This is a genomic window from Natronorubrum texcoconense, from assembly GCF_900100335.1.
Taxonomy (GTDB): domain Archaea; phylum Halobacteriota; class Halobacteria; order Halobacteriales; family Natrialbaceae; genus Natronorubrum; species Natronorubrum texcoconense.
In genome coordinates this window covers 1-54,374 of the sequence record NZ_FNFE01000009.1, presented here as the reverse complement: position 1 = coordinate 54,374, position 54,374 = coordinate 1, and the positions used below count along the sequence as shown (strand labels likewise).

Annotated in this window: 56 protein-coding genes and 1 tRNA gene (1 of these 57 running past the window's edge); 28 read left to right on the top strand and 29 right to left on the bottom strand. The window is 64.3% G+C overall.

Annotated elements, in window-relative coordinates; all coding sequences use genetic code 11:
• A protein-coding gene (locus BLT08_RS20835; RefSeq protein WP_090312169.1) for a ferredoxin crosses the window boundary here: on the bottom strand, nt 1-236 show its 5' portion. 10 nt of this gene lie to the left of the window's left edge; 236 of the gene's 246 nt are visible here — the first part of the coding sequence; the start codon lies at nt 234-236; its stop codon lies beyond the left edge, outside the window.
• Nucleotides 237-362: 126 nt separating this feature from the next.
• Here BLT08_RS20835 and BLT08_RS20830 point away from each other — a divergent pair, with 126 nt between their 5' ends.
• Nucleotides 363-1,571, top strand: a complete 1,209-nt coding sequence (locus BLT08_RS20830) for an inorganic phosphate transporter (protein WP_090311907.1) — start codon at nt 363-365, stop codon at nt 1,569-1,571.
• Between the two features lie 32 nt (nt 1,572-1,603).
• Here BLT08_RS20830 and BLT08_RS20825 read toward each other — a convergent pair whose 3' ends face one another.
• Nucleotides 1,604-1,831: a zinc ribbon domain-containing protein gene (locus tag BLT08_RS20825; RefSeq protein ID WP_090311905.1), complete on the bottom strand. Its 228-nt coding sequence runs from the start codon at nt 1,829-1,831 to the stop codon at nt 1,604-1,606.
• Nucleotides 1,832-1,978: 147 nt separating this feature from the next.
• Between BLT08_RS20825 and BLT08_RS20820 the strand changes: the two genes are divergently transcribed.
• Complete coding sequence (locus tag BLT08_RS20820) at nt 1,979-2,254, top strand: hypothetical protein (RefSeq protein WP_090311902.1); 276 nt, start codon at nt 1,979-1,981, stop codon at nt 2,252-2,254.
• A 92-nt stretch (nt 2,255-2,346) separates the two neighbouring features.
• On the opposite strand, the gene BLT08_RS20815 is transcribed toward BLT08_RS20820, so the two are convergent.
• Nucleotides 2,347-2,808 (bottom strand): universal stress protein, encoded by a 462-nt coding sequence (locus BLT08_RS20815; protein WP_394328205.1) that lies wholly within the window; start codon nt 2,806-2,808, stop codon nt 2,347-2,349.
• Nucleotides 2,809-3,004: 196 nt separating this feature from the next.
• Here BLT08_RS20815 and BLT08_RS20810 point away from each other — a divergent pair, with 196 nt between their 5' ends.
• Nucleotides 3,005-5,374, top strand: a complete 2,370-nt coding sequence (locus BLT08_RS20810) for an ATP-dependent DNA helicase (RefSeq protein ID WP_090311900.1) — start codon at nt 3,005-3,007, stop codon at nt 5,372-5,374.
• Complete coding sequence (gene cgi121 / locus BLT08_RS20805; RefSeq protein ID WP_090311898.1) at nt 5,374-5,928, top strand: KEOPS complex subunit Cgi121; 555 nt, start codon at nt 5,374-5,376, stop codon at nt 5,926-5,928. Before BLT08_RS20810 ends, cgi121 begins: the two co-directional genes overlap by 1 nt.
• 37 nt (nt 5,929-5,965) lie before the next feature.
• Here cgi121 and BLT08_RS20800 read toward each other — a convergent pair whose 3' ends face one another.
• Both BLT08_RS20800 and BLT08_RS20795 read right to left on the bottom strand, forming a co-directional pair.
• Nucleotides 5,966-6,775: an iron-sulfur cluster assembly protein gene (locus BLT08_RS20800; RefSeq protein ID WP_090311895.1), complete on the bottom strand. Its 810-nt coding sequence runs from the start codon at nt 6,773-6,775 to the stop codon at nt 5,966-5,968.
• The gene (locus BLT08_RS20795) at nt 6,775-7,839 is read right to left on the bottom strand and encodes an amidohydrolase family protein (RefSeq protein ID WP_090311893.1); all 1,065 of its coding nucleotides are present in this window, start codon (nt 7,837-7,839) and stop codon (nt 6,775-6,777) included. Before BLT08_RS20795 ends, BLT08_RS20800 begins: the two co-directional genes overlap by 1 nt.
• Nucleotides 7,840-8,023: 184 nt before the next feature.
• On the opposite strand from BLT08_RS20795, the gene BLT08_RS20790 reads away from it, so the two are divergent.
• Nucleotides 8,024-9,067 carry an NAD(P)-dependent alcohol dehydrogenase gene (locus tag BLT08_RS20790; RefSeq protein ID WP_090311891.1) on the top strand — a complete coding sequence of 348 codons (1,044 nt, stop codon included), beginning with the start codon at nt 8,024-8,026 and terminating at the stop codon, nt 9,065-9,067.
• A 30-nt stretch (nt 9,068-9,097) separates the two neighbouring features.
• Here BLT08_RS20790 and BLT08_RS20785 read toward each other — a convergent pair whose 3' ends face one another.
• Nucleotides 9,098-9,502 (bottom strand): hypothetical protein, encoded by a 405-nt coding sequence (locus BLT08_RS20785; RefSeq protein ID WP_090311890.1) that lies wholly within the window; start codon nt 9,500-9,502, stop codon nt 9,098-9,100.
• 283 nt (nt 9,503-9,785) lie between these two features.
• Between BLT08_RS20785 and BLT08_RS20780 the strand changes: the two genes are divergently transcribed.
• Nucleotides 9,786-11,165, top strand: coding sequence for an oxidoreductase (locus BLT08_RS20780; protein WP_090311888.1), 1,380 nt, complete (start codon nt 9,786-9,788; stop codon nt 11,163-11,165).
• Between the two features lie 2 nt (nt 11,166-11,167).
• Here BLT08_RS20780 and BLT08_RS20775 read toward each other — a convergent pair whose 3' ends face one another.
• From BLT08_RS20775 to BLT08_RS20765, 3 genes are all read right to left on the bottom strand, one after another.
• Nucleotides 11,168-11,962 (bottom strand): rhodanese-like domain-containing protein, encoded by a 795-nt coding sequence (locus BLT08_RS20775; protein WP_090311887.1) that lies wholly within the window; start codon nt 11,960-11,962, stop codon nt 11,168-11,170.
• Nucleotides 11,963-12,093: 131 nt separating this feature from the next.
• A tRNA-Gln gene (locus tag BLT08_RS20770) sits at nt 12,094-12,166 on the bottom strand.
• A 140-nt stretch (nt 12,167-12,306) separates the two neighbouring features.
• Entirely contained in the window at nt 12,307-12,867 is a 561-nt protein-coding gene (locus BLT08_RS20765) for a homing endonuclease associated repeat-containing protein (protein WP_090311885.1), read from the bottom strand.
• 122 nt (nt 12,868-12,989) lie between these two features.
• On the opposite strand from BLT08_RS20765, the gene BLT08_RS20760 reads away from it, so the two are divergent.
• From BLT08_RS20760 to cysE, 3 genes are all read left to right on the top strand, one after another.
• A complete protein-coding gene (locus BLT08_RS20760) occupies nt 12,990-13,580 on the top strand; it encodes an IMP cyclohydrolase (protein ID WP_090311883.1) in 591 nt (196 codons plus the stop codon).
• A 298-nt stretch (nt 13,581-13,878) separates the two neighbouring features.
• Entirely contained in the window at nt 13,879-14,547 is a 669-nt protein-coding gene (locus BLT08_RS20755) for a metallophosphoesterase family protein (RefSeq protein ID WP_090311881.1), read from the top strand.
• A 213-nt stretch (nt 14,548-14,760) separates the two neighbouring features.
• Entirely contained in the window at nt 14,761-15,270 is a 510-nt protein-coding gene (cysE, locus tag BLT08_RS20750; protein ID WP_090311879.1) for a serine O-acetyltransferase, read from the top strand.
• Nucleotides 15,271-15,322: 52 nt separating this feature from the next.
• On the opposite strand, the gene BLT08_RS20745 is transcribed toward cysE, so the two are convergent.
• Nucleotides 15,323-15,694 (bottom strand): hypothetical protein, encoded by a 372-nt coding sequence (locus tag BLT08_RS20745; protein WP_090311877.1) that lies wholly within the window; start codon nt 15,692-15,694, stop codon nt 15,323-15,325.
• Nucleotides 15,695-15,795: 101 nt separating this feature from the next.
• A complete protein-coding gene (locus BLT08_RS20740) occupies nt 15,796-17,196 on the bottom strand; it encodes a phosphoglucomutase/phosphomannomutase family protein (RefSeq protein WP_090311875.1) in 1,401 nt (466 codons plus the stop codon).
• Nucleotides 17,197-17,371: 175 nt separating this feature from the next.
• Here BLT08_RS20740 and BLT08_RS20735 point away from each other — a divergent pair, with 175 nt between their 5' ends.
• The gene (locus BLT08_RS20735; protein WP_090311873.1) at nt 17,372-17,965 is read left to right on the top strand and encodes an NADPH-dependent FMN reductase; all 594 of its coding nucleotides are present in this window, start codon (nt 17,372-17,374) and stop codon (nt 17,963-17,965) included.
• Between the two features lie 40 nt (nt 17,966-18,005).
• On the opposite strand, the gene BLT08_RS20730 is transcribed toward BLT08_RS20735, so the two are convergent.
• The 5 genes from BLT08_RS20730 to BLT08_RS20715 form a co-directional block, all read right to left on the bottom strand.
• Nucleotides 18,006-18,998 (bottom strand): DUF8054 domain-containing protein, encoded by a 993-nt coding sequence (locus BLT08_RS20730; RefSeq protein ID WP_090311871.1) that lies wholly within the window; start codon nt 18,996-18,998, stop codon nt 18,006-18,008.
• Between the two features lie 80 nt (nt 18,999-19,078).
• On the bottom strand, nt 19,079-19,327 hold the full coding sequence (locus BLT08_RS20725; RefSeq protein ID WP_090311869.1) for a GIY-YIG nuclease family protein: 249 nt from the start codon (nt 19,325-19,327) through the stop codon (nt 19,079-19,081).
• 81 nt (nt 19,328-19,408) lie between these two features.
• Entirely contained in the window at nt 19,409-19,558 is a 150-nt protein-coding gene (locus BLT08_RS23215) for a DUF7563 family protein (RefSeq protein WP_006092839.1), read from the bottom strand.
• A gap of 113 nt (nt 19,559-19,671) precedes the next feature.
• The gene (gene larB, locus BLT08_RS20720; protein ID WP_090311867.1) at nt 19,672-20,439 is read right to left on the bottom strand and encodes a nickel pincer cofactor biosynthesis protein LarB; all 768 of its coding nucleotides are present in this window, start codon (nt 20,437-20,439) and stop codon (nt 19,672-19,674) included.
• Nucleotides 20,440-20,773: 334 nt separating this feature from the next.
• The gene (locus BLT08_RS20715; RefSeq protein ID WP_245724301.1) at nt 20,774-21,385 is read right to left on the bottom strand and encodes a flagellin; all 612 of its coding nucleotides are present in this window, start codon (nt 21,383-21,385) and stop codon (nt 20,774-20,776) included.
• Nucleotides 21,386-21,959: 574 nt separating this feature from the next.
• Here BLT08_RS20715 and BLT08_RS20710 point away from each other — a divergent pair.
• Nucleotides 21,960-22,127 (top strand): DUF1931 family protein, encoded by a 168-nt coding sequence (locus BLT08_RS20710; protein ID WP_005578700.1) that lies wholly within the window; start codon nt 21,960-21,962, stop codon nt 22,125-22,127.
• Nucleotides 22,128-22,720: 593 nt separating this feature from the next.
• On the opposite strand, the gene fni is transcribed toward BLT08_RS20710, so the two are convergent.
• Nucleotides 22,721-23,782: a type 2 isopentenyl-diphosphate Delta-isomerase gene (gene fni, locus BLT08_RS20700; protein WP_090311862.1), complete on the bottom strand. Its 1,062-nt coding sequence runs from the start codon at nt 23,780-23,782 to the stop codon at nt 22,721-22,723.
• A gap of 147 nt (nt 23,783-23,929) precedes the next feature.
• Between fni and BLT08_RS20695 the strand changes: the two genes are divergently transcribed.
• Both BLT08_RS20695 and BLT08_RS20690 read left to right on the top strand, forming a co-directional pair.
• Complete coding sequence (locus tag BLT08_RS20695) at nt 23,930-24,346, top strand: hypothetical protein (RefSeq protein WP_090311860.1); 417 nt, start codon at nt 23,930-23,932, stop codon at nt 24,344-24,346.
• Nucleotides 24,347-24,408: 62 nt separating this feature from the next.
• Nucleotides 24,409-24,828, top strand: a complete 420-nt coding sequence (locus tag BLT08_RS20690; protein ID WP_090312167.1) for a hypothetical protein — start codon at nt 24,409-24,411, stop codon at nt 24,826-24,828.
• Between the two features lie 3 nt (nt 24,829-24,831).
• On the opposite strand, the gene rpiA is transcribed toward BLT08_RS20690, so the two are convergent.
• The 3 genes from rpiA to BLT08_RS20675 all read right to left on the bottom strand — a co-directional run bounded on the left by rpiA (nt 24,832) and on the right by BLT08_RS20675 (nt 27,526).
• Nucleotides 24,832-25,539 (bottom strand): ribose-5-phosphate isomerase RpiA, encoded by a 708-nt coding sequence (gene rpiA, locus BLT08_RS20685; protein ID WP_090311858.1) that lies wholly within the window; start codon nt 25,537-25,539, stop codon nt 24,832-24,834.
• 206 nt (nt 25,540-25,745) lie between these two features.
• On the bottom strand, nt 25,746-26,597 hold the full coding sequence (locus BLT08_RS20680; RefSeq protein ID WP_090311855.1) for an ABC transporter permease: 852 nt from the start codon (nt 26,595-26,597) through the stop codon (nt 25,746-25,748).
• Complete coding sequence (locus BLT08_RS20675; RefSeq protein WP_090311854.1) at nt 26,594-27,526, bottom strand: ABC transporter ATP-binding protein; 933 nt, start codon at nt 27,524-27,526, stop codon at nt 26,594-26,596. The genes BLT08_RS20680 and BLT08_RS20675 overlap by 4 nt, the downstream gene beginning before the upstream one ends.
• 325 nt (nt 27,527-27,851) lie before the next feature.
• Between BLT08_RS20675 and BLT08_RS20670 the strand changes: the two genes are divergently transcribed.
• From BLT08_RS20670 to BLT08_RS20655, 4 genes are all read left to right on the top strand, one after another.
• Nucleotides 27,852-28,142, top strand: a complete 291-nt coding sequence (locus tag BLT08_RS20670) for a hypothetical protein (RefSeq protein ID WP_090311852.1) — start codon at nt 27,852-27,854, stop codon at nt 28,140-28,142.
• A 48-nt stretch (nt 28,143-28,190) separates the two neighbouring features.
• Nucleotides 28,191-28,619, top strand: coding sequence for a DUF5788 family protein (locus BLT08_RS20665; protein WP_090311850.1), 429 nt, complete (start codon nt 28,191-28,193; stop codon nt 28,617-28,619).
• Between the two features lie 122 nt (nt 28,620-28,741).
• Nucleotides 28,742-29,497, top strand: coding sequence for an ABC transporter ATP-binding protein (locus tag BLT08_RS20660; RefSeq protein WP_090311848.1), 756 nt, complete (start codon nt 28,742-28,744; stop codon nt 29,495-29,497).
• Nucleotides 29,497-30,882 carry an ABC transporter permease gene (locus BLT08_RS20655; RefSeq protein ID WP_090311846.1) on the top strand — a complete coding sequence of 462 codons (1,386 nt, stop codon included), beginning with the start codon at nt 29,497-29,499 and terminating at the stop codon, nt 30,880-30,882. The genes BLT08_RS20660 and BLT08_RS20655 overlap by 1 nt, the downstream gene beginning before the upstream one ends.
• A 25-nt stretch (nt 30,883-30,907) precedes the next feature.
• Here BLT08_RS20655 and BLT08_RS20650 read toward each other — a convergent pair whose 3' ends face one another.
• Nucleotides 30,908-31,453 (bottom strand): DUF5518 domain-containing protein, encoded by a 546-nt coding sequence (locus tag BLT08_RS20650; RefSeq protein ID WP_090311845.1) that lies wholly within the window; start codon nt 31,451-31,453, stop codon nt 30,908-30,910.
• A 78-nt stretch (nt 31,454-31,531) separates the two neighbouring features.
• Nucleotides 31,532-32,659, bottom strand: a complete 1,128-nt coding sequence (locus BLT08_RS20645; RefSeq protein ID WP_394328204.1) for an AI-2E family transporter — start codon at nt 32,657-32,659, stop codon at nt 31,532-31,534.
• 117 nt (nt 32,660-32,776) lie between these two features.
• Here BLT08_RS20645 and BLT08_RS20640 point away from each other — a divergent pair, with 117 nt between their 5' ends.
• Together BLT08_RS20640 and BLT08_RS20635 are read left to right on the top strand one after the other, a co-directional pair.
• The gene (locus tag BLT08_RS20640; RefSeq protein ID WP_090311841.1) at nt 32,777-33,913 is read left to right on the top strand and encodes a thiamine ABC transporter substrate-binding protein; all 1,137 of its coding nucleotides are present in this window, start codon (nt 32,777-32,779) and stop codon (nt 33,911-33,913) included.
• Nucleotides 33,914-34,076: 163 nt separating this feature from the next.
• Nucleotides 34,077-34,388: a DUF7521 family protein gene (locus BLT08_RS20635; protein ID WP_090311839.1), complete on the top strand. Its 312-nt coding sequence runs from the start codon at nt 34,077-34,079 to the stop codon at nt 34,386-34,388.
• Between the two features lie 17 nt (nt 34,389-34,405).
• On the opposite strand, the gene BLT08_RS20630 is transcribed toward BLT08_RS20635, so the two are convergent.
• Entirely contained in the window at nt 34,406-36,781 is a 2,376-nt protein-coding gene (locus BLT08_RS20630; protein ID WP_090311836.1) for an ATP-dependent DNA helicase, read from the bottom strand.
• A gap of 160 nt (nt 36,782-36,941) precedes the next feature.
• Here BLT08_RS20630 and BLT08_RS20625 point away from each other — a divergent pair, with 160 nt between their 5' ends.
• Nucleotides 36,942-37,181: a DUF7127 family protein gene (locus tag BLT08_RS20625; RefSeq protein ID WP_090311835.1), complete on the top strand. Its 240-nt coding sequence runs from the start codon at nt 36,942-36,944 to the stop codon at nt 37,179-37,181.
• Between the two features lie 151 nt (nt 37,182-37,332).
• On the top strand, nt 37,333-37,908 hold the full coding sequence (locus tag BLT08_RS20620; protein WP_090311833.1) for a DUF1684 domain-containing protein: 576 nt from the start codon (nt 37,333-37,335) through the stop codon (nt 37,906-37,908).
• Nucleotides 37,909-38,134: 226 nt separating this feature from the next.
• On the opposite strand, the gene BLT08_RS20615 is transcribed toward BLT08_RS20620, so the two are convergent.
• On the bottom strand, nt 38,135-38,815 hold the full coding sequence (locus tag BLT08_RS20615; RefSeq protein ID WP_090311831.1) for a class I SAM-dependent methyltransferase: 681 nt from the start codon (nt 38,813-38,815) through the stop codon (nt 38,135-38,137).
• Between the two features lie 253 nt (nt 38,816-39,068).
• Between BLT08_RS20615 and BLT08_RS20610 the strand changes: the two genes are divergently transcribed.
• The 3 genes from BLT08_RS20610 (at nt 39,069) to BLT08_RS20600 (ending at nt 42,849) form a co-directional block, all read left to right on the top strand.
• Nucleotides 39,069-40,238, top strand: a complete 1,170-nt coding sequence (locus BLT08_RS20610; protein WP_175529400.1) for an extracellular solute-binding protein — start codon at nt 39,069-39,071, stop codon at nt 40,236-40,238.
• Nucleotides 40,239-40,570: 332 nt separating this feature from the next.
• Complete coding sequence (locus BLT08_RS20605; protein WP_090311827.1) at nt 40,571-42,190, top strand: ABC transporter permease; 1,620 nt, start codon at nt 40,571-40,573, stop codon at nt 42,188-42,190.
• Nucleotides 42,191-42,270: 80 nt separating this feature from the next.
• On the top strand, nt 42,271-42,849 hold the full coding sequence (locus tag BLT08_RS20600) for a DUF7090 family protein (RefSeq protein ID WP_090311824.1): 579 nt from the start codon (nt 42,271-42,273) through the stop codon (nt 42,847-42,849).
• A gap of 322 nt (nt 42,850-43,171) precedes the next feature.
• Here the strand turns inward: BLT08_RS20600 and BLT08_RS20595 are convergent, their stop codons facing one another.
• From BLT08_RS20595 to BLT08_RS20580, 4 genes are all read right to left on the bottom strand, one after another.
• Entirely contained in the window at nt 43,172-43,954 is a 783-nt protein-coding gene (locus BLT08_RS20595) for a DUF7089 family protein (protein ID WP_090311822.1), read from the bottom strand.
• Nucleotides 43,955-44,438: 484 nt separating this feature from the next.
• Nucleotides 44,439-45,509: an OapC/ArvC family zinc-ribbon domain-containing protein gene (locus BLT08_RS20590; RefSeq protein ID WP_090311820.1), complete on the bottom strand. Its 1,071-nt coding sequence runs from the start codon at nt 45,507-45,509 to the stop codon at nt 44,439-44,441.
• 13 nt (nt 45,510-45,522) lie between these two features.
• Nucleotides 45,523-45,924, bottom strand: coding sequence for a DUF2073 domain-containing protein (locus tag BLT08_RS20585; RefSeq protein ID WP_006092809.1), 402 nt, complete (start codon nt 45,922-45,924; stop codon nt 45,523-45,525).
• Nucleotides 45,925-45,930: 6 nt separating this feature from the next.
• Nucleotides 45,931-46,569, bottom strand: a complete 639-nt coding sequence (locus BLT08_RS20580; protein WP_006092808.1) for an Era-like GTP-binding protein — start codon at nt 46,567-46,569, stop codon at nt 45,931-45,933.
• Between the two features lie 1,634 nt (nt 46,570-48,203).
• Here BLT08_RS20580 and BLT08_RS20575 point away from each other — a divergent pair.
• Together BLT08_RS20575 and BLT08_RS20570 are read left to right on the top strand one after the other, a co-directional pair.
• A complete protein-coding gene (locus tag BLT08_RS20575; protein ID WP_090311818.1) occupies nt 48,204-49,868 on the top strand; it encodes a Cdc6/Cdc18 family protein in 1,665 nt (554 codons plus the stop codon).
• Nucleotides 49,869-50,049: 181 nt separating this feature from the next.
• The gene (locus BLT08_RS20570; RefSeq protein ID WP_090311813.1) at nt 50,050-50,493 is read left to right on the top strand and encodes a hypothetical protein; all 444 of its coding nucleotides are present in this window, start codon (nt 50,050-50,052) and stop codon (nt 50,491-50,493) included.
• A gap of 211 nt (nt 50,494-50,704) precedes the next feature.
• On the opposite strand, the gene BLT08_RS20565 is transcribed toward BLT08_RS20570, so the two are convergent.
• Nucleotides 50,705-51,793: a S24/S26 family peptidase gene (locus BLT08_RS20565; protein ID WP_090312166.1), complete on the bottom strand. Its 1,089-nt coding sequence runs from the start codon at nt 51,791-51,793 to the stop codon at nt 50,705-50,707.
• A 289-nt stretch (nt 51,794-52,082) separates the two neighbouring features.
• Between BLT08_RS20565 and BLT08_RS20560 the strand changes: the two genes are divergently transcribed.
• Together BLT08_RS20560 and BLT08_RS20555 are read left to right on the top strand one after the other, a co-directional pair.
• Nucleotides 52,083-53,651, top strand: a complete 1,569-nt coding sequence (locus BLT08_RS20560; RefSeq protein ID WP_090311811.1) for a DNA-directed DNA polymerase II small subunit — start codon at nt 52,083-52,085, stop codon at nt 53,649-53,651.
• A 78-nt stretch (nt 53,652-53,729) separates the two neighbouring features.
• Nucleotides 53,730-54,374 (top strand): hypothetical protein (locus BLT08_RS20555; RefSeq protein ID WP_090311809.1); only part of this gene is annotated, 645 nt, incomplete at its 3' end.

The window sequence follows — 54,374 nt, the reverse complement described above, 5'->3', positions numbered from 1 at the left end:
ATTTGCTCGCCGTCGTCGTCGTAGATCCTGATCGCGTCGACGGGACAGGTTCGCGCGGCGAACTTCGCGTCGAGTTCCGCGTCCTTGGGAACCTCGCGGGCGAAGACCCCGTCTTCGACCTCCTCGCTGTCCTCGAGGACCGCTTTCCCGCTCGCTTTGTCCTTCTCGAAGGCGTCCCACTCAGCCACGCACTGATACATGCCGATACAGGTGTTTTCGTCGAACTCGACTCTCATACCCGACGGTTCGAGCGTCTGGGACATACCGCTTCCGGACCACAGTCGGTGGCTAGCGAACGAGTCGGCCCACGAGTCGACCGAGGGAACGCTTTTCCGGTCCGTCGTAGAACAGTGAGAGACGGAATGGTCGCACTGTCGTTCGCCGTACTCGTCGGGACCGCCATCCTCACCTGTCTGTTCATGGCGTGGGTACTCGGGGCGAACAGCAACTCGCCACCCTTCGCGCCCGCGATCGGCGCGAACGCGATCTCGACGATGCGGGCCGCGTTCGTCATCGGCCTGCTCGCGGCCGCCGGCGCGCTCATGCAGGGTGGGAGCATCTCGGAGACGGTCGGCGCAGACCTCATCGACGGCGTGGCGATCACGCCGCTCGCGGCTACTGCAGGTCTGCTGACGGCGGCGACGTTCATGGCGGTCGGCATCTACACGCGGTATCCGATCCCCGCGGCGTTCGCGACGACGGGTGCGATGATCGGCGTCGGCCTCTCGCTGGGCGGCGACCCCGCGATGGCAACGTACCAGCGACTCGGGACATTCTGGCTGATGGTTCCGATCATGTCCGGCGGGCTGGCGTACGTGACAGCGATTTTGTTGCGGCGCGACGACGTCCCCGAAACCGTCGGCGTCCCGTTGCTCGCTGGGGTCGTCGGGGCCATCGTCGCCAACATCCGATTGGGGGTCATCCCCGATCCGGCCGCCGATCAGGGGAGTCTCGCGCGGTTCGTTTCCCGGCTGTTCGGCGGCGGACCGACGCTCGCGGGCGGCGTCGATCTCGGAACAGTTCTGGTCACGATCGTCGTCGGTGCTCTCGCGTTCTACTGGGTCCGACAACGCGTCCTCGTCTCCGTCGAGAGCGGCATTCAGTCGTTTCTGCTCGTGCTGGGCGGCATCGTCGCCTTCTCCTCGGGCGGCTCGCAGGTCGGCCTCGCGACCGGCCCGCTCGAGAACCTCTTCCGGATCGAACTCGGCCTGCCGGGGATCGTCCTGCTCGCGATCGGCGCGACCGGCATCCTCGCCGGGGCCTGGATGGCCGCGCCGCGACTGCTGCAGGCGACTTCGAGGGAGTACGCCCAGCTCGGCGTTCGGCGGTCGATCGCGGCGCTCGTGCCGGGCTTTATCATCGCACAGCTTGCAATCGCGCTCGGGATTCCGATCTCGCTCAACAACATCATCCTCTCGGGGGTCATCGGCGGCGGGCTCGCGGCGGGCTCGGCCGGCGTCTCGAGGCGGAAGATCGGCTTTACGATCACGTTTTGGCTGCTGACGCTCGGGAGTTCGATCGTCGTGGGGTACGGACTCTATCAGCTGTTGGCGATGATCATCGGCGGGTGAGTCGGCCTCGAGGGGCCGCGCTCGAGCGAGCGTCACTCCGCCGGCGACAGCAAGTAGCTCCCGCCGAGCGCGGTGATCCCGACGAAGACGCCGAGCAGTCCCACGGGTGGAGAGACGAGCGTCGTCGCGGCGCCGAAGATGAGCGCACCCGCGCCGAACCGCCACGCGATCGACTGGGGATGATAGCCGCAGTGTGGACACTCCTCGGCGGTTCGCGAGATTTCGTCGCCGCAGCGACTGCAGTAGCAAACCGGTTTCATGGGTGCTCGCGGAGTGACTCCGTGTCGTGGGCTACTCGAGGCCCGACCATAATACGAGTGTCGGTGGCCGCGGACAGGTCATGCGTATGAAATTTGTATGATATATCAGTAGGCTTTTCAGTGATCGGGAGAGTCAAACTGTAGACTATGAGTTCCATCACGCAGGCGATCGGTGACTTCGTTTCGAACTTCGTTGCGTTCGTGCTGATGATTATCCTGGCAATCGTCTCGTTTTTCTTCGTCGTCTTCGTCGTCGATTTCGGTGCCGGACTGGCCGGCTACAGCGGCGACCAGTACGTCGTGCTCTCCTCGGCGCTGCTGGTCGCCGCGGCGATCCTCGCGGGCGGCATCTCGCCGCTCAGTGACCTGTCCGGGTCGACCGAGACCACCCGACAGGATGCGACCGTCACGGCCGACGACTGACGACTGCGGCTGAACCGAATTCGATGGCGGGACCGAGTCGACGGCTCCGCAACCGTTTTCCGCATTTTCGACCGTCGATACCGCCAGCGTGACTACTCGAGGACCGTCACCGGACTCGAGGTCCGTTCGACGACCGTCGATGCGATGCCGCGACCGAGAAATCGCTGGACGAACCCCTTCGTGTCGTTTCGGTGGCCGTACAGCACGACGTGATCGACGCGCTCCTCGCTCGCGTACTGCGGGACGACGGTTCCGGGCCGCCCCTCGGCGGTCTCGAGTCGGACTCGTTCGCTCGCGGTCGGTTCGTCGACCGCCTCGAGTAGCGTCGTCGCTCGCTCGCGTGCCTGTGTCGTGCGTTCGTCGTCACGCTCGAGGATACCGCCCTCGCTCATCCGCTCGCCGAGCGGCGTGACCACGGCGAGCAGCGTGACGTCGGCGTCGGGAAACGTCTCGAGGGCGTACGCGAGCGCCTCGTCCTCCCGCGGGCGGCCGAACGTCGGGACGAGGACGTGATCGGGAGCGAGCATACGACCGGTTTCGGTCGCCAGCCCCATCGGTGTACCGACGGGCAGGTGCAGGTCGGACCGGCCGACTGGGCTGGTCACCGCTCTCGAGTCGCTCGTCCGGCATCGATCCGGCAGCCACCGTGCCACCGTGTCCGTCTCCTCGTACGAGTCGAATCCGCCGGCGGCGACGTCTGCACGCTGACGAGACGACAGTTTAAACCACGGGACGCGCCAAAGACGAGTAATGAATATCGAGGAGCTGTCGGGGCTCCCGGCCGGTGCCGTCGATCACTTCCGAAGCGAGGGCATCGAGGAGCTCTACCCGCCACAGGCCGAGGCCGTCGAGGCCGGCGCGACCGACGGTGAGAGCCTCGTCGCCGCCGTCCCGACCGCCAGCGGGAAGACCATGATCGCCGCGCTCTCGATGCTGTCGGCGGTCGAACGCGGCGGAAAGGCGCTGTACATCGTCCCCCTGCGAGCGCTCGCCAGCGAGAAGAAGGCCGAGTTCGAGGCCTACGAACGGTTCGGCGTCACGACGGGCGTGACGACGGGCAACTACGAGAGCACCAGCGAGTGGCTCGCGACGAAGGACATCATCGTCGCGACCAGCGAGAAGGTCGACTCGCTCGTGCGTAACGGCGCGGACTGGTTGAGCGATCTGACCTGCGTCGTCAGCGACGAGGTTCACCTGATCGACGACCGAAATCGTGGGCCGACGCTCGAGGTCACCCTCGCGAAACTCCGGCGGCTCAACCCCGCCATGCAGACGGTCGCGCTCTCCGCGACGGTCGGCAACGCCGACGAAATCGCCGACTGGCTCGACGCTGCGCTCGTCGACACCGACTGGCGACCGATCGATCTGCGGATGGGCGTCCACTACGGCAACGCCCTGAACTTCGACGACGGCTCGACGCGGGAGGTTCCCGTCGAAGGATCGGAAAAACAGGAGGCCGCGCTCGTCCGGGACATCTTGCAGGAGGGCGGCTCCTCGCTCGTCTTCGTCAACTCCCGGCGAAACGCCGAGGCCGCCGCGAGCCGATTGGGGCAGGTCTCGAGTCGCGAACTCGACGGCGACGAGCGGGAAGCGTTAGTCGATCTGGCCGAGGAGATCAGGGAGGACAGCGACACCGAGACCAGCAAGGATCTGGCCGACTGCGTCGAGCGGGGCGCGGCGTTCCATCACGCCGGCCTCTCGAGCACCCAGCGAACGCTCGTCGAGGACGCCTTCCGCGACCGACTGCTGAAGGTTATCTCGGCGACGCCGACCCTCGCCGCCGGCGTGAACACCCCAGCACGCCGGGTCATCGTCCGCGACTGGCGGCGCTTCGACCCCAGCGCGGGCGGGATGTCCCCGCTGGACGTCCTCGAGGTCCACCAGATGATGGGCCGCGCCGGCCGGCCGGGGCTCGACCCCTACGGCGAGGCCGTCCTGCTGGCGAAGAGTCACGACGAGAGCGAGGAGCTGTTCGACCGCTACGTCTGGGCCGACCCCGAGGCCGTCCGGTCGAAACTCGCCGCCGAACCCGCCCTGCGAACGCACGTGCTCGCGACCATCGCCTCCGGCTTCGCCCGCACGCGTGAGGGGTTACTCGAGTTCCTCGAGGCAACCCTCTATGCCAGCCAGTCGACCGAGGCAGGGCGGCTCGAGCGGGTGACCGACGACGTGCTGGACTACCTCGAGCGCAACGACTTCATCGAGCGTGAGAGAGCGGGTGGCGATTCCGAGGACGACGCCGAGATCGACGACGGCGCGTTCACCTCCGCGGCCGACCTCGCGGCACAACGGGAGGCAACGCGCGAGGAAACCCTCGAAGCCACCAGCCTCGGCCACACCGTCTCCCGGCTCTACCTCGATCCGATGAGCGCCGCCGAGATCGTCCACGGGCTCGAGCGCGCCGACGACCGACCGACCGCGCTCGGCCTCTACCAGCTCGTCTCGCGGACGCCCGACATGTACGAACTCTACCTTCGTTCGGGCGAGGACGAGACGTTCGGCGAACTCTACTACGAACGGGAGGCCGAACTGCTCGGCGACCGGCCGAGCGAGTACGAGGAAGACCGCTTCGAGGACTGGCTGGCCGCGCTCAAGACGGGCAAACTGCTCGAGGACTGGGCCAGCGAGGAGGACGAAGAGCGGTTGACCGACCGGTACAAGATCGGTCCCGGCGACCTCCGCGGGAAGGTCGACACCGCCGAGTGGCTGCTTGGCGCGGCCGAGTCGCTGGCCGCGGAGATCGACAGCGAATGGACCGTTGCCGTCCGCGAAGCCCGCGCTCGCGTCGAACACGGCGTGAGCGAGGAACTGCTCGAACTAGTCTCCGTCGGCGGCGTTGGTCGCAAACGCGCCCGTCAGCTCTACGCGGTCGGCATCGAGGAGCCGGCCGATCTCAGAAGCGCCGACAAGGGCGTCGTCCTGGGCGCGCTCAAGGGCGAGAAGACGGCGGAGAACATCCTCGAGAACGCCGGTCGCGAGGATCCCTCGATGGAGGGCGTCGAACCGGCCGACGGAGCGGCGAACGAAGGGGCCGCCGGCTCGAGCGCTGGAGGCGGAGCCGACGAGAACGCGACGAACGAAACGGCGGACGACGGCCAGTCCAGCCTGGGTGATTTCTGATGGAGCTACTCGAGTGCACCCTCTCCGTCGACGACCTCGATCGGTTCGTCGCCGAGATCGGCGCGATCGGCGACCGGCACGACGTGACGGTACAGGCCTTCGACGCGCGCTACGTCGCCGACCGCGCTCACCTCGAGCGGGCCGTCGAACTGGCCGATCGCGCCATCGCCCGCGGGACGAACGTCGCCCGGGATCGGGCCGTCGAGATCCTGCTCTACGCCGCCGGCCGCCGACAGATCGATCGCGCCCTCGAGATGGGCGTCGGCGAGGGAGAGAACCGAGCCGTGCTCCTCGTTGACACGGGCTCCACCGGAAACGAAGGGGGTCGGGGTACGAACGACGATACCGAAGCTCCTACGGGCAGCGAAATGGCGGCGCGCGCGGCGCTGACCGAACTCGAAGCCCTCGTCGCGGCCGAACCGACCCTCGACGCTCGAGACGATGCCACGCTGTGTGACTTTTTCGACATCACCGACGCCGAACGCGGGGCGACCGACGCGAGCCTCGGTGACCTGGTCCGCGAGCGAGTGGCGCTGCTCGAGGTCGAGAAGTGAGTTGACCGAACGCGGTGACGGCTCCGCCGCGGTCGCGTCAGTCGTCCGCCGACTCCTCGAGTCGCTTCTCCCTCGCTTCCCGAAGCCCGTCACAGATTCCGCCCTGACTCGACATATTGACCGTCGCGAGCCGGCCGCGACGGTGGACGAGGTCGAACGAGTTGGGGTCGATCGGCTCGCCCTCCGGCGTCCGGAACAGGACGTCGTCCGCCTCGGAGACGAGATCGGTCTCGCGGGCCTTCTCGAGGTAGCGCTCGATCGGCGCTCGCGGAACCCGGACGACGAACGAGCGGTCGGCGACGTAGACGGCGAACGAACCCGTCGCCTCGCCGTCGTCGGGCGTGCCGTCCGCCTCGAGGGGCTCGAGGTCCGCCAGTCGCAGCCCGGTGATCGCCTCGCCGTCGAGACCGGCCTCGAGCAGCGCCTCAGTCGCGTCGTACTGTCTGGCGACGCGGGCTTTTTCGTCGAGTTCCGCGCGGACCGCCTCGACGTCTCCGTCGGCGTCCGGAAACGCCTCGGCGAACGAGCGTCGCTCGTTGACGCCGCGATTGATTTCCGCCTCGTGCATGTGTTCACGGAGCGTGATCCGGACCACCTCGACCGCAGCCAGCGTCGCGACCTCGTCGCGGGCGTCGACGGTCATCATCCAGGCGAACGCCGGCGAGCACCACGCCGTCGGGAGCGTGATCTCGACCTCGACTCGTCGACCGTCGATTTCGATTCCGTCCACGTACTCGAGTTCGACGATCGAACGGTCGAGTTCGGGATCGGTGACCCGATCCAGTCGGTCGCGGACGGCGGCTCGCGTCGGTTCGGGTCCGTCGGCGTCGGCTTCCGTTCGGCCCATCAGTCGTCGGCCGCCGCGGGCTCCCCGCCGGCGTAGTGGTCTTCGAGGCCGAACCGCTGGCTGATCTCGTCCTCCTGGAACTGCCGGCGCTTTGCCTCGATATCGATGTCGTAGAGTTTGGCGGCGTTCTCGCCCATCACCTTCCGTTTCGTCTCGAGATCCCACTCGACGCCGTACTCCGTGCGGTGCTCTTCCGTGAGTTCGGCCTCCATGACTTCCTCGACGAGCCAGTCGGGATTCCACAGCGCGTAGTCCGAGCCGAACAGGACGCGGTCCTCGCCGAGCCACCAGAGCAGTTCGGACATGATCTCGGAGAATTTTCCCGGCCGGTTCTGGGCGAACGGGGCGGCGACGGCCAGGCCCCCGTAGACGTTCGGCTCTTGGCCCGCGATCCAGCAGAAGTCGTCGAGCCGAGGAAGGCCGACGTGTTCGACGATGAAGTTCAGTCCCGAGAACGAGGAGGCCGCGTCGTCGACGTCCTTGACGTCGAACGCGTCGCGGTTCAGCGGTCGGATCGTCGGTCCCTTGTGGGTGTGGATGTTCTCGATCCCCAACTCTTCGCACCGCTCGAGGAATCGGAACGCCTCCTCGTCGTCGAGGCGCCACCCTTTCGAGTCGCCGCGCCACTCGGCCGTGTACAGCTTAACGCCCGGAATGTCGTATTTCTCGTGGAGTTCCTCGAGGTACTCGATCCCCGGATCGGCGTCGCGGGGATCGAACGAGCCGTTGAGGACGAACCGCTCCGGGTACTCCGTCGCCAGTTCGGCGTTCTGCTCGGTCGTATTGAACCCCTCCTCGTAGAAGTCGGAGAGATAGGTAGGCTGGAAAATGCCCATGTCGACGGCAGCGTTGCCGAACATGTCCTCGAGCATCCGGTCTGGGCCGTAGTAGCGGTACTCGTCCATCCCCCACTGGCGCTCCTCGGGCGTAAACGTCGTGTGGTAGTCGTAGAAGCACCGGATGAACTCCTCGCCGCCGTCGTGCTGGATGTTTTCCTCCGTGGCGTCCCACAGATGAACGTGAGCGTCGATGACGAAGATCTCCTCGCCGTTGTGCTGATACATCGCACAGTGATTATCGTTAACATAGAACATGACTCTTTTTCAGAGAGAGCTGAGTTACCCAGACGGACCACAGTACGCCGTCAAAATTAGGTCGTCACTCTCAGGGTATCAACGAACAAACGGTCACGACTTCTGATAGGTGGAGAACGTTATCATTGGCCGTGTTGAACGGTATCATAGCACCATGCAAGCAGCTCGACTCCACGAGTACACCGACGAGATGAGCGAGGCGCTGGAGGTAGAGGACGTCGATCGACCCGAGATCAATCAATCCGACGGCGTTCTGGTCGAGGTCAAAGGCGCGGGGTGGTGCCAGACGGACAACCACATCGTCGAGGGGATGTGGACCGAGTACGCCCCCCAGGAGCTCCCGATGACGCTCGGCCACGAGAACGCCGGCATCGTCGCCGAAACCGGCGACGAGGTGACGCTGGTCGAGGCGGGCGATCCGGTGATCTGTCACCCCGTCCAGACCTGCGGCATCTGTCGGCCCTGCCGGCTCGGCGAGGACATGTACTGCGAGAACAGCGCGTTCAACGGGCTCACCACCGACGGCGGCTTCGCCGAGTACCTTCGGACGAACGAGCGAGCGGTGATCCCGCTTCCCGACGGCGTCGATCCGACCGAGATCGCCCCCCACGCCGACGCGGGGATCACGGCCTACCACGCCGTCAAGAAGGCCGTCCGCGAACTGAACCCGGGCGACACCTGCGTCGTCATCGGCGTCGGCGGGCTCGGCCACATCGGCCTCCAGTGTCTCGACGCGACGAGCGCCGCGACCATCGTCGCCGCCGACATCAAGAACGAGGCCCTCGAGTTAGCGACGGAGTTGGGCGCCAATCACACCGTCAACTCGGCCGACGAAGACGTTCCGAGCGTGATCGCGGATCTGACCGACGACGAGGGTGCCCAGCAGGTGATCGACTTCGTCGGGAGAGACGAGACGACTGCCTTGGCGCCCGAAATCGTCGCCGCCGGCGGCGACCACCACATCGTCGGCTACGGCGGCCACGTCCACGAACCCAGTCAGGCGTTGGTCAACGGCGAGTTCGCGTTCCGCGGCACGCTGGTCGGGAAGTACGCCGAGTTGCAAGAACTCGTCTCGCTCGTCGACCGCGGCGACGTCGAGTTGCGAACCGAGACCCACGACCTCGCGGAGATCAACACGGTCGCGGAACGCCTCGAGCACAACGAGATCGAGGGGCGTGCGGTCCTGACGCCGCCATAATACGCGCGACGGTCGATCACAGGGTCCGCGTCAGTCGGCCGCTCGCACGGGATCGCTGTCTCGTGCGAGGAACCCGATCGCGGCACCCGAAATCGTTCCGCTCAGCATCACGAGCGCGCTTCGTTTCGGAATCCGTCCCCGGATACCGGCCTCGAGGAGCATGAGCGTATCGAGAACGTCGATCAGGAGGGCGATGCGATCCCACTCGCGACGGGTCGCCCTGCTCGCCGTCAGTCGGCCGATCCCGAGCCCGAGCGCTCGAATGCACGCGTAGCGAAGCGCGACGTCGAGGGAGCCGCCGTTCGCCGAGAGGCCGTACCACCGACCGAGCACGCGCGGAACGAGGAGCCCGATCGCTCCGAACACCACGCGAAACCAGGGAAGGAGTCTCGAGGCGGTGGCTATCATCGTCGGATGTGTGCGTGTACGAGTCATACGGTCGACACGTCTGCGGCCAACAACGAGACGTTTTCTTACAATATTTGATACGTCGGCCGCATCGATACGATCCCGGCAGAAGCACGTTGATTTCGGCGACCACACCCCCTCAGTCCCATCCGAACGGCGACGTACCACCGCTATGGAATCCGTCACCGTCACGGCGACGTACCACCGCTACGGCATCCGTCACCGTCACGGCGAGATTCGTCGTAGACGCGGCCGGGGACGTCGTGCGCACGGACGGCACGCTCTTGTACGATCCCGTGATAGCGTCGGTATGACCACCCTCGAGGACCCCATCGAGATCGGCGGCTGCGAGGTTCCCAATCGGCTCTATCGCGCGCCAGTGCTCGAGTGTGCGGGCAACGGCCCCGACGCGGTCGACACGCTGATCGACGATCTCGAGCCCGCAGCGGAGTCGGGTGTCGGCCTCCTCTGTCAGGGGGCGACCATCGTTCGCGGCGACGGCGGTTGTGCCGCGCCGGGGATGACCCGCGTCCACGACCCCGAGTTCGTCGCCGAACTATCGCGGCTGACCGACCGGATCCACGAGCACGGCAGCCGGATCTTCGTGCAACTCGAGCACGGCGGTCTACGGAGCATGGAAACCTGGCACGCCGAGTATCGCGAGGCGCATCCGGAACTGGAGCAGTTGGCGGTCTCGAGACCACCCTGGCAGTTGCGGCTGCTGGATCGACTCGGCTTTCTCGCCTACGATCCCCACGTGCTCTCGACCGAGGAGGTGTACGAACTCGCGGCCGATTTCGGCCGGTCTGCAGCATATGCGGTGGAAGCCGGCTACGACGGCATCCACCTCTCGGGGGCGAATATGGGCATCGTCCAGCAGTTTCTCTCGCCGTTCTACAACCGTCGGGACGACGAGTTCGGCGGCTCTCCGGAGGCGAGACTCGAATTCCTCGCGCTCGTTCACGACGAGATCCGCGAGCGAGCGGGCGATATTCCGCTCATGACCAAGGTGCCGGCGGAGACGCCCGCACCGCCCTCGCCGATCGTCCGGCGGAAACTGTCGCTCGAGGACGGGATCGAGATCGCTCGGCGACTCGAACGAATCGGCTACGACGCGGTCGTCCCCGTCCAGACGTCGGTCGTCTGGGACATGAGCATCGTTCGCGGGGAGTACCCCGAACGAGCCTGGGGGAACGAGCAGTTGCGCGAGGCGTACGACGCGGCGTTCGGCGGCGCGACGCGCAGACGACTCGTCGCCGCGGCGAACCGGGTCCAGTCGCTACAGTACGACTTCGACCCCGCGTGGAACGAGGGCTTCTGCCGGCGAGTTCGCGAGCGGGTGTCGATCCCCGTGCTCGCGGAGGGCGGGATCCGCGAGCGACGAGAGATGGATCGGTTGCTCGGCTCGAGTGGCGTATCCAGTGACGGCACTCGCGAGAGAGCGGCTTGTGACATGGTCGGCATGGCCCGCCCCTTCTACGCCGAGCCGCGGTTGGGGGCGCGGCTGCTCGAGAACGGTACCGACGCCGAGACGCCGGTTGACGGCGATCTGCGCGTCCTCTGTGAGAACTGTAACAACTGTACGGTGCCGCAGGCGACCGGCGCGCCGGGGATCTGCCGAACGCCGAGCGTGTTGCGAAAACGGGGCGAACTCGAGCGCGAGGGCGCGTACGAGCGCTCCGAGACGTAGAATCAGGCCGTGACGACGTCGCTCGTCAGTTCCGCGAGCGTCAGTTCACGGGTGTAGTCGGGAGCTTCGACCTCGAGCAACGAGTCGTCGCTCAGTCCAGTGAAGTGCAGCGTTAGTTCATAGGAGCCGTCGGCGTCGACGAGGCTCATCTCCTGTTTGTCGTCATCGACCGTCCGGACGGAAACGTACTCGCCGGCGTAGGCCGGATCGGACCGTCCTTCGACGTGGTACGCCGGGAGACTCGCGCTGGCGGCGTCGTCGACGTCGTTCCCTTCGAGCGGATAGCCGGCTTCGATCCACTCCTGAAAGCCGTCGTCGAGCGCGTAGACGTTCTCGTAGCCGTCGTCGATCAACCCCGCGGCCCGCTGGACGGCCATCGCGTGCGGACAGACGCAGTACGTCACGATTCGGTCGTCTTCGGCCCAGCCCGCGACCGGATCGTCGTCGCCGCCGTCGGGTGCGGGACTCAACGCGGCACCGACGATTCGGGCGTCCTCGAACGAACCGACGTCTCGCGTGTCGACTATCCGGGCTTCCTGTCGCGCGTACCAGTAGTAGACGTCCTCGAGCGGGGCTAGCGGTACCTCGATACCCTCGTAGGGCATCGTCTCGTAGTCGTCGGTATCGATCGATCGCTCGTCGAGTTCGTCGTCAGGCTCCGGTCCGTAGCCGTCTCCCTGATCGGCGTCGTCGAGTCCATTGTCCGTGTCATCGGTCTCGTCGTCACCACCAAGACAGCCAGCGACGGTCGCGGCGGTTACGACCGCCCCCGCTGTGAAAAACTGCCGTCGATTCATTGCCAGTCAGTACGAATGCAACTCAGATAGGGGTTCTGGTACGATCGACGACGCAGGTTCGACCCCTTCGTTTCCACTGGAGAGTCGGAGAGGACGGGCTGAAAGGTCTCGAGTCGAAGAACGGAGAGGAGTAGTCCATGCTGGATTCGAACCAGCGTCGAAGCCCCCAGAAGGCTTCAGGATTGGCCGCTACCCTAATGGACTTGTCATGTTTCGCCGGTCTCGTTTTCCGACGACGTACCAGTCAGTAGTTGGTGTCCGTATTAGAGTGTTACGAACTGGACCAGATACCGTGGTATATCACAGTTGTCGGCATCCGGATTGTGGCTGTAATCGCGTGGGGACTACCGTGTCGGTAGGTCGTAGTGTTCTATTCGGTGGCAATTTGCACAGAGAACGATACAGCGATCGATCTCTTCTCGAATACGCTCCCTCGAGTATCCGTCGACGACCATCGCTGAGATACCCAGTTCCTTTTCGTCCGGATGGTGAAAGTCCAAACACGGTGGTCGCTCTTCGCCACATCGGGTGCACTCACAGCGTCGGTCTTTGTACGTATAGAGCCACTGTCGGATTTCGTTTCGTCGACGATCCTTTCGCTCGATTCGAGCCTCCCGATTCTTGTAGTACCAGCGCTGTTGACCCGTGAGTTCCTCCCACTCGGCATCGTCGGGTATGTCGACCCAGTCCGGTTTCGGTTGGACCGGTTGACCGCCCGTTGCAGCCCGATCGAACGTTTCCAGTCCTGCGCGCTCTTTTGCCGCATTCCACCCACCTACTGTCTTCATGATCGTGGCCGACGCCGGCGTCAGCCCTAGCTCTTCGTACTGCGCTTTCGTCGGCGACTCGCCGAGTTGCTCCGCGGCCCGTCGCAACGCCTCGAGACACTCCGCTTCCGTCGTCACACCCCCGTTCGCCGCGGCATCGTATATAAAACGGCGGCTCCGAACCCGGTACGATGCCGGCAAAGACGGCCGCTCGAGTCCGAACCGACATCCCTTTTCCCCTCTCTCGCGCACTCCCGCGTATGTACGTTGGACGATTCGTCGTCGTCGGTCCCGACGTCGGCGCCTACCGCGTGTCGTCGCGCTCGTTTCCCAACCGGGAGATCACCGCTCGAGAGGACGCCCTCACCGTCGGTCCCACGGCGGACGCCCCCGAGACGGACAACCCCTACGTGTCCTACAACTGCCTGCGGGTGGTCGAGACGCCGACCGGCGAGACGGCTACCTTCGGCAACGGCTCGCACGTCGATCCGATCGCGGAGAAACTCGAGTTGGGCTACCCCGCTCGAGACGCCCTCGCGGAGAGCCTGCTGGCGCTGGATTACGAGAAGGACGACTACAACACGCCGCGGATCGCGGCGACGATCGACGGTTTGGGCGAGGCCCTGATCGGCACCGTGCGGAAGGACGCCCTGCTCGTCGAGACGATCGACGAGCCGACGCTCGTGGCGACCTACGAGAAGGACGCGCCGGAATCGTTCAGTCTCGAGGCCGACAGTGCCGAGGCGGCGGCGAGCGAGGTTTACGACCTCGAGTTCGAACACGCCGTCTGTGCGGCCGGCGTGAGTCGAACCGACGACGGGTTCGAGACGGCCATCGAGAACGGCGACTAGTCGGTACCAAAAAGGGTAGAGTAGTGGTTCGTAGCTTACGCTGGATCCGTTTTTCGGTAGTTGCTAGTAAAAGGAACCGCCACACGCTGGCGGCGATGATTTCCACACCCTCCCCAACCGATTCGTTCGCTTCGTTCACTCATCCCTCGCGTGCATTCGTCGACCGCCCTCGCGTTCGCTCGGCCGGCCCACAGCACGCGCCACTGCACGTGGGTCGATCAGTCCGTCGTAGCCGGGTTGATCCGCAGAGTGAGCGGTCGGCCAACCTACAAACCGCTCGCGGCCGTTGTCTTCGTACATGAAAGTCGGACTCATCTCCGACGTCCACGGGAATCGCGTCGCCCTCGAGGCCGTTCTCGACGACATGCCGCCCGTCGACGAGGTGCTGTGTGCGGGGGACGTCGTCGGCTACAACCCCTGGCCCGCTGCGTGCGTCGACGAACTTCGGGAGCGCGACGTGCCGACGGTGATGGGCAACCACGACGCCGCGGTCGTCGGCGACGCCCCGTTCCGATTCAACGGGATGGCGCGGGCCGGCGTCGAGCACGCCAGCGAACAGCTCTCGGAGGGGCAACTCGCGTGGCTCGAGTCGCTTCCCGATGAACGTCTCGCCTGTGACGGCCGAGTGAAACTCGTCCACGGCCACCCGGACGATCCGCAGCGATACACGCGCTACACGTATCCGCGAGAATTCTCTCCGGGGATGCTCGGCGAGGAGGACGTCCTCGTGCTCGGCCACACTCACGTCCAGGGCGTCGAGCAGTTCGCCGAGGGGATCGTCATCAACCCGGGCAGCGTGGGCCAGCCTCGAGACGGCGATCCGCGAGCGGCCTACGCGGTCGTCGACCTCGACGCGCTGACCGCCGAAACGCACCGCGTGGAGTACGATATCGACGCCGTCCAGGAGGCGGTTCGAGAAACCGACCTGCCCGAGCGGATCGGCACGCGACTCGCACGCGGGGAATAAGTCGGAGACGGCAGCGCCGTGTCGCGACGACGGGAAGCGAACCCTTTTAGGCCAACTCGCCGGTAGGTCCGGGTATGGTATCTACCGGCCAGACGGCGCGCATCGGCAGGAACTCCCCTCGTCGCGTTACCGGCCGGTGCTGTCGATCGATCGATCGCCCTGTGTCGTCCCGAGCGCATCATACGCTAACTGTCGCGTCCGAACTGGTGACCGATGTTCCAACGACTGCGTGAGGATACGCGGACGATGTGCGAACGCGATCCCGCTGCAAAGCGGTGTCTCGAGGTCGCACTCGCCTATCCCGGGGTCCACGCTGTCTGGGGCCACCGGCTCACCCACCGGCTCTGGAACGCCGGTTTTCAGTTGCTCGCCCGACTGCTTTCGCACGTCGTCCGCATGCTCACCGGCGTCGAGATCCATCCCGGTGCGACGATCGGTCGCCGGGTGACGATCGATCACGGTATGGGGGTCGTCATCGGCGAGACGGCCGAGATCGGTGACGACGTCCACATGTATCACGGCGTCACGCTGGGCGGCGACACGAACGAACCGGTCAAGCGCCATCCGACGATCGAGGACGGCGTCCAGATCGGAGCGAACGCGACGCTGCTCGGCGATATTACGGTCGGCGAAGATGCGGCGGTCGGCGCCGGATCGGTCGTCACGCGGGACGTCGAAGCCGGGGCGACCGTCGTCGGCGTGCCGGCGGAACGAGTGGATTGACGGGCTGTACTGGCTCCGTCTCGAGTCGAATTGGAGCGAGATACGGCCGAGACTACTGCTGTTCGTTGCTCACCGTCCCGTCCGACCCCGCCGGGGATCCCTCGCCGGGGACGCCCTCGCCCGTTTCGACGCTGTCTTCGGACTGTTCGGCGTCCGAGTCGGTCGCCTCGGGGTCGGGGTCGGACGTGTAGCCGAGTTCGAGGCGGAGCTTCGCCGTGCAGTCGAGTTCGGCCTCGTCGAGCTCGGTGTCGCCCTCCTGTTGGTCCATGTACCCGTTACAGCGGCCGTGTTTGACGATGGTCATCAGCGACGCGGCGGAGCCACACTCCGGACAGTCGAGGTAGTAGTTGCCCTCGTCGTTCTGATGCCACGAGTCCGGCGTGAGTTCCGTGAACGCGACGTCCTCGCGGTTCGATTGGCTCATACTCCTAGGGAGCGGGTCGACGCCGGTAAAGAAGGGCCCGGAGCACGCAACCCGGATCGGAGAGACGGAACGTCACCGAGACTGCACGGAAGGATGCTGACTCAGACCAGCGGCTCGACCAGTTCCTCGCCCGCCTCGAGCAACTCGGTCACCCGATCCTCGTCTGCGGCTTCGGCGTAGACCCGCAACACGGGCTCGGTTCCGCTGGGCCGAACGAGGAGCCAGGAGCCGTCGGCGAGCTGGAGTTTGAAGCCGTCCGCGGTGTTGACGCTCTCCACGTCGGTTCCAGCGACGCTCTCGGGGATTGCGTCCTCGAGATCGGCGAGGACTCGCGCCTTCTCCTGGTCCGGGCAGGCCACGCTGCGCTTGTTCTGGACGACGGTGCCGTGTTCCTCGAGGAGCCGATCGACCCGGTCGTCCAGTGGTTCGTCGGCGTGCATGACCGCGGCGAGTAGCGCCATCAGGACGCCGTCTTTCTCGCGGACGTGGCCGCGGACGGTGAAGCCGCCGGACTCCTCGCCGCCGACGAGGGCGTCGTGGTCGGCCATCGCCTCGGCGACCCACTTGAAGCCGACCGGGACCTCGTGGACGGTCTCGCCGTGAGCGTCGGCGACGCGATCGATCAGAAACGTCGTGGAGACGGTGCGGACGACGCCTCCCGAATCGTCCGCGAGCAGGTAGTCGTAGAGCGCGGCGAAAAAGAGATTTTCGTCGAGATACCCGCGCTCGGGCGTGACGATTGCGATCCGATCCGCATCGCCGTCGTTCGCGATCCCGAGAGCCGGGTCCGTCGCGTCGTCGGTGACGAGATCGATCAGTGCCTCGAGGTTCTCGGGCGACGGTTCGGGTGCGCCGCCGCCGAACTCGGGATCTCGGCGACAGCGCAGACACTCGAGGGAGGCCCCGGCGCGCTCGAGCAGGGCGTCGGTCGTCCCGCGTCCGCTGCCGTGCATGGCGTCGTAGGCGACCGTCAGGTCGGCAGGCGAGAGATCGGCACTGCCAGTGATCTCCTCGACCAGTTCGAGGGCGGCGTCGGCGTGGGGGGTCGTGAGATCGACCTCCTCGACGGTGCCGTGTTCGTCCTCCGGGAGGGGGTCCGGGTCGGCGAGTCGATCCGCGATGGCGTCGGTGACGTCGGGGAGGGCTGGCGCGCCGTCCTCGGGGATGAACTTCACGCCGTTGTACTCCGGCGGGTTGTGCGAGGCCGTGATGGCGAGTCCGCCCGCCAGGTCGCGCTCGATGATCGCGTGGGCGACCAGCGGCGTCGGTCGGTCGCGGTCGGGCATGATCACGTCGAAGCCGTTGGCACAGAGCACGCGAGCCAGTTCCTCGGCAAACCCGCGCGAGGTCTCGCGGGCGTCGTAGCCGACCACGACCGGGGCCTCGAGTCCTTCGTCCCGTAGGTACGTCGCGACAGCCTGTCCGACCATCCGCACGCGCGGCGCGGTGAACTCCGCTAACGTCGCCCGCCAGCCGTCGGTGCCGAAACTGATCGTCTCCATACGCGTGTCTCGTCGCCGGGCGCGAAAAAGGCGGCGCCCTCATACGGATCGTGCAGCGAGCGGGCAGAGTTGATCGTGCGTCGGAATCCGAGAGGCCTCGAGAACCCTCGACGGACACGAATCCACGCGGACGGACGAGCAACGGTGTTTTCTTGACGGACGTCTTAGCGCCGGTATGTCCGATACACCCTCCGTCGTCGCCGTCAACGGCAGCCTTCGCGAGACCAGCTACACGCGCACGGCGTTGCGCTACGCCCTCGAGGCGGCCGCCGCCGCCGGCGCAGAGACGAGCCTGGTCGATCTGGGCGAGTACGACCTGCCCGTCTACGATCCCGACGTCGACGATCCGGATGCCGCAGAGGAGGCGATGCGGATCGTCCGCGAGGCCGACGCCGTCGCGCTCGGGACGCCCGTCTACCACGGCTCGTACTCCGGCGCCCTGAAGAACTTTCACGACTTCTGCGGCTGGGACGAGTACGAGGATACCACCGTCGGGCTGCTGGCCACCGCCGGCGGTGGGAGCTACGGCTCGACGCTCGATCACCTGCGGATTACGGTTCGCGGCGTCCACGGCTGGGTCCTGCCCCACCAGGTGGGGCTTCGAAACGCCTCGAGCAAGTTCGAAGCCGACTCCGACGCCATCGACGGCCGTCGGTTTCGTGATCCGGACCTGCAGGAGCGAGTGGAGAAATTAGGGCGAAACCTCGCCGAGTACGCGTTCATCGAGCCGAGCGTGACGTCATCGCGGTCCGCAGCAGCCGACGACTGAGTCGGCTCGCGATCGAGTCCGCCGTTCCGCCTCCGCCGGGCTACCGCTGCATCCGACTCGTGGAGGTGTTGACCCGCTGCTCGAACAGTCGTTCGCCCGTCTCGTCGCAGGTCACGGCGATCACGTCGTGGGAGCTACAGCAGGATTCGACGACCTCCTCGTCCATGCTGATCTCGCCGCCGGCGCCCGGACAGGTCTCGAGGAACATCCGGAGCCCGTTGAGCACCTGCCCTTTCGTCTCGGGCGTCTGTCCGTCCCACTCGGGGGCCCAATCCGCGAGGACGCGACTGGCAGCGACGTCGGCGACCACCGCAGCGCGGGAGGGCCAGCGGCCGGCGATACCGCGCTCGCCAACGAGTAGTCGGGCCTCGTCGCGCTCCTCGAGTTCGAACTCTTCCGGTTCGGCGTCGAAGTCGAAGGCGTCGATCACGGCCGTCGCGTCGACGCCGGCCTCGTCTACCTCCTCGATCGCCGCGAGCCAGTCGACTTCGAACGCCTCGGTGAGGCAGAGGTCGTCCCGGTCGTCACAGGGCTCGAGGACGTCGTTCGCGAGGAAAAAATCCTCGAGATCGAGCGGTTCCGGTTCGGGTTCCGATTCGGTAGTACCGGCGTCTTCGGTCGCAATTCCGTCGTCGTCAGCCGTTGCCTCGGTGGCTTCGACCGCCGTGTCGTCGCCGTCGGTCGCGGCGTCGGCGTCGTCGGTCCCGTCGATCGCGATATCGGTCGCCTCAGTTCCGGCGTCGACGCCGCCGAACCCGCTCGAAACCTGGGGTTCGGGGTCCTTGCCGAACCAGCGCAGGACTTCGGGCGGCAGATACCGCTTCGTCAGCGTCGGCGTGCCGGGGACGAGATAGCCCCGCACGTAGATGAGGCCGATCGAGATGCCGACCGCGGCCAGCCCGCCGAGTTTCGTCTTGCGTGCGATGAGCGACCCGACGACCGCGGCGATCGCGAGGTTCAGTATCGTACACGGCTCACACCGATTCTCGCCGGTGTACTCCGGCTGTTTGAGGTCGGCGATGTCGATCTTCATGTCGTCTCGAAACAGGAACCGCCGCGGTATCTATTTTTTGGGAGGGTTCGGGCGGAATTCTATGCCCGACGGCGATCGGCTCACTCGAGGCCGACGAGTCGTTCTTTCCGTCGGCGAGAGAGCTGTTTGATCTCGTACTCGCGGGACATGGCGGCCGACTTCGAGTCGTAGCACTCGTGGTACTGGAGTTCGACCGGCGTGCGTCCGCGGGTGTACTTCGCACCTTCGCCGGCGGCGTGTTCGGCGACCCGTCGCTCGAGGTCGGTCGTGTAGCCGGTATACAGGGAGCCGTCGGCGCACTCGAGGACGTAGACCACGTGATCGGCCATGGCTCACGCTACGCAGGAGATCGATAAAAAGCGCAACGGAGTGGGGGCGCGTGGTCGTCGGTCGCGATGCTCGAGCGGGGATCAGGTACCGCGAGCGCGGTGTCGCGCGGCTTCCGCGATCCCGGCGTTCGCCGAGCAGCTGATACACGCGTGGATCTCGCCGTTTTCGTCGGCGAAGACGCGTGCAAAGCGCTCGGACACGTGCGCGTCGCAGTGATCACAGGTGGGCATTGGGCAATGGTCACACCGGCCTCGGCCGGTACCCGACACTATTCGGTGTGCAATAAAAAGCCTTCCCCATACACTGTTTGGCGTTTCGGATACGGGAGAATTTTTTGTCGGTATCAGGGGCTCGAGTCGCGAGCGCCGTCGATGGCTTGGGCAATGAGTGTCGCCTGCGCGCCGGCGACGAAGCCCGCGTCGATGTTGACCACCGACAGAACGGTACAGGACTGGAGCAGTCCCGCCAACGCGGCCTCGCCGTCGCCGCCGAAGCCGTAGCCGCTCGAGACGGGCACCGCGATAACGGGCGTATCGACCAGACCGGCGATGACGGTCGGCAGCGCCCCCTCGCGGCCGGCGGCGACGATCAGCACGTCGGCGGCCCGAAATCGGTCGACCTGATCCAGCGTGCGATCCAGCGCGGCGACGCCGACGTCCTCGACGCGGTCGATCGTCGCCCCCGCGTCGCGCGGCAGGAGTTCGGCCTCGTCGGCTACCGGGCCGTCGACGGTCCCCGCCGTGACGACGCCGACCGTCGCGTCGAGCGAGGGCTGGTCGAACTCGGGAGTGACGACGCGAACCGACGTGCCCCAACGTTCGAGGGTCGCGTTCGGGAAGGAGTTCTCGAGGGCGGTCTGGAGCGCGTCGAGCTGTTCGTCGTCGGTGCGAGTCAGCAGCGCCCTGTCGGTGGTCTCGAGGGCAGTTTCCGCGAGGGCGACGACCTGCGCGGGCGTCTTTCCCTCGGCGAGGATCGCCTCCGGAATTCCGCGGCGCTGTTTGCGGGCCGCGTCGAATCGGCCCGCGTCGTTGGTTGCATAGCCTCTGAGTTCGGCTTCGGCTTCGGACGGAGAGAGGTGGCCGTCGGCGACGGCCTCGAGGAGTTCGCGCATAGGGGAAGTTGGGGGGTGGGTGTACTCGAAGGTGTTGGGTTCGGGTTACACTAACGTGATGTCCGACCGATCCACACGCCTCCCACGCGTGACCTCCTGCTGTTCGGCGCTACTGCTGATTGCAGCCGGGTCTGTTACTCAGGAGAGAGTAGAAGGGATCCAGTAAGATCTCGAAGCACATCCACTGTGAGTGTGAACGACTATTCCAGCGGAGGGCTCAACCAAACCCGGTTCGGCGATAATATGCTATAGTAGCCACTGAAAGTCAATGCACACCTGATCGCACGACGGCTGGTGCGATCAGTGTGTAAATCGTTTCAGTTGTTACTATCTCTCAGTCGAAATTCCAGTCGATACTGAGGATCTGACTCTCGATATCGCCGTCGATTGCGACGATAGCACCGGTTCCGTTATCAGTGAGTTCGTCACCATCAACGGTCATCATATCACCAGTGGCCTCCAGTTCGTCCAGTTCGAACTCATCGTTGGGAACATCTCCCCGAAGGACGAACGCCGCTGCATCACCCATGCTGGTGACGGTAAACGTTATTCTCTCGTCGTTGTTATTCACGTCAACACTCATCGCTGGGTTGATCGGTTCGCTGTCCTGCTCGAGGTCGAACTCCCACTCGACACTCCTTACCAACTGTTCGTCGTTGCCGTCGATTGCGACGATTTTCGCTCTCACTTCAGTTCCCGATTCAGGCTCGAGCGTCATCGTATCACCCGTCTCCTGCAATTCGTCTAACCGGAGTTCCTCGGTACTATCGACATCGCTCCGGAGAACGAACTCCTCTGCACCACCCATCTCCGTAACCGAGAGTTCGACGACGTTCGACTCGTTGTCGACGGCCGCGTCTACAGTCGGGTCCGCAGAATCGTCTCCATTGTCACCTGTCTCGAGGACGAAAATTCCAACAACGGCTGCAAGGAGAACGACAGCCACGACTGCCACCAAAACCCCGAGAGCAGAAGATACCGCACGGTTCTCGTTGTTGCCGACGGAACGGAGGTTGATTTGCGTTGAGTCCATGTGGTGTCACAGTACTTTAACAAATATCGATAGCCAGTGTATTGTAATGATAACGGTTTGGAAAGTAAAGCCATCACACGTCCACGTGGTGGAACTGCGCCGAACCGCACCTGCGTAGGGAGCCGTACACCGCATCGGAGCGATTTCCTCGCTCGAACCGACTCGCTCGAGACCCGAATCGGACGTCCACCGACTCGAGCGTCGATCACAACCCATCGGGGACTCGAGTCGTACTCGTCCGACCCGGCAACTGCCGGGCCGGACCCCCCGAACGCCCAACCGACGGTAGGGACGCCACAGCGTCCACAGAGCGCGCGCGAGCGATTTCGACCCCAATTTCGGCGGCCGAATTCCTGTCGTTTACTCATCAGTCATATACTTTCCGGTGAATTCGGCCGTCGAAACGGGCGGGTTAACCCCTGCAACCCCCGTATCCCCGGACACAACCAGAATCTTTATATGAGGTAACGCGGAATCCGTAAATCGTATGGCAGACCTTATCGTCAAAGCCGCCGTGAAGGAAGCGCTCGATGACAAAAACGTTGCCTCGGACTTCTACGAAGCGCTCGACGAGGAAGTCGACGAGCTTCTCGAAGACGCAGCCCGACGTGCCGAAGCAAACGACCGGAAGACGGTCCAGCCCCGCGACCTGTAAGGGACGCCAACCGAGAATCATTTTATCGACGCTCCGCCCGTAGCCACTGGTTTCTGCGCGCTCGGAGCTGCCGGCGTGTCGAGCAGCTGGTACGACTCGAGATCCGGACCGCGGTTCGCTCGGACTCGAGTTCGAAACTGAATTGATCGAGTCGCTTACTCGTTTGCGGGACGGAAGATCGGATTGCTAGCGTACAGCCAGCGACGCCGAGCGTGTTGTTCACGCTGGTGGCAGTGATTTCCACGTCCTCCTCAACCGATTTCTGCTCACGGGCGCGAAGCGCGCGTTCACGGGTCACTCCGTTCCCCGTTCACCTCGCGGTTCTCGCTCACTTCGTTCACTCCGAACCGCGCACCGTTCGCACGGTCCGCGGGACCATAGGTCCCGCGCTACTCGCGACGACCTCGCGTACCTTCGAGTCGCGGTTCACTTGGCTCACGGATCGCTTCGCTCTCCGTTCGCTTTCCGAGGCGCTCCCGTCGGTCGCGCCTCGCAGCCAGCACGCGCCACCGCACGTGGTCTGGTCGGTCCGAAGCGAGAACTCAGTCACCAGACCCTGTTGGGTGAATCACTTCACAAACGCGAAAAGGCGATTATCGCCGTCGTTCCTCGAGATACTCCTTCGTCCGACCGAGCATCACGTACTCCGCTGACTGCAAGTCGGCCACCGAGGCCGAACCCGTGACGAACATCGCGGTTCGCAACTCGAGTTCGAGCGTCTCGATCAGGTCGACGACGGCGTCGGTACCCTGCCCTGCGGGGCCGAGAAACGGCTTCGCGAGGCCGCCCGCGCGGGCACCGAGGGCGATCGCTTTCGCGATGTCGAGCCCCGACCGGACGCCGCCGCTGGCGATTACGCAATCGTGGACCGACGCTGCTTCGCTCGTGCTGACGACGGTCGGCTCGCCCCACGCGCGAAACAGTTTCCCGACGTGTTCTTGTCTGGACGCGCCGACGGCGGCGGCCCGGTAGGACTCGATCCCCGACCAAGTGGTTCCGCCCTGTCCGGCGACGTCGATCGCGTCGACCCCCGCGTCGGCGAGTCGCTCGGCCGTCTCCCGGGAGATCCCGTTACCCGTCTCCTTGACGACGACCGGCACCGAGAGGTCGGCCGCGACCCGTTCGATCGCCTCGAGACAGCCTCGAGCGTCGACGTCGCCCTCGGGCTGGACGGCCTCCTGGAGGAAGTTCAGGTGGATCGCCATCGCGTCGGCGTCGATCATCTCGACGGCTCGCTCGACGTCTCCTACGTCGTACTCGAGCAACTGCGCCGCGCCGACGTTGCCGTAGAGGAAGGCGTCGGGGGCGACGTCCCGAACGACCGTGTAGGACTCGAGCAGCGCCTCGTCGTCGAGCTCGAGCCCGGCGCGCTGGCTCCCCACGCCCATGGCGATATTCGTCTCCTGAGCCGCTTCGGCGAGCGCGCGGTTGATTTTGGTCGTGTTCGGGTGGCCGCCGGTCATGCTCTCGATGACGATCGGCGCGTCGAGTTCGTGACCGAACAGCGTCGTCGTCGTGTCGATCTCGTCGCGGTGGAGCTCCGGCAGCGCTTCGTGAACGAGTTCGACGTCGGTAAAGCCCGCGCCGGACGTCTCCACGTCTTCGTCCTCGATGATTCGGATGTGATCGTCTTTCCTGTCGGATGTTTCGGGCATCGGATCGTCTCTACCGGACGCTAGCGTGAGACCATTGAAAAGGTGTCCATCGACGCCACGCGGCCGTCGTACCGGTCCCAACCACCGACGTGTCAACTGTAATCAGGGTCGCGTTTTTTCACGCTGGCTGGCGTACTCCGAAGCCACATGCTCCGGACACTCCTCGTCGCCTTCGGCTGTTTCGAGATTCTCAAACCCCAGCCGGTGATCGACGCCTGCGAACGCATCGGTCTCGAGAACCCCGAGGAGGCCCAGCTTCGACCCCACGCGCTCTGGGGAGCGCGACTCGAAGGCCTCCTAGTCGTCTGGCTGCTCGTCCGTGGTCGGGAGGGGTCGACCCTCGTCAGTACGCTGTTGGGCCTTGCCGGCCTGGTTCTGATCGCCCTCCCGCAACCGGCCGTCGAACTCAGCCAACGAGTGGTCTACGAGAACACGGACGATCTCGAGTTGAAACCCTGGATCGAACCCGCGGCGCGCGCATTGGGTGGACTCTACCTGCTCGTCGTCGTCCTTTCCAAGCGCAGCGACGAGCCGACCGCTGAGGAGTCGACGGAGACGGCGTGACTCGGGCGCGAACGTCGACGATCACGGCCAACCGTTTTGCGAGTCGCACGCGTACGGTCGATATGCGACGACCGCTCGCCCTCGCGCTGGGACTGTTGTTGAGTATCGCACCGAACCGAATCGTCGACTCCGTCGAACGGCTCGCCTTCGAGAACCCCGACGACGGCAGGCTTCGGCCGTGGACGCTGCAGGCGGGCCGATTCAAGGGGGTCGTCTTCGTCTGGCTGCTCGGTCGCCACCCCGAACACACGTCCATCCTCAAACGGCCGCTCAGCGTGCTCGGGTTGGTGATGATACTGGTTCCGCGACAGGCCCTCGACGTCGGACTCGAGCTCGCCTACGAGAATCCGGACGAACTCGAGGTAAAGCCCTGGATCCGTCCCGTAACGCGTCTCATCGGGAGCTGTTTCCTCGTCGTCGGATTGCGTGCGGTCCGTGCCGCCGGGCGGAACACCGAAGCCGCATCGTCGACGAACGCCTGATGCTCAGTACACCCGACGCTCGACCCCGTCCTCGCGACCGACGTACGTCACGTCCGCCAGCCCGACGAACAGTCCGTGCTCGAGCACCCCCGGGATCTGGGAGAGCGAGCCGGACAGCCCGTCGGGATCGGCGATCGAACCGAACGCGCAGTCGAGGACCAGATTTCCGTTGTCGGTGACGACCGGCCCGTCCTTCTCGCCGGCCTCGCGAAGCGTCGGCTCACCCCCGAACGCGCGAATGCGGTCGGCGACGACCGTGTGGGCGTCCGGCACCACCTCGACCGGAACGGGTCGCTCGAGCGTCCCCGCGAGTTTCGAGGGGTCGGCGACGACGACGAACCGATCGGCCGCCGCGTCGACCAGTTTCTCGCGCGCGTGCGCGGCCCCGCCGCCTTTTATTAGCGCGCCGTCGTCCTCCGCGTCCGGATCGTCGACCACCTGATCCGCGCCGTCGATCGCGAGGTCGACGCCGTCGACCGCGTCGAGGGTCGTCAGCGGAATCCCGACCTCGAGCGCCAACTGGCGAGACTGGAAGGACGTCGGAATCCCCCGAACCTCGAGACCATCTTCGACGTCCCGGCCGAGCGCCCTGATCGCGTGGGCGGTCGTCGATCCGGTGCCGAGCCCGACGACGAACCCGTCTTCGACCTCCTCGGCCGCGCGTTCACCCGCACGGCGTTTCGCCGCCTCGGAACCGCCTGCCGTCTTCATGCCTACTCTCGCGAGGGCCGACGGGAAAAACGTTGCAATCTCGCGGACCGGTTCGGGTGGCGGGCTCGAGTGCGTCGAGTGATCGGCTCGAATGGTGAACGCAGAAGAAGGTCGAACGGGGGCTCATACGGTTTACTGTAAGTCATTTCCGGCCCAACCGCGAGCCGTCCAGCGGTCGGGCCGGTAAATCGTTACAGCAATCCGTATCAGAGATCGGCGCGGCCGAACTGCCAGAGACCGATCCCGAGCGGAACGAGCGCCCAGACCGCGAGGACGACGAAGCCGAACCAGGGCTCGGCGAGCAGCGGCGGGTTCTCGACACCGTAGGCGGTCGCGATCGTGAACTGCCCCTCGCCGAAGACGGCGGCGATCGCGGAGCCGTAGGCGGCGTCCGGCGACAGCGAGAGGAGGCTCACGTACCAGTCGGGATGGTCGTCCATCCACAGCGAGCCCTCGACGAGATAGAGCAGCCCCATAGCGAGGAAACTCCAGATGAACCAGAAGAAGACGATCAGCCCGAACGCGCCGGCCGCCGCCCGGGTCGTCGACCCGGTCATCGAGGAGAGCCCGACGGCGATACAGACGTAGACGAACCCGAACAGGATCGTCACGACCGTAAACAAGAGGTAGTCGACGATCGAGACCGAACCCACGAAGACGAACAGCCCGATCAGGCCGACGAGGAAGCCGACGAGAATCGAGACGGCGACGACCGCCGAGCGGCCGAGGATCTTGCCGATCACGACGTCGCGACGAGTGTGGGGCAGGCCGAGCAGGAACTTCAGGCTCCCGCTCTCTCGCTCGCCGGCGATGGCGGCGTAGCCGATCACCAGCGCGATGATCGGCACGAGGTAGCCTGCGGGCGTCTGAAGGGCGAAGACGAGGTCGAGCGTCGACTCCGCGCCCTCGCCCTCCAACTCCGCGAAGAGGTCGCCGGCCCACGACGCCAGAAACGCGCCGCCGAGCGTAAAGAGCGCGAAGACGGCGGTCAGTCCCATCAGCTTGCGCGAGCGAGCCGCGTCGGCGAAGTCTTTCTTCGCGACGGTGATCGCGCTCATTGGGTCACCTCCGTCCGGTCGTCGGCTGTGTACGCCATAAACAGGTCCTCAAGCGACGATTCGTCCGTCGCGAAGTCCTCGATCGAGACGCCCTGTTCCTCGATCGTGCGGAGGACGGTCGTCTTCGCCCGATCCTCGCAGGTGACGACGAGCGTCGTGCCGTCGGCCGACACCTCGGAGACGCCGTCGACCGACTCGATGGCCTCGAGCGCCGCGGAGGAGTCCTCGGGAATTCGGTCGACCTGCACCCGCAGCCGGGTCTGTTCCGGCATCGAATCGCGAAGGCCGTCGACGGTGTCTTCGGCGACCAGCTCTCCCTTCCGGAGGATCCCGACGCGGTCACAGATCGCCTCGACCTGGCCGAGAATGTGTGAGGAGAAGAAGACGGTCGCGCCGCGAGCGTTCTCCTCGCGGATAATCTCGCGCATCTCGCGGGCCCCGTTGGGATCGAGTCCCGTCGATGGCTCGTCCAGAATCAGCAGATCGGGTTCGCCGACGAGCGCCGTCGCGAACATGAGTCGTTGGGTCATCCCCTTCGAGTAGCCGCCGGCTTTCTTGTCCGCCGAGTCGGCGATCCCGACGCGCTCGAGAAGTTCGTCTGGATCGTCGTCCGCCCCTTTCGATTCGATGGCGAACTCGACGTGTTTGCGGCCGGTCAGCCGGTCGTAGGTTTCGACGCCTTCCGGAAGAATTCCGGTTCGGGTTCGGATCTCGAGGGTGTCCTCGCGAGCGTCGAGACCGAAAACGCTCACCTCGCCCGCGGTCGGTCGGATGAAATCGAGGATCAGATTGATCGTCGTCGACTTCCCCGCGCCGTTCGGGCCGAGGAAGCCGTAGATCTCGCCGCGCCGGACGGAGAGATCGAGACCGTCGAGGGCCGTTTCGGTCCCGTACCGTTTCGTCGCGTTTGAGATATTGATAGTAGTCACGGTGTTAATTATACTCGTTTGTATTCAATAGACATATAGGTTTTTTCATTTAACAGTTTTGCGCGATGAGCGGCCGAGTGAGCGTCGCCAGAGCGTGAGACGGTCGAGCCGCCGGTCCGTCGGGAATCGCTACCGGATCGGCTTCGATCTCCTGTGTCGACAAAATCGATCAAAAGAAATATATTTACCACCATTTATTTTTCGATGGAAGCAACAGTATGTTCACAGTATCCCCGCAGACGACAGCTCGACCGCGCCCCGGTCACGATCGGTATCGGCGAGTCGGCGCTCGAACGGCGACGAACGGACTGGAGGGCGGTGACTGATGCTATTCGCACTCGCTCCGTTACAGACCAACGGCGAGGAGTTCATGAGTCCCACGCTTATCCTCGTCTCGACCGTGATCTTCCTGATCATCTCGGTCGTCATCGGCTACTGGGTGTACAAGGACGCCTCGAAACGCGACAACAACGAGGTCCTGTGGGCGATCGGAACCGCCGGACTGACGTTCTTCACGTTCATCTTCGGACTCGTGGCGCTCGTCGCCTACTTCATTATCCGCGGCGACGAGACGTCGGACGAACCCCCGGAAGAGGCGACCGGCGGCGACTGGTAACGACTCGTCGACCCGGTATCCGAACGCTCCGATACCCGACCTACTCCCATGCCATCCACCAGCGACGAACTGACCCGAACGGAGAGGCGCGACCTGCTCGAGCGCGCGAACCGACAAAGCGCGACTATCGGCCAACAGCTCCCGGAGACGATCACTGTTGGCGACGACGAACTTCCCCTCGAGGAGTTCGTCATCGAGACCCGAAAGGTCGAGGGTATCCCGGACGACGTCCAGCCGCTGGTCAGGGAAACCGAACGCGAACTGACCGCCGAACGCAAACGGCTCGTCGCGCGCCTCGAATCGGCGCCGATCGACCGTGAGGAAGGCGAGGGGATCGTCGAGACGATCGTCGGAATCGATCGAGCCAAGAACGCCCTCCGAAGCCTGCGCCGAAAGCGCTTCGGTGCCGAAGCGAGCGCGGCCGCGCTCGACGATCACGAGCGCTGGCTCGACTTCGTGAACGCGATCCGCGGGTAGTCTCCCGGGATCGTCCGCACGCGTCTCAGCCGAACCCGCGAGCGAGCGGTGCCCGATAAATCGCGAGCGCGGGTTGCCTGGTTCGGCTGTACCTTTTTCGCCGGCGCTGTCGTTGACGTCCTATGGCGACATCGGGAACCGGAAACGAGCCCGACACCGACGACACCGGTACGGCAGTCTCTCTGCAGAACGTCCGCAAGACCTACCAGCTCGGCGAGCCGGTCCACGCGCTAGACGGCGTCTCCCTCGATATCACGCGGGGCTCCTATACGGCGATTATGGGGCCGAGCGGTTCGGGGAAGTCGACGCTGATGAACCTCGTCGGTTGCCTCGACACGCCGACCGAGGGGACCGTGATCGTCGACGGGGCGGACGTGGCGACGCTCGACGACCGTGAACGGACGACCCTCCGGGGGACGACGGTCGGCTTCGTCTTCCAGACGTTCAACCTCATGCCGCGGCTGACCGCCCTCGAGAACGTCGCCCTCCCGCAGCTCTTCCAGAACGTCGGTCGCGGGGAGCGTCGCGAGCGGGCCAGGGAGCTCCTCGAGCGCGTCGGACTCGCGGATCGGGCCGACCACCTTCCGAACGAACTCTCGGGCGGCCAGCGCCAGCGCGTCGCGCTCGCCCGGGCGCTCGTCAACGACCCCGCCCTCGTCCTCGCCGACGAGCCCTCGGGAAACCTCGATACGGAGACCGAAGCCGACGTCCTCGACCTCTTCGCGGAGTTCCACGGCGGCGGAACGACGATGATCGTCGTCACCCACGAGCGCCACGTCGCCGAGCGCGCCGAACGCATCGTCCACCTGTTAGACGGGAAACTCGAGCGGATCGAAGACCTCGGCAGCGCGAACGCCTCCGACGAGGCGGATACCTGATGCGACCGACCGAGAGCCTGCGACTCGCCTGGCGATCGATCCGGGGTCACAAACTGCGCTCGGCGCTGACGACGCTCGGTATCGTGATCGGCATCGCGGCCGTGATCGCGTTCGTCACGCTGGGTGCGAGCCTGCAGGCGGGCATCATCGGAGATATCAGTCCCGACGACCAGCGCAACAGCTACGGCTGGGCCGCCGACCCCGACACCGAGGGCGGGCCACTCGCCGGTGCGCAACCGGTCTTCAGCCAGGACGATCTCGACGCGCTGAACGACGACGAGGATATCGACGCCGCCTACGGCTACATGCCGTTGTCGACACAGGCGCTCGTCTACGAGGGTGAAATATCTCCCCAGAGCGATGCCCTCGTCGCGGCCGGGCCGCCCTACATCAGGGAGAACACGCTCGAGGAGGGCCGGCAGTTCGAGCAGGGCGAACGCGAGGCCGTCGTCAATCCAGCCGTCGCCGGCCAGTTCGAGGAGGACCTCGAGGTCGGTGACGAGCTGACTATCGCGTTACAGGGCGGCCAGCAGACGACCGTCACCGTCGTCGGGATCACCGAAAGTTCGGAGGGGCTGAGCCCGTTCGAGGGGTTCGAGCCGTCGCCGCGCGTCTACGTGCCGACGGATCCCTTCTACACCGAGGACGCCGCCGGAGCGATTCCGGGCGGTGGTGGGGGTGGCGACGGAGACGGCACCGACGAAAACGGTGAGGCAAACGATGGGGGTGAAGCAGACGAAAACGACGAGGGCGGCGACGGTACCGACGAAAACGAGACCGATACCGATGCTCCCGACGGGCCCGGAGACGCGCTCTTCCTCGCCATCGTCGTCGAGGCCGAATCGGCCGACGAATCGGATATCGACCGCGCCAAGGAGAGCGCGCTCGCCTACCTCGAGAGCGACGAGTCCGACGCGAGCGAACTGCTGGGCGACGACCTCGAGATAACGCTGCAGACGAGCGCGGAGTTGCTCCAGCAACTCGAGGACGTGCTCGACCTCTTACAGAACTTCATCGTCGGCATCGCGGCCATCTCGTTGCTGGTGGGCTCGATCGGCATCGCGAACATCATGCTCGTCTCGGTGACCGAACGGACCCGCGAGATCGGGATCATGAAAGCCGTCGGCGCCCAGAACCGTGAGATACTGGGGCTGTTCCTCGCCGAGTCGGTGATCCTCGGCATCGTGGGGGCGATCCTCGGGACGCTGCTCGGTCTCATCGCGGGCTATCTGGGCGCGTGGTACATCGACCTCCCGCTGGTCTACCCCTACGAGTACGTCGTGCTCGCCATCGCCGTGGGCGTGCTCGTCGGCATCGCCGCCGGGCTGTATCCGGCCTGGCGAGCCGCGCGAACGGACCCGATCGACGCGCTCAGATACGAGTGACGTGGATCACCAGCGTAGTGGAGAGTCAGCGTCGATCCCGTTCGACATCACGGTCGCGCCTCGAGTCGCGCGCGTCGGGACGAGTCGACTCTCGGTCCCGCCTCCGCCGCGAGTCCGACTGCGGTCCGGACGAGTGCGTTCGGCCGACCGACGGCGACTGCTCCGCCGACAGCCCGATCTTCTCTCGCGTTCGAACGCGATGGGCCGGATACTCCCTGGCGAGATACGCGCCGAGATAGCCGCCGAGCGCGGAGAGACCGACGGTGTACAGAAACAGGAGCGCCACGGCGGCGACGACGGCGAGCGCGACGAGCGCGAACCCCTCGAACGGGACCGCAGCGATCCCCATCCCGAATCCGAGCACCCCGAGGCCGAAGATCGCGATCCCAGCGAGCGGCAGGAACGTGATCGCCCCCGCCAGCGCGCCGACGATCGCCCCAGATCGGGTGTCCGGACCCTCGAGAAATCCCCCAGCGATACCGCCGAGGACGGTCGAGAACGGGACGAACGAGAGTACGACGCCGACGATAGCACCGATGAGCGCGTTGACGAGCGTCCGGCTATTGACCATACCGGACGAACGGCGAGCACGGAGAAAAGTGACGGTGGTGTCGTAACCGGGCTCGATCCGTTCCGAATCGCAGACGGCTCAGTCGTCGGCCGGTCGCGAGCCGGGCTCCTCCGGCGACGTCATCGTGGTCTCGGTGCCGGGCCTGGATGTGTCCTCGCCCGGCGGCTCCTCGAGGTCGGCTTCGACGATCTCGGAGAAGGTCGCATTCCCGTTGACTTCGGCGGCGAGTAGGTCGACGGCTTCGACGAAGACCGCGACGATCAGCGGCCCGACGACGATCCCGATCGGGCCGAGCGTGAAGAGCCCGCCGGTGAAGCCGACGAAGTAGAGGCTACCGGGGAGGCCGGCGGAGTGCTGAGCGAGGCGCGGCCGGACGCCGATATCGGGAAACCAGGCGACGAGGGTGATGCCGAGGACGCCGACGAGGACGGCCGCGGTGAGTTCGCCCGCCGCGACGTGATAGAGGGCGATCGGCGCGATGAGCAGGCTCGGGCCGATGATCGGGACGAACTGGAGGATCGCGGCGATGATCGCCAGCGTAAAGGCCGCCTCGTAGCCCAGCAGCCAGAACAGCGGGTAGCCGATGAGCAGGGTCGCGACGGACGTCGCGAGCTGCAGGACGTAGATCGCATACAGCGTTTCGCGCGTCCGTTCGGCGAGCGCGTAGATGATATCTCGATACTCGTGTGGAACCGGCGCGATGGCCGCCCGCCCGGCCGCGTCACCCTTGAGTACGAGCGCGAACAGCAGGATGACGAACAGCGCGAACTTGATCGCGAGCACCGGCAGCGCCGAGGCGAAGGAGACGGCAGCCCCGCTCAGGAAGTCGAGTGCGATAGACTGCACTTCGGCGACCTCGATCGTGTACGCCATGCCGAACGCCTCGATCGGGACTTCCTGTGGAATCCCCTCGATGACGCCGATTACCTGATCGATCCGGAAGTAGAGCGTGACGACGATCGGTGCGAAGACGGCGATCGCACTGACGAAGCCGATCAGCGTCGCCCCGACGGCCGCCAGCCACTCCGAGAGCCCGCGTCTGACCAACCAGTCCTGTACGGGCATCAGCACGTACGCCACCGTCAGTGCGAAGAGAATCGTCCCGAGAACCTCGAGCAGGATCGCGCCCGTGACGAGCCCGAGTATCGCGACGATACCTGCGAGCACGTACCGGCGGTTCCTAGGAGCGGTCGCGTTCGATGTCACAGCTATGGCTCACACTGCGGGAGCAAAACCCTTCGGATCGGAAGAAATTCCGAGAACGTGTACGATCAGTTAGACGTTGGGAACGAGACTTACGTCTTCACGACGTATCCCCGCTGAATGAAACGGCGGACGGTCGTGCGAACTATCGGCGTCGGAGCGGGGACAGCCGTCGGTCTCGCCGGCTGCCTCACTCGCAACGGCGACGACGATCCACCGAACGGCGGCGAAGACGGCGATCCCGAACCCGAGGAACCCGATTACGACGGCACCCTCCGGATCGCCACCTACGGCTCGATGGTCACGGGTCCGAACCCGGCCGGACCGTGGCTCGAGGAAACGTTCGTCGAGGAGTATCCCGACGCCGAACTCGAGTGGGTCGTTCCGAACACGGGTCTTCAACACTACATCCGGCGCGGGGAGTACGAGTCCGAGATCGACGTCGACGTGCTCTTCGGGTTCACCGTCGGCGATCTGGCACGGATCGACGACCGGGTCGGCGACGGAAGCCTCCTCCGGGAACTCAACCTCGAGCGAATCGACGGCCACGAACGAATCCGAGACGAGCTCGCGCTCGGAGATCCGCACAATCGGTCGCTGACCTACGATACGGGCTACGTCAGCCTCGTCTACGACGAAACCGAACTCGAGGCTCCCGACGGGTTCGACGACCTACTCGGGTCCGCGTACGACAACGCACTGTTAGCCCAACATCCCGTCACCTCCACCCCCGGCCAGGCGTTTCTGCTGTGGACGATCGAGTCGGCCGACGCGGAGACCGCATTCGAGTACTGGGAGGAACTCCTCGCGAACGGCGTTCAGGTTCACGACACCTGGAGCGACGCCTACTACGATGCGTACATCGAGAACCAGCGGCCGATGGTCGTCTCCTACTCGACCGATCCGCTGTTCGCGGCCACCGAAGGGTACGAGCCCGAACGCCACCGGGTCGCGTTCCCGAACGACGAGGGGTACGCCGTTCCCGAGGGGATGGGGATTTTCGAGGGAAGCGAGGAGCCCGATCTGGCCTACGCGTTTCTCGAACACGTACTCTCGCCGGAGTCCCAGCTAGAACTCGCCCGGCGGAACGTCCAGTTTCCGGCCATCGAGGACGTCAGCCTCTCGCCGGAGTTCGGCGAAGCCGTCCGCCAACCCGCGGAGCCGGTGACGACGAGTTACACCGAACTTCGGGGCCACCTCGACCAGTGGCTCGAGGACTGGACGGAACGGTTCGATGACCGCCTCGGAGACCAGTAGCGGCCCGATTGCTCCGTTCCAGCCGTTCCCCCAGAGTGGGAACTGGCACCGTCACTAAAGTGCAATAGCGACGGAGTGGACGACATCCGAGCGGCGTTCGACCATCGAATCGGCGACCGATCGGTGGCTCGGACGTGGGACAGCGACCGACTACGCGATCACCATGGACGAATACACACTCCTCATCGCCGGCGCGAACACCGCGACGTTACTCACCGGTGGCGCCGTCGCCGCACTCGCGTACCGTGCGTTTCGACGAACGGGTTCGGCTGCACTGCGTGCGGTCGCCCTCGGCTTCAGCTTCATCGTCGCCGGCTCGGTCGGCGGTGCCATCGCCCACCTCGTCGGCGGTAACGTCGCCCTCGGCGTGACGATCCAGAGTGCGTTCACCGCCGGCGGGTTCGCAATCCTGCTGTACTCGCTGTACGCCGAGACGTCCGCAACGAGGACGGTGACGATTCGCCAGTCCGACTGAGGACAACTCGCGAGTGTCTACTCGAGTCGGTCCCGAAACCGCTCCAGTCCCATCCCGAGCATGTCCGGACTGACGGGCTGGAACTCGCCGTCATCGGGCAGATACGGTCGAACCGAATCCCAGCTATCGCGAGCGTAGCGCTCGTCGAGGAGGACGCGAACGCCGACATCGTCGGGGCTGCGAATGACGCGGCCGATCGCCTGCCGAGCCTTGCGGACGGCGGGGATCGTGAGCGCGTACGTGAAGCCGTCCCCGAACTCGTCGTCGTAGGCCCGGCGGACCGCCTTCGTCCGCGGACTCGAGGTGTTGACGATTGGAACGCCACAGACGACGGCCGCGGAGAGGCGGTCGCCGCTGTAGTCGACGCCCTCGGTCAAGGTGCCACGGAGGCTCGTGACGAGGACCTTCCCGCCGCCGTCGAAGAACTCGCGTTTGAGCGACTGGGTGGTCTCGTCGTCGCTCGCCGCGTCGACTAAGACGGGTTTCGAGAGGCGATCCTCGAGGACGCCCGCGATCCACTCGGCTTCGGCGTAGCTGGGCATGCCGACGAGAACGTTGCCCGAAAGTCCCCCCACCTGGGAGATGGCGTCGATGTACTGCGTCCGTGTCGGATTCTCCGCACCCGGACGACCGCGGTTGTCGTAGGTGAACTTCGGCGCGGCGACCGCGAAGCTCTCCCGGTTTTCGGCGGGAAAGTGCAGTCCGTAGCGTCGTTCGACGACGGGTCGCTCCTCCTCCCGCTCGAGGTAGTCGAGTCCCGTCACTTCGGTGAACGCCTCCATCGGCTCGAGGGTCGCACTCATGAGGATACCGCCGCCGAAGGCCGCGAGTCGGTCGCCGATCGCGTCGCTCGGCACGCAGTTGTGTAGGGCGAGTCTGGCGTTGTAGGCTCGCCGCCAGGAGTCGGCGGGTTCGGTGTCGTCCCAGGTGCGCTCGAGTTCGATCTCCCGGAAGTAATCGGTGTGATTACAGCGGTACCACTCGCCGAGGACGCGGCCGACGGCGGGTGCCGCGCGGATTCGGTCCTCGTCTTCGGCCTCGTTGAGGATTCGCTCGACGACGGCCCCCACGGAGTCGGCCCGGACCCAGTCGGCGTCGCCGTAGCCGGCGTCCCTCGCCCACTCGGTCAACTCGTCTTCGGCCGGCACGGATGGATCGCGCAGCGGAATCTCCTCGTCGTGGAGGTCGTGGGGATCGGACTCCCATCCCCTGTGGTTCCGGTCGAGATAGGCCGTCACCCGGCGGTCGAGTTCGCTCCGGAGGTCCCGGACGAACTCGAGGGTGCGATTCAGTTCCTCGAAAGTGACGTCAGTATCGTTGAGTTCGGCCCGCACGAGGTCGGCGTCGGCGGTCTTCGAGCCGCCTTGCGCGTTGCGGCCTTCCCGTTCGAATTTGATCGGCTGGATCACGCGCGAGAGTTCGGTTTCGGCGTCGCGCAGGAACGTATCGCTGATGCCGTCGCTGACCAGGTCTCGAACGCGCGGCTCCAGCATGTGCGCCTCGTCGCAGACGACGAACGTGGAGTCGTCGAGCAGCGCGCCGGTAAAGGAGCCGGTCGTGCGGGGATCGAACGCGTGGTAGTAGTTTCCGAGAACGACTTCGGCGTGGCCCAGCACGGCGCCCATCACCGAGTGCGGACAGGTGCCGTGGGCGACCGACCGTGTGACGAGGTCCTCCGGCGTGATCATTCCCGCCTCGGTGAAGTCGTAGGGGACGGCTTCGACCGCGTCGCCGTCGCTGCCCTCCTCGGGGAGGTCCTCGAGGTACTGCGCGTAGAACGGGCAGTACTCGGTTTCGGCGCCGACGGGACCACCCTCGCCGTACTCGGGGAGGTCGGGCGCGTACGGCGTCGGTTCGCCGGCCGTCTCGAGGAAGCGACTGCTGGTCCCGCCCCGACTGCCGCTGTCGGCCAACCCGATCTGCTGGCTGCGGGCGCGTGCCGCGAGGTTCTGGGCGGTCGTCTCGCCGGCCTCGCCGGTGAGGTCCCGGGTGCGGTCCCGCAAGGTCTCACAGCGGTCGTAGACGTTGCCGTCGTCGATCCCCGCTGCCCCCTCGCGGTTGTACGGACAGACGTCGGCCTTTCCGACCAGTGTGAGTCCCGAAATCGGGTTCCAGTCGGCGGGCAGATTCTCGTTGATCGTCTCGAGGTCGGCTTCGAACTGGCGCAGTTGCTGTTTGACGCTCGTGAGGACGAAGACGCGCTCGTAGTCGCTGTCAGGATCGCGGACCAGGTCGATCCCGGCGGTGAGCGCGATCATCGTCTTCCCCGTGCCACAGGCGCCCTCGACGACGGTGTAGCCGCCGTCTCGAGCGGTGTCGATGGTAGTCTCGATACCGTCGACCTGCTCGTCGTAGGGCTGTCTGTGGCCGAAGATCGATCGCCAGTCCGTCATGCTTTCCGTACTCCGCCCGTCATGCTTTCCGTACTCCGCAGCGGTCGTGCATATCCTTGACGGACTGTGGCCGCGTCATCACTAATAAAGCGCGGGACGGTCGCGGCGGCCGGACGCTGCCAGCGTGCTCCTTTAAGTGTCCGAGAGCCTACTATCAGCTATGAAAGTCCCCCACTCCCTCGAGAACGTCGACCGAGACGACGTCGTCGTCCGTACCTTCGAGTACGAGGACGGCAGCGTTATCGCAGTCGATTTCGGCAACTCGGCCGCCGACATCTCGATGGATATCCTCGGTTCGACGGCCATCATCGTCGCCGACGGCGAGCAGTACGAGTTCGAACTGCCGCCGGAAGCCAGCGACGTCTCGGCACAAAACGGCGTGCTGACGATCAAAGAGTGACGGTCGGGTTACGAGGTCGTCGAGAGCGACGCGCGATACGCTCCGTCTGAGCGCCCGTTTTCCGCCAGCTCGAGAACCGAACCGGGGTAGACGGCTCGCGACGAGCGGGCGGAAACGCAACGCCTTCCCCGTTCGGTCGACTACGCTCGCTATGAGCGACGCTATCGACGTCGAGCGCTGGCGAGAGGAACTCGAGTCGAAACGGGCCGAGAAAGACGAGTTCTTCGCGGAGCATCCACAGTCACCGATCCCGCCGGAAGAGCGCGACGAGTTCGACGGGCTGGAGTACTTCGACCCGGACGCGACCTACCGCGTGACCGCCACCGTCGAGCGCCACGACGATCCCGAAGTCGTCCTGATGGACACGACCGCGGGCCGGGAGATGCGGTATCTGCGGGTCGCGACGCTCGAGTTCGAATTGGAACGGGACGACGAGGACCTCGCGGACGGCACCTACGAACTCGCGGCCTACCAACTCGAGAGTCCGAACGAAGAGCCGCTGTTCGTCCCCTTCCGGGACAAGACGACCGGCCAGCAGAGCTACGACGGCGGTCGGTATATGGAGCTCTCGCCGGATCGAGAACTCGCAAGCGAGGACGAACTCGTCGTCGACTTCAACCTCGCGTACACGCCGTTCTGTGCCTACAGCGAGACGTTCGACTGTCCGCTCCCGCCGGAGGAAAACTGGCTCGAGATCACGATTCCCGCGGGCGAACGGTTCGAGTAGCGAAACGAGTACAGATCGGTGACGGGGGTAGGGGGTGGGTGGCTTCGGGTCGAGCCACAGCCGCAAAACCACCCGACGCAGGTGCGACTCGAGTCGAAGCGAGGGGGTTGTGAGATCGGCGCGTATCGAGTGGAAACCGGGGGCCGTCCGCGAAGTCAGGCCGTCGATGCAATCGAAGGCCGCCCGCAAAGTCAGCCCGTCGACGAAACGGGAGCCGCCGCGAGAGTCAGGGTGCGACGCCGACCGTCAGCAGGGTGCCGAACTCGCGGTAGCGTTCGACCATCGCCTCGCGGCGATCCCAGTTGTCGGTCGGGAACTCGTCGGCGTCCGGAATCGTCGTCTCCCGATCGGGAACGTTGTCCTGTGCAGCAACGTAGAGACCCGCCTCACGGAAGGCCTCGCGGTACTCCCGACGATTCCAGCGAGTCATTTCGATCGAGATTCGCTCCTGCCACTCGTGAGAGTAGACGTTTTCCTCGTAGTAGTTGACGGCGCAGTAGAACGTGCCACCGGGACGGAGGATTCGGGCGACCTCCTCGAGGGTGTGGTGTGGATCGGCGGCGTAGTAGAACGCCTCCATGCTCCAGACGTGATCGACCGAGTCGTCGGCGAACGGAAGCGAATCGAAGTCGCCGACGAGAAAGGCGACCTGCGGGTCATCCGTGTAGTCCGCCGCGTTGTGCGCCATCTCCGGCGAGCCGTCGAGCCCGTAGACGCGGCCTGCGTCGTTGGTATCCCGCAGTGCACGGCCGGCGTAGCCGCTGCCACAGCCGAGGTCGAGGACGGTGTCGCCCGATTCGACCGGCATACGCGCGAGCGCGTGTTTCGCGGTGTGCCAGTGGCGGTCTTCCATCCCGCGATCGCGGCCGCTTGCGGCCCAGTCGTCGAACTCCTCGCGAACGCTCATACGCACAACGTGGCGCTCGGGAGCCAAAATGCGTTCGACTCGGGGCGCGCGGCGTCCCGGACCACGAACGCAGGAATCATCGACAGACTCTTTAGGCTGGCCTAAAAAGGTGTAGTTGGAGAGGTTTAGGTTGGCCGAAACTCCGTGGGCATCGGACGAAGGTCAAAAACAGCTCCCGCTGACGCAATTTTTCGTGCAGTATCTCGGGAATAATCGGAAGCTATATGTGTTTTAGGTCAGCCTAAAACTAGATATGCAACAGCGCAACAGCACGCCAACGCACCGAACCGCAATGGACCGACGACGATTCCTCGCGACCGCGAGCGTCTCTGCAGCCGGAATCGCAGGACTCGCGGGCTGTCTCGGCGACGATTTCGACGACACACCGCTCGTCGAGACCGATCCGATGGAAGATTCCCTCGGCTCGTCCGTCGTCAGTTGGGACGACCTCGGCGATCTCGAGGGTGAGATCACCATCTACTCCGGTCGAACTCCCGATCAGATCTCCGCGGTGTTCGATGCGATCGAGGAGGAGTACGACGACCTCACCATCAGCGTCGATTACGACGACAACGACGTGCAGGTCAACCAGATTCTCGAAGAAGAGACGCATCCGGCGGACCTGATGTACTCGCAGGACCCGGGTGCGTTGAACGAACTCTACAACAACGACGTCCTGCAGGAACTCCCGGAAGACATCATCGACGCGGTTCCCGGTAGCTACCAACACAACGAAGGCTACTGGACCGGCGTCACCGGTCGAACGCGTTCGATTCAGTACAACAGCGATCGGGTAGACGAAACGGAGTTCGACGACTGGGACGAACTGCCGACCGACATCATGGAGTACGCGACCGACGAGCGCTTCGAGGGAATCATCTCGACGCGACCCAACTCCGGGTCGTTCCGCGGATTTATCCAGGCGATGGTCGAGCTCGAGGGCGAAGAGGAAACCCGCGAGTGGGTTCGGGCGATGGCCGAAGATCAGGACGCACAGCTCTTCGAAGGCGGTTCCGATCAGGCCAGCGCCGTCAATCAGGGCGGCGACGGCGATCCGATCATCGGACTCGGTAACAGCTACTACGCCGCGCGAATCCTCAACGAGGACTCCGACGCTCCGATCAGAACGACGTTTACGGAAAACGACGCCGGCTGTCTGTTCAGCGTCGCCGGCGTCGGCGTCCTGAACGAGGTCAACGACGCCGAACTCGTCGCGGAGTTCGTCCGTCACCTGCTCGCCGAGGAGGGACAAGAGCTCATGATGGAAGACAACGGCGAGTATCCCGTCATCGAAGGCATCGACTACGTCGGTCCGCTGCCAAACCTCGACGAGATCAATCCGCCGGAGTTCGATCTCAGTAGCTTCGACATGGACCTCCAGGAAGCAGGGGATCTCATCGACGAGGAAGGAATGGGCGTCTGAGACGACCGGACGATCAGCGTACAGCGAAACCGAAACCGTCTCGCGTTGCCGACCGCTCACCACCCGCTATGTCCGCGCCGGCAAGCGTTTCTTTCCTCGCGGTGGCTCCGTTCGTGGTAGGTCTTGGTTCCACGAACTGCCTCGGGAAAAGTGGTTCGGGGCGCCTTCGGCGTCTTCTCATCACGAGAGAGCGTTTCCATCTCGAACGACTCCAACGTACTCGGCCTGCACCGCCTGTAGCCTCCGCAGAATCGCTTCGGAGGGTTTAGGTGAACCTAACTCCAAGCGACCAATCAGCTTCGCGATTCCGTCGGTCGGATCTGACGAGTACCATGAAATCACTCACGAACTACCTCGATCTCTCACGGCAATTCGCGGCGATTCGCGAACGGGTCCACGAGACGGATCGCTCGAGCGCCGCTCTGGCGATTTCGAGTGCGATCGTCGCCCTGCTCGTCATCTCACCGATGCTGTGGCTGGTCCTGCGTGCGACGGAAGTCGAACCGTCGCGTGCGTACAGCCTCATCGTCTCCGGTCGCACGGCGTGGGTTACGGTCAACAGTATCGTCCTGATGGCTCTCGTCACCCTGTTCTCGATCGTTCTCGGCGTTCCGCTCGCCGTCCTGACGACGCGGACCGATCTCCCCTACCCGCGGTTCTGGACCGTCGTCGCCGCGCTCCCGCTCGTGATCCCGAGTTACATCGGCGCGATCGCGTTCGTCGGGATGTTCGGCTCGGGCGGCGAAGTCGACACGCTCTTCGGAACGACGCTTCCCACCATCGACGGCCTCTCCGGTGCGATATTCATCATCACCCTCTACACGTACCCGTACGTATTCCTCACGGCTCGAGCGGCGTTACTCTCGATGGATAGTTCGATCGTCGACGCCGCGCGCACGTTGAACGCCGGCCCGTTGGAAGCGTTCCGACGGGTCACGTTTCCACAGATCAGACCCGGGATCGCCGCCGGGGCGTTGCTCGCCGGGCTCTACGCGATCTCGGACTTCGGAACGCCGGCGTTCATGGGCGCGAACGTCTTCACGAGCCGGATCTACTGGGAAACCACCGGCTTCGGCCGCGAGTACGCCGCGTTGCTCGCGCTACAGTTGGTCGCGATCGTCGCCATCGTCCTCGTCATCGAGGCCGGGATCGGACGCGACGAAGACGCCACGGGTGGCGGCGGGGAAGGCAGTACGATTCGACTCGGCAACTGGAAGTGGCCCGCGATGGGAGTCGTCTCGCTGCTCGGCGTACTCACGCTCGTCGTTCCCGTCGCGATCTTTACGCGCTGGCTGCTCTACAGCGAGGGGGACCGGATCCCGGCCTACGAGTTCCAGTGGGAGTTCGCGTTCAACTCGGTCCACCTCGCACTCCTCGCGGCCCTGGTCGCGTGCGCGTTCGCCCTGCCCGTTGCCTACTACTCCGGACGGTCGAACTCCGTCGTCTCGCGAATCCTCGAGCGGGCGACCTACGTCGGCTTCGCCGTTCCGGGCGTCGTCATCGGTCTCGCGCTCGTGTTTATGGGCAACAGACTCCTCCCCTCGCTGTACAGACAGGGGATCTGGCTGCTCGTCTTCGCCTACGTCGTTCGGTTCCTCCCGCAGGTGGTCGGCACCGTTCGGTCCTCCGTGCTGCAGGTCGACGACAAGACGATCGAGGCCGCACGGACGCTCAACGCCGGCCCGCTCGAGGCGTTCCGGCGCGTGACGTTGCCGCTGATCATGCCGGGCGTGATCGCCGGCGGCGTCCTCGTGTTTCTGACGACGATGAAGGAGCTCCCGGTCACGCTGATGCTCAGGCCCATCGGCATGGAAACGCTCGTCAGCATCATCTGGAACGCCCAGGACGCCATCGCCTACCGGTACGCGGCGATCCCGTCGCTCCTGCTCATCTTCATCTCCGGGCTCTCGATGCTGATCCTGCTCAGACAGGAAGGGAACGACGTCGGCTGAGGAGGAACCGATCCTCTCGCGCTCGGGTATCTCGCGACATCCGCACAATTAAGTCGGTGCCCAAAGTTGTTCACGTCAATATGGACTATTCGCTTGCAATCGACGGGACGCCGGAGACGGTACCGGGTGGGACGGGCGTACTGCTCCTCCACCCGAGCACGGGCGAAACGGACCGCATCGACACCGACTTTCTGAAAACTGATACCGACAACTTCCTCGTCATCTCCACTCGAACCACCGCCCGCGAGGTCAGACAGAAACTCGAGTACTACGACGTCGACGAGGAGCGCGCCGAAATTCTCGACACGCTGAGCATCGAACGCGGCTACTCCCGACGCTCCTCCGACAACGTCCACTACGTCGCCGCCCCCGACGACGTCGACGGCATCGTCGAACACATCGACGGCTTCCTCGAGGCCCACGACGGCAAACTCCGGCTCAGTTTCGACTCCGTCACCGAACTCGCCTACTACGCCGGCGACGACGCCGCACTCGAGGCCGTCGAACGCATCCTGGAACTACTCGAGAAACACGACGCCATCGGCCTCTTCCACGTCTCGGAGGAACCCCACGACCCCTCTCTCGTCGACGACTTCCGAGAGCTGTTCGACGGCACCATCGATCTGGACGAGGACGGCAGCATCGAGAGCGAGTTCTAACTCCCGACCCCGATTTTCGTTGCGAATCGATCACGAAAAGTGACGTCTCGAGTACTGAACTCGGCGAACCACGTGGCGCGTTCCGAATCGCGCCGAGCACAACGAGGCGTGATTCGAAATCACGCGAGCGATGAGCGGGTGAGCGGGGCGCGGCGCTTTGCGCCGCGGAAAGGCGAACGGTCGACGACCGTGAGCCAGCGAACGAGTGAATCGGCTGGGGAGGACGTGGAAATCATCGCTGCCTTTCGAGTAGTTACACGCTGTTGCCCATCAGTATCGTGTAGGTGCTACCCAAGACCGGCGATTTGAAACGAAAAGTGCGTTATTCAGCGAGCGAGTCGAACGTCTTCTCGGCCCACTTGACCGCGTACCCTGGACCGTGATCCCGGTACGCGCCGGTGTCGAGCGCTGCGAATGGGGCCGGCAGCTCGAGGCCGTGCTTGATCGCCGCACACGCGAGTTCCGTCGCGTCGGCGAAATCCGTCTCGCCGCGGGCGACGGCACGCGACAGCCCGGAGACGCGGTCCTCGAGTCGGTCGCCGGCGTCCTGCCACGCGTCGAAGAGGTCGGGGTGGTCGTCGGTCCAGTCCGCAAACTCCTCGCGGGTCTGGAGCCCGATCCAGCCGTCGTACAGCGCGGCGGCCACCTGGTAGGTGTCGTTCGAATCGAGATCGGTCGCCGCGTCGAGCGCGAGATACTCGTCCTCGAAGAACCCGAGGAAGTGTTCGGGAACACCACAGTTCAGTTCGACGAACGCTTCGGCGATCAGAAAATCGACGAACGGCTCCGGAGAGCCCTCGACGCGAGCCTTCACGAGGACGAGCGGTGGCTCGGTCTGGCGCGTCCAGACGACGCTGCCGTCGCCGGGCATCCCGATGGTGAGATCCGATCCCGCGTAGCGCGCGAGCAGCGTCGGGGCGTCCGCAGGGAGCCAGTTGGACGGATAGCTCGCGGGCTCGAGTGCGTCGACGATCAACCCGAGGTCTTCCGCCCGTGCGGGATCCAGCGTCTCGAAATCGCGCGCACAGTCGAGTACCTGTACGTCAGGCGCGTACTCGTCGCGAACTGCCTCGACCGGACTCGAGAGATCGCGAGCCTCGAACATTACGCGAGGACGGTCTGGAAGATGACCAGCAGCGACAGCAGTGCTGCGACGGCGATCGTGGTGAGAACGACCTTGGTGGGAGTGCTCATACGCGAACACAGTCAGCCGTCTCGCTTAAATCCATCTTTCTCGCCCAATACGGCGAGCGATTCGCCGGCGAGTCTCGCCCCTCGAGTGGAACACGAATCGTTGTCCGTCACGATCTCGGACCGTGACGGAGACGCGTTCGAACCGGGAGCAACGGCAGAAGACCAGTAGTTCGTCTGGAGCAAAGGTCTTGTGTTATTATCCATTAGAGTCTCGAACAGTAGGGTTTGCAGTCGAAGTAATGGGGGTCGGGCGATGGCTCGGAGGCGACACGATCGGCGAACCCTCGCCAAACCGTACAGAGTCGGGACCGCCAGCAAACGTCGTCCGACTATCAGGGATCATCGCCTGAGCGCTACGAGTCGTCCTCCAATCGCTACGAGTCGTCCTCCAATCGCTACGAGTCGTCGTCCGAGCGCCAAGAGTCCGGCACGTCGATGACGTACCGACCGTCTTCTTGCAGCGAGATGATGTACTCCTCACGGTTGTAGAGCTCCATCAGGTTGAGTTCGTACTGTCCAGGGCTGACGATTTTGATGCTCTCGAACTGTTCGTTGAGCTCCGCGCGGAGTTCCTCGATCGACGGTTGGTCTCCCGACGGTTCGCTAACGACGCGGCCGTGATCCGGCGGCTGCTCACCGGTACCGTCTGCGGGGTCGGGTGATCCCGACGGTCCAGCGGCCCCCGTTTCGGGTGCAGTGGTCCGATCGACGTCGCTGGGGAGGTCGTCCGTCGACACGACCTCGCTTCGGGCGTCGGCCTGTGCCGTGTTCTCGCTCTCCGCGAGCGTCGGCCCGTCCGTCAGCGTCCCATCGTCCTCGAGCGATCCGCCGTCGTCGATCGAATCAGCGGGGGGAGATACAGAGCCGGCCCCAGCGTTGTCCCCTTGGATTCCACTGGAAGCGTCGCCCGGGGGTGTCGAACGGTCTTCGGGCCGACGGGCGGTCTCCGGCCACTCGGCGAACTCGCCCGGTTCGGAACGCTCGTCAGGTTCGATCGACCCGTCGCTGCCGGGCCACGATCGATCCGTCTGTTGGGCTTCGGTTTGTTGGGATCGGTTCGCATCCGCCCGTTGGGATCGGTTTGCGTCCGCCGATCCGGACCGAGTTCCGGCCGTCGATGTGGAGCGATCGTCGACCGTCGACGACCCGGAGCGATTCGACGCTGTCGGTTGCGACTCCGGTTCAGTACTCGAGTCGTCCGATTCCGACGACATCCACCCACGAACGGTTTCTGCGGCGCGTCCGACGGTTCCGGAGGTGTCGGGGTCCGCGGCTGTGTCGGGTGACTCTACAGTTCCCGCGCCCGAATCGGCTACCTTCCTCGCAGTCGACCCGGACGACCCGCTCGTCGCCCGTCCGGACGGGGCGAACTGGAACTTGTTCCCGCCGCAGTCGGGACAGCCCGACAGCATCTCCTTGGAGCCGTCGGGAAACGTGCGGCCGCAGTTCGTACATTCGTGTGGCATTATTCGTGTGACATCAGTCTCGAGAGACGAGCGCGCTGATGAGCGTTTCGTCCTTGTGAAGCGTCTCGATCTGGTTCGCTGGTCCGATGACCGTCAGTTTAGCCGTCGATTCGTCCCCACCCATGATCCGGCCGAGGAGCGAGGAGTCACGCGTCGTGGATTTCGGATAGGTCTCGATCTCGATCCCGTTGAACTCGTCGGGGCTGATCTCGGACATCGTTACCTCGATCAGTTTGCTCTCTTCGTCGGGCGTCAACCCCTCCTCCAAGATGACGATGTTGCCGTCGTGGACGCCGTCCAAGATCATCCGGATCTTCTCCATCGTCGCCATGTTCTCCATGCGCTCGCCGCTGATCAGGTCGATCTGGACACCGTTGGGAGCGTCCGGGTCGTCCGCGTTAGTTGCTTTTGGCATCCTCGTTCACCCGAAGTACTCCGCGATGTTTTCGTACACTTCGTCCATGTTCTCGCCCTCCTTGGCCGACAGCGGGACGGTCTTGTGCTGTGGGAACGCGTCCTCGATCCGCTTGACGCTCGAGTCGTCGAGGTCGATCTTGTTCGCGAAGATAAGAACCGGGAGATCTCGAGATTCGATGATGCCGATCAGCATCGTGTTGACCTGCGTGATCGGATCCTCGGCGCTGTCGAGTACGTAGATGACGCCGTCGACGTCCTCGCGCAGCCAGTGCATCGCTTCCGCGACGCCTTCGGTGGCCTCGCGCGAGCGACGGATGGCGTCGTCCTCTTCCATCTCGTCGGTGAACTCCTCGTAGTCGACTTTCGTCGTGACACCGGGGGTGTCGACGATGTCGATGGTCACCGACTTGCCGTTGCGCTCGATTTCGACGCCTTCCTTCCGGCGCGCGCGCCGTGTTTCGTGTGGAATGTGACTCTCCGCGCCGATGGCGTCACCGGTCCAGTCACGAGCGATACGATTGGCAAGCGTTGTCTTTCCTGCGTTCGGCGGACCGTAGATGCCGATTCGTTTGGGTTCCTGTTCCGAAAACAGGCGGTCCGTAACCCGAGAGATACTATCTTTGAGTTCTGTGAACAGTCCCATCAGTGGGGCCCTCCAGCACCGCGGGGTGCAGTTGCGCGTACTACAAACTGAATTCACTTAAGCCTACGTCAGACGTGTAGACAATTCAACGCGAGAAGGAGTCCGTTCCGCTCGGTGAGGGGTTCGATCGGACATCGTACGGCGTTCCGCGTCGGCACCGTTCGGTTAGTTGCTCGTCGGAGTTGTCGAGTGCCGTAATTGCTCGTCGGAGTCGTCAAGCTGGGCAACACTACGCACGACGTATTACGGACATACGCGGGTACGCGCGAACTTCACAACGTGTACTGATTCATCGGTTAGAACGAGTACCATCGACTCGGGACAACTACTGCTACGCGGTGTGTCCGTTCGATGATGAGTGTTGGTCCGGCTACGACAGCGATGCGACGACGGCGAACCAGCTGTGTGTGAGTTTCACGGGATCGAAGAAAGCACGACATCAGAGTGATTTTGAGAGTACATGAACCAGTAGGGAGGGTTCGATGAATTCGGTAGGTATGTGTGTGGAATGGTAGCAGTAGACAACCAGAGCGAAACACCCCCACCCCTTCGTTTCAACTGGAGAGTGTCGAGAGAGGTGGTGGGAGAGTAGGGGAAATCGATCACGATCCCATCGAAAGAACGTAAGATCGGCTCGAGACCGGAGCGAGAAGGATTCAGCGGAGGGAATTCGGTAAAAGGGAGTGATCTAGTAACTCGAGACGGTGAGAGAGACAATTCTAGTAGGGACTAGTAACCATATCCACTTTCTCTAGTAAAAAATGCGTTTTGCTAGTGCTACGGACCGTGTTCCTCACCCACTATCTTAAAGATTCCCGTCCTAGAGACACCCCCTCCCCCCACCCCCTCTGTTGACTCGTTCCACCCGAAACGAAGGGGTGGGGGGCTCCCCCTCCACAGAATATTGTTAACATGGGTCTCGCGACATCTCCTAACACACTATTCTTTCACGTCGTTCGACCACTCGAAGACTGATCTCCCTTCTCCACCTCAGACATACTGATGCACTCGAGCCACATCGCACTCGCTCTGCCATCCTATTCGCACGCTTCGAAATTCGCCCTCGCGTTCTCCGACACTTGTTTGCTCGCCACCGAATCGATCGACCATTTCCTTCCGTACGACGACCACGGTTCTCCGTTCTCGAGGGTCTGCCTGGTTGGTCGCCGCGGTACATCACCGCTATCGCTTCCGATTACCTCGAGTTTCGTTTCCCGTCCGGCTTTCGGTCGATACCAACCGAACATCGGGGACTCTCAAAATATGACATTTTCGATACTTCTTTGCTCGGTTCCCGCCCACTGGTGACTGCTCGAAGGGTGTCTGAATTTTGACTACTGGTCCGTCGACCTGAAACGTACGTTCTATCTCACTCCAGCGGCTCGATGACGCGCTCGTTACATGAAATCGTTTTTCTCAGAGGCTAACGGGCTCGTTCCTCCGAAGATTCGAAAACGGCCGTGGATGGAAGGGAAGAATTTAATAGCATGGTTTTCCTCTGTTTCGTTTGCATCAACTGGACCCAGGTTGGGTGCTTGGAATAGGAGGTTGCCCCAGTCGGGCTATCTACCGCGCAATATTCCTGATTTAGGGTCCGGTCTTCCACTCGAAGCAAGGGGGTATGTACACGACGGATGTCAGACGACAATTCAGAACCGAGAGGCGGAGAGGAGGTCGATAGCGACGAGAGTCCCGGGTTCTCGAACCTCGAGCGATCCGATCTCGACGACGAAGCGTCGAGTCAGGGCCTGTTCGACGATCTGCTCAGCGGCGAACCGATTTTCGAGAACAAGGAAGTGCTTCGGCCGTCCTACACGCCGCACGAACTCCCCCACCGAAGCGATCAGATCAACAAGATGGCGACGATTCTTGTCGCTGCGCTCCGCGGCGAGACGCCGTCGAACATCCTCATCTACGGTAAGACCGGAACGGGAAAGACGGCCAGCGCGAAGTTCGTCAGCAAGGAACTCGAGAGCACCTCCCAGAAGTACAGCGTCCCGTGTGACGTCGAGTACATCAACTGCGAGGTCACGGACACGCAGTACCGCGTGCTCGCACAGCTCGCGAACAAGTTCATCGAGAAGAACGAGGCCCGAATCGACGACCGGGTCGCCGAACTCGAGGAGCTGCTCGAGGCTCTCGACGAGTACATGACCGACGCCGCCGTCGAGCCGGAGTTCGACACCGATGCCGAGCCGGAGTTCGACGACGAGACGGTCGTTTCAGACGATCTCGCAGAATCTGACCGGTTCGCCGATACGGAGTCCCCCGATCGAGCGACTGCGGTCCCTGACGACGATGTGGACGGGAACGATCAGTTGCCGGCGGCCCATCCGCTCGAGTCGACCCCCTTCGACTCCAGGGGCGAGGTCGAGACGAAAATCGAGAACCTCGAGGCGGACAAGGAGTCCTTCGAGGAAGTCCCCATGACGGGGTGGCCCACCGACCGGGTCTACAGCGTGTTTTTCGACGCGGTCGATTACGACGAACGGGTCGTCGTCATCATGTTAGACGAGATCGACAAACTCGTCGAGAAGAGCGGCGACGATACGCTGTACAACCTCTCGCGGATGAACTCCGAACTCGAGAACTCCCGTGTCTCCATCATCGGAATCTCGAACGACCTGAAGTTCACCGACTTCCTCGATCCGCGCGTCAAGTCCTCGCTGGGCGAGGAGGAGATCGTCTTCCCGCCGTACGACGCGAATCAGTTGCGCGATATCCTGGAACACCGGTCGGAGGTCGCGTTCAAGCCCGGCGCGCTGTCGGACGACGTGATCCCGCTCTGTGCGGCCTTCGCGGCACAGGAACACGGTGACGCGCGCCGCGCGTTAGATCTCCTTCGGACCGCGGGCGAACTGGCGGAGCGCTCCCAGACGGAGACGATCGTCGAGGAACACGTCAGACAGGCACAGGACAAGATCGAACTCGACCGCGTGGTCGAGGTCGTTCGCACGCTCCCTACGCAGTCGAAACTCGTCCTCTTCGCGATCATCCTGCTCGAGAAAAACGGCGTCCACAGCATCAACACGGGCGAGGTGTTCAACATCTACAAACGTCTCTGCGAGGAGATCGACGCCGACGTACTCACTCAACGCCGGGTGACGGACCTGATCAGCGAACTCGACATGCTCGGCATCGTCAACGCCGTCGTCGTCTCGAAGGGCCGCTACGGCCGGACCAAGGAGATCAGTCTCTCGGTACCGATCGACGAGACGGAGGCCGTCCTCCTCTCTGACTCCCGACTGAGCGATATCGACGACGTCCAGCCGTTCGTCCAGGCACGGTTCGAGAACTAGCTCGTTCCGTAGCCGTACTCCTCCGGATTCATTCTGCTCGAGATCTTCGACCCTCCGAGTATCGTTCGACTGGAACCCTACACTCTTCCGTTCCCGTTCCGCTGGAAACCCGTCCCCCCCGGACTCCCTCTCCTCGGGAGTCACCGACGAACCGATATACGTGCGCTCACTTCGATTCGACATGAAACGACGGGCCGTTCTCGGTGCGACGGCGAGTCTCGTCTCGCTCGCCGGCTGTGTATTCGTCGACGGCGAGGTCGAGTACGAGCGCGGCGAGATCGAGGTCGTAGTCGATGGCAACCCCATCGATCTCGAGGCCGACCGTTATCAGGCCGAACACGCCGAGAATCACTCGATCGATTTTCACCTCCACGAGCGAGACGAGTACTGGTACATGGAGGGCGAGGAGCCGGTGACGTTCGCCGAGGGTATCGATCTTCTTCCCCATTTCGAGTGTACGCGTGCGAACGGATCCTACGTCGTGACGATCGACGGAACGATTTACGACGGTACCGACGAGGACACCAAACTGACGTTTCTGGTCGACGACGAATCTGTGGATCCGAGCGAGTACGTGGTCCAGGACGGCGACAAGCTCCGACTCGAGATCGACACCGACGGCTGATCGTCGCTCGATTCGCGCGTTCACCGATCCGTGTTCGATGATCTGTACTGGACAGGTGGCCCTCGTTTTCGGCTCAGCGCCGCCCCTCTGGTTCGCTTCCACTCGAACGGATGGTCCGTAGTGGAGATTCGTCTCGAAGCCGTCGCACTCGCGTAGAAACAAACGTAGAAAACGGGCGAATCGGGGGCGCAGTCGAGTCGGATCCGCAGGCTCAGTCGCGGTATCGGTTAACCGCGACGGCAATTCCGCCAGTCGCTCCGGCAGCGCCGGTGGTTCCGACGAGACCGACCTGTGCGGCGCTCGAGTCGAGTCCGGTCAGCCCCGCTGGATCGGTCTCGATTACGGGCGAGGGAGCGAGCATCCCGCCGAGAATCGAGTCGAACGTCAGTCTGATGTGGCCGAGCCACGGAATTCCGAACCTCGCCTTGCCGGTGACCCAGTCGGGGTCGACGACCTCGCTTTGTGGCTCGTTGAAGCTGCCGTACTGTTGGTCGTAGCCGTTGTTGGCGTCGCCTTTCGTGATAAACCCGTCGTGGTTCGCTGGACAGGTCTGGAGATCGTCGCAGGTCGTCTCGCCGATGATCTCCTCGTCGGCTTTCGTATCGACCCAGTTTTCGTCCTCCTCGACCCAGAAGTGTGCCCGGTGGATTATCGGCGTCTGTCGCTCGTCGCCGTTGGGTTGGAAGATGATGACGTCGCCCGGTTGACCGAAGCGCTCGTGGCCGTTTTCGACGCCGTTCTCGAGGGGAACGATTCCGGTGTCACCGGCCGGATCGTCGCCGACGTACCGATCCTCGTCGATGACGAAGATGAGATCGCCTCGCTCCATATCGGGTTCCATGCTGCCGCTCTCGACGGCGACCAGCGGCGGCCAGACCCCGCTGAGCGCGAACAGAAGGAGTCCGATCACGGCGACGATAGCGACGCTGCTCAGGATATCGCGGACGAAGACGACGTTCCCGTCGTTGGATTTCAGGAACCAGTGAACGACGCCGTCGTCCTCGATCGTCACCCGGTCGTCGGTAGCGGCCGCGTCGGCCGTCCCGGCGGAGGTGCCGGTCGACTCTCGATTCGCGGTGGCCGGATCTCGCTTCCCGCTGGCCGAATCTCGCTTCGCGTCGGCAACTGGGTCTCGACCCGTGTTTGCGTCCGGACTCTGGCCTGCGTCACCGTCCGGATCTCGACCCGTGTTTGCGTCCGAATCCCGGCGTCCCTCACCGTCAGGATCACCCCGCTTACCGGTGTGGTCACCACGCTCGTCGGGATCGTCGGGCGGGTCACCGGGGTTAGAACCGCTCATCGTCACCCGTTTTGCTGGGGCCTGCAATCAACCTTCTGCTCCGACACCCCGGATCGAATGCGGCGAACACTGCGGTAGTCATTTCGCACGATGACCGGACCGGCGCGATGGAAGACGGACACACCTGAATCACTCGTTCGCGTTGCTATTTTAGTTACGGGAATAACTCTACTGGTGGGAACAGTGGACGGTCGGGTCGCCGTCTCGTCCGCCGTTCGGCGAAACGGAACGGTCTCGAGAACACTCCCATGACGATATCCTTTTCTCCCCGCTCGCGAATGCGAATCGTGTGCCACTCGAGGCCTCCGCTCGGATCGTCAGCGAACTCACCAGTCGTGGGTACAACGCCGAACGCGAGGCCGTCACGAAACTCGCGTCGGCCGACGACCCGCAGGCGACCCTCGAGCGCGTCGTCGAGGAGCTGCCGGCGGACGCGCTGGTCGTTCGGACCGACCACGTCGAAGCCGTCCTCTCGACGACCGACGCGGACGCGAAACCGACAGCGGGCGGGCAGCAACCACCCGTCACAGCTGACAACGGAGACCCCTCCGTTTCGACTGGAGATCGAACGGCCGATCCGTCAGACGTGGATGGGGCAGCTCCAGTCGAAACAGAGGGGTCGGGGACCGCGAACCGGTCCGTCGATCCCGAGCTGCGTTCGCTCGAGATCGCGGGAGATATGACCGGTGACAGCACCGGAACGGGCGAGTACGAGGATTTCGTCGCCGTCTTTCGGGATCGACTCGAGAAGCTGGGATCGAAACTGCGGGGCCGGGTCAACCACCGTCCCGCGACGGCCATCCAGAAGATGCCGGGCGGCGGCGAGGTCGGAATGGTCGGGCTGGTCAACGACATCCGCTCGACGGCGAGCGGCCACTGGCTGATCGAACTCGAGGACGCGACGGGAACGTTCCCGTGGCTGGTGATGAAAGACCGGGAGTACGCCGATTTGGTGGAAGAACTGCTCTGCGACGAGGTGCTGGCGATGGAGGGAACCCTCGCCGACGACTCCGGGATCGCGTTCGTCGACTCGATGTACTTCCCGGACGTTCCCCGGACACACAAGCCGTCGACGGCCGATCGCCACGTGCAGGCGGCGCTGATTAGCGACGTTCACGTCGGAAGCCAGGAGTTCATGCACGACGCCTGGAACGCCTTCGCCGACTGGCTACACACCCCTGAGGCCCAACACGTCGAGTACCTGCTCATCGCGGGCGACATGGTGGAAGGCGTCGGCGTCTACCCGAACCAGGACGAGGAGCTCGACGTCGTCGACATCTACGAGCAGTACGAGGTGTTCAACGAGTACCTCAAACAGGTGCCCGGCGACATCGAGATCGTGATGATTCCGGGCAACCACGACGCGGTGCGCCTCGCCGAACCCCAGCCCGGATTCGACGAGAACCTCCGGGAGATCATGTCGGCCCACGACTCGCGGATCGTCAGCAATCCGTCGACGGTGACGCTCGAGGGCGTCTCCGTCTTGATGTACCACGGCGTTTCGTTGGACGAAGTGATCGCGGAACTGCCCGAGGAGAAGGCGAGCTACGACGACCCGCACAAGGCGATGTTCCACCTCCTGAAGAAGCGCCACGTCGCGCCCCAGTTCGGGGGTCACACGCGACTCGCACCCGAGGAGGAGGACTTCCTCGTAATGGAGGAGGTGCCCGACATCTTCCACACCGGTCACGTCCACAAACTCGGCTTCGGGAAGTACCACAACGTGCTCGCGATCAACTCCGGCTGCTGGCAGTCCCAGACCGACTTCCAGAAGAGCGTCAACATCGACCCCGACGCCGGTTTTGCGCCCATCGTCGATCTCGATACGCTCGACGTGACGGTTCAGAAGTTCAGCTAATCTCGCTCTCGAGAGTATTCGAGCCGATCGTCGCACGCTGGTCGTCTTTTATTGCCGCTCTCCGCTAACTGTCACCCAATGCTCTCGACGCTCGGCGCGTTGCTCGTTGCCGGCGGACTGGCGGCGGTGCACGTCGGTGCCGGACGGCTCGAGTTCCTCCGCGGGATACCTCGAAGCGGATGGCTCTCGCTGTGTGGCGGCATTTCCGTCGCGTACGTCTTCGTCCACCTGCTTCCGGAGGTCACGGAACACCAGTCTCGAGTCGTCGAGGCGTTCGAGCCGACGAACGTCATCCTCGCGGCGACGCACGAGCGGTCGCTGTTCGTCGCGGCACTCGTCGGCTTCACGCTCTTCTACGGTCTCGAGCAGATCGTTCGCCGTTCGCAGGCTCGGCCGGGCCGACGAGCGAGCGCCGGCGAACGGACGATTCGAGCGGTATCCGGCGTGTTCTGGATCCACATCGGCTCCTTTGCGCTGTACAACGGTTTCTTCGGCTATCTCTTGCTTCACCGAGAGGAAACCGGGGTCTCGAGTCTGCTGCTCTACGCGGTGGCGATGGGCGTCCACTTCGTCGTCAACGACTACGGACTGCGCGAGCATCACCGGGCCGCCTACGATCGGGTCGGTCGCTGGCTGCTCGCCGGTTCGATCCTCGGCGGTGCGGCGGTCGGCGCGCTCGTCGGCGTACCGGAACTCGTGTTGAGTCTCCTGCTCGCGTTTCTG

What these genes read in the sequence shown, in the direction of transcription:
- BLT08_RS20605 (WP_090311827.1), top strand. Translation starts at nt 40,571, where the DNA reads ATGAAATCACTCACGAACTACCTCGATCTCTCACGGCAATTCGCGGCG.
- BLT08_RS20755 (WP_090311881.1), top strand. Translation starts at nt 13,879, where the DNA reads ATGAAAGTCGGACTCATCTCCGACGTCCACGGGAATCGCGTCGCCCTC.
- BLT08_RS20650 (WP_090311845.1), bottom strand. Translation starts at nt 31,453, where the DNA reads ATGGTCAATAGCCGGACGCTCGTCAACGCGCTCATCGGTGCTATCGTC.
- BLT08_RS20615 (WP_090311831.1), bottom strand. Translation starts at nt 38,815, where the DNA reads ATGAGCGTTCGCGAGGAGTTCGACGACTGGGCCGCAAGCGGCCGCGAT.
- BLT08_RS20635 (WP_090311839.1), top strand. Translation starts at nt 34,077, where the DNA reads ATGGACGAATACACACTCCTCATCGCCGGCGCGAACACCGCGACGTTA.
- BLT08_RS20815 (WP_394328205.1), bottom strand. Translation starts at nt 2,808, where the DNA reads ATGGGGCTGGCGACCGAAACCGGTCGTATGCTCGCTCCCGATCACGTC.
- BLT08_RS20570 (WP_090311813.1), top strand. Translation starts at nt 50,050, where the DNA reads ATGAAACGACGGGCCGTTCTCGGTGCGACGGCGAGTCTCGTCTCGCTC.
- BLT08_RS20830 (WP_090311907.1), top strand. Translation starts at nt 363, where the DNA reads ATGGTCGCACTGTCGTTCGCCGTACTCGTCGGGACCGCCATCCTCACC.
- BLT08_RS20775 (WP_090311887.1), bottom strand. Translation starts at nt 11,962, where the DNA reads ATGAATCGACGGCAGTTTTTCACAGCGGGGGCGGTCGTAACCGCCGCG.
- BLT08_RS20690 (WP_090312167.1), top strand. Translation starts at nt 24,409, where the DNA reads ATGCGACGACCGCTCGCCCTCGCGCTGGGACTGTTGTTGAGTATCGCA.
- BLT08_RS20625 (WP_090311835.1), top strand. Translation starts at nt 36,942, where the DNA reads ATGAAAGTCCCCCACTCCCTCGAGAACGTCGACCGAGACGACGTCGTC.
- cgi121 (WP_090311898.1), top strand. Translation starts at nt 5,374, where the DNA reads ATGGAGCTACTCGAGTGCACCCTCTCCGTCGACGACCTCGATCGGTTC.
- BLT08_RS20565 (WP_090312166.1), bottom strand. Translation starts at nt 51,793, where the DNA reads ATGAGCGGTTCTAACCCCGGTGACCCGCCCGACGATCCCGACGAGCGT.
- BLT08_RS20680 (WP_090311855.1), bottom strand. Translation starts at nt 26,597, where the DNA reads ATGAGCGCGATCACCGTCGCGAAGAAAGACTTCGCCGACGCGGCTCGC.
- BLT08_RS20590 (WP_090311820.1), bottom strand. Translation starts at nt 45,509, where the DNA reads ATGCCACACGAATGTACGAACTGCGGCCGCACGTTTCCCGACGGCTCC.
- BLT08_RS20670 (WP_090311852.1), top strand. Translation starts at nt 27,852, where the DNA reads ATGCTATTCGCACTCGCTCCGTTACAGACCAACGGCGAGGAGTTCATG.
- BLT08_RS20610 (WP_175529400.1), top strand. Translation starts at nt 39,069, where the DNA reads ATGCAACAGCGCAACAGCACGCCAACGCACCGAACCGCAATGGACCGA.
- BLT08_RS20785 (WP_090311890.1), bottom strand. Translation starts at nt 9,502, where the DNA reads ATGACTCGTACACGCACACATCCGACGATGATAGCCACCGCCTCGAGA.
- BLT08_RS20825 (WP_090311905.1), bottom strand. Translation starts at nt 1,831, where the DNA reads ATGAAACCGGTTTGCTACTGCAGTCGCTGCGGCGACGAAATCTCGCGA.
- BLT08_RS20665 (WP_090311850.1), top strand. Translation starts at nt 28,191, where the DNA reads ATGCCATCCACCAGCGACGAACTGACCCGAACGGAGAGGCGCGACCTG.
- BLT08_RS20725 (WP_090311869.1), bottom strand. Translation starts at nt 19,327, where the DNA reads ATGGCCGATCACGTGGTCTACGTCCTCGAGTGCGCCGACGGCTCCCTG.
- BLT08_RS20820 (WP_090311902.1), top strand. Translation starts at nt 1,979, where the DNA reads ATGAGTTCCATCACGCAGGCGATCGGTGACTTCGTTTCGAACTTCGTT.
- BLT08_RS20745 (WP_090311877.1), bottom strand. Translation starts at nt 15,694, where the DNA reads ATGAGCCAATCGAACCGCGAGGACGTCGCGTTCACGGAACTCACGCCG.
- fni (WP_090311862.1), bottom strand. Translation starts at nt 23,782, where the DNA reads ATGCCCGAAACATCCGACAGGAAAGACGATCACATCCGAATCATCGAG.
- BLT08_RS20580 (WP_006092808.1), bottom strand. Translation starts at nt 46,569, where the DNA reads ATGGGACTGTTCACAGAACTCAAAGATAGTATCTCTCGGGTTACGGAC.
- BLT08_RS20735 (WP_090311873.1), top strand. Translation starts at nt 17,372, where the DNA reads ATGTCCGATACACCCTCCGTCGTCGCCGTCAACGGCAGCCTTCGCGAG.
- BLT08_RS20730 (WP_090311871.1), bottom strand. Translation starts at nt 18,998, where the DNA reads ATGAAGATCGACATCGCCGACCTCAAACAGCCGGAGTACACCGGCGAG.
- BLT08_RS20740 (WP_090311875.1), bottom strand. Translation starts at nt 17,196, where the DNA reads ATGGAGACGATCAGTTTCGGCACCGACGGCTGGCGGGCGACGTTAGCG.
- BLT08_RS20585 (WP_006092809.1), bottom strand. Translation starts at nt 45,924, where the DNA reads ATGCCAAAAGCAACTAACGCGGACGACCCGGACGCTCCCAACGGTGTC.
- BLT08_RS20790 (WP_090311891.1), top strand. Translation starts at nt 8,024, where the DNA reads ATGCAAGCAGCTCGACTCCACGAGTACACCGACGAGATGAGCGAGGCG.
- BLT08_RS20695 (WP_090311860.1), top strand. Translation starts at nt 23,930, where the DNA reads ATGCTCCGGACACTCCTCGTCGCCTTCGGCTGTTTCGAGATTCTCAAA.
- BLT08_RS20810 (WP_090311900.1), top strand. Translation starts at nt 3,005, where the DNA reads ATGAATATCGAGGAGCTGTCGGGGCTCCCGGCCGGTGCCGTCGATCAC.
- cysE (WP_090311879.1), top strand. Translation starts at nt 14,761, where the DNA reads ATGTTCCAACGACTGCGTGAGGATACGCGGACGATGTGCGAACGCGAT.
- BLT08_RS20595 (WP_090311822.1), bottom strand. Translation starts at nt 43,954, where the DNA reads ATGTTCGAGGCTCGCGATCTCTCGAGTCCGGTCGAGGCAGTTCGCGAC.
- larB (WP_090311867.1), bottom strand. Translation starts at nt 20,439, where the DNA reads ATGCGCGAACTCCTCGAGGCCGTCGCCGACGGCCACCTCTCTCCGTCC.
- BLT08_RS20800 (WP_090311895.1), bottom strand. Translation starts at nt 6,775, where the DNA reads ATGGGCCGAACGGAAGCCGACGCCGACGGACCCGAACCGACGCGAGCC.
- BLT08_RS20655 (WP_090311846.1), top strand. Translation starts at nt 29,497, where the DNA reads ATGCGACCGACCGAGAGCCTGCGACTCGCCTGGCGATCGATCCGGGGT.
- BLT08_RS20600 (WP_090311824.1), top strand. Translation starts at nt 42,271, where the DNA reads ATGGACTATTCGCTTGCAATCGACGGGACGCCGGAGACGGTACCGGGT.
- BLT08_RS23215 (WP_006092839.1), bottom strand. Translation starts at nt 19,558, where the DNA reads ATGCCCACCTGTGATCACTGCGACGCGCACGTGTCCGAGCGCTTTGCA.
- BLT08_RS20630 (WP_090311836.1), bottom strand. Translation starts at nt 36,781, where the DNA reads ATGACGGACTGGCGATCGATCTTCGGCCACAGACAGCCCTACGACGAG.
- rpiA (WP_090311858.1), bottom strand. Translation starts at nt 25,539, where the DNA reads ATGAAGACGGCAGGCGGTTCCGAGGCGGCGAAACGCCGTGCGGGTGAA.
- BLT08_RS20640 (WP_090311841.1), top strand. Translation starts at nt 32,777, where the DNA reads ATGAAACGGCGGACGGTCGTGCGAACTATCGGCGTCGGAGCGGGGACA.
- BLT08_RS20780 (WP_090311888.1), top strand. Translation starts at nt 9,786, where the DNA reads ATGACCACCCTCGAGGACCCCATCGAGATCGGCGGCTGCGAGGTTCCC.
- BLT08_RS20760 (WP_090311883.1), top strand. Translation starts at nt 12,990, where the DNA reads ATGTACGTTGGACGATTCGTCGTCGTCGGTCCCGACGTCGGCGCCTAC.
- BLT08_RS20660 (WP_090311848.1), top strand. Translation starts at nt 28,742, where the DNA reads ATGGCGACATCGGGAACCGGAAACGAGCCCGACACCGACGACACCGGT.
- BLT08_RS20710 (WP_005578700.1), top strand. Translation starts at nt 21,960, where the DNA reads ATGGCAGACCTTATCGTCAAAGCCGCCGTGAAGGAAGCGCTCGATGAC.
- BLT08_RS20795 (WP_090311893.1), bottom strand. Translation starts at nt 7,839, where the DNA reads ATGTATCAGCACAACGGCGAGGAGATCTTCGTCATCGACGCTCACGTT.
- BLT08_RS20620 (WP_090311833.1), top strand. Translation starts at nt 37,333, where the DNA reads ATGAGCGACGCTATCGACGTCGAGCGCTGGCGAGAGGAACTCGAGTCG.
- BLT08_RS20575 (WP_090311818.1), top strand. Translation starts at nt 48,204, where the DNA reads ATGTCAGACGACAATTCAGAACCGAGAGGCGGAGAGGAGGTCGATAGC.